This window comes from Pseudomonas sp. P97.38 (assembly GCF_001269745.1).
Taxonomy (GTDB): Bacteria; Pseudomonadota; Gammaproteobacteria; order Pseudomonadales; family Pseudomonadaceae; genus Aquipseudomonas; species Aquipseudomonas chlororaphis_E.
On sequence record NZ_LHVJ01000035.1, the window covers coordinates 1 to 57,671 of the forward strand.

Below are 57,671 nucleotides of genomic sequence, written 5' to 3' on the forward strand. Positions count from 1 at the left end.
CATTTCACCTGAGCGTGAAGCACTGCGGGAGCTGATTCAGCTGCGCGAACACTTCGTCCAGCAACGAGATGACAACAAGCGCCGACTACAGCAGGCTCAGCTTCCGGCGGTTATCGAGGTGATCAAAGATCATATTCGCTACCTGCAAATCCAAATCAAGCAGTTTGGCAAAGCCATTAATCAAAGCATGCGTAAGCTGGATGCGGAGAAAGCCGACCGACTCACATCAGTTAAAGGGATCGGCACTGTGGCGACTGCTAGTTTGTTGGTTTACCTGCCTGAGCTCGGTGAGCTTGATCGCAGAGAGATCGCGGCCCTGGCGGGAATCGCCCCCTACAACGACGACAGTGGCAATCACAGCGGCAAACGTCAGATTTACGGAGGAAGAGCGCGGGTCAGACGTGCGCTTTATATGTCGTGCTGGGTTGTCATCCGCTATCACGCCGACTTCAAGGCCCGGTACGAAGCACTTCGAGGGCGAGGCAAGAGCGCGAAAGTCGCGCTCATCGCCTGCATGCGAATATTGCTAATCAGACTGAATGCCATGCTTCGAGACGGCACTGAATGGCGGTGACGGGTGGCAGAGGTAAGACAGTTGCTCCCACAAGAGGATCTGCGGCAAAGCCAAACGCCGTGGACACGACCCATCGCTGTGGGAGCGAGTTTGTTCGCGATGACGCTATCAGGGACGCAGCAGGGCTGAAGGCGTAAGCGGCTGCCCTCGCCATTCGAAGGCCACCGGCGCCAGCACCTGATCGATCTGGGCTTCGTCCCACAGCGTGGCGAAACTCTTGCCGACACCAGGGTGCACCCGATCCGGCGCAATCAACGACAGGGGCCAGAGGACAAAGGCATTCTTGAGGATTTCCGCCCGCGGTAGCACCAAGCCATCGAAGTTGCCGACCTGTTCGCCATAGAGCAACACGTCGATATCCAGCGGCAGCCCCTTGCGGTCGGGAGCATAACGGCCGTTGTCAGCCTCGATGAACTTGAGGCGGCGATCCAGCTCCATCAGCGGCAAATCGGTGAAGGCCGATACGACGAAGTTGAAGAATGGCCCACTCTTGATACCCACCGGCTGGCTCTCGAACACGGCCGAACAATGAATATCCACCAGAAAACCCGCCAGGGCTTCGAGACCGGCGCGCAAATGGGTCTCGCGCTCGATATTGCTGCCGAGCCCGAGAAAAACCTGAGTCAGCGACATCCGCGCTCGATCTCCACGCCAACACCGCTGGCCGCCGGGACGGCGCCAGGCTTGGTCACTTTCAGCCTCAGCCAGGTGATCTTGAATTCGTCCATGAGCGCCTGGGCCAGTCGTTCGGCAAAGGTTTCAACCAGTTGGAACTGGGCTTGCTCGGCAAACGCCTGGATACGCGACGATACGCTGGCGTAGTCGAGCGCCAGGGTCAGGTCATCGCCTGCGGCGGCCGGACGGTTATCCCAGGCAAAACTCAGGTCGAGTCGCAGACACTGTCGGATGCCTCGCTCCCAGTCGTAGGCACCGATTACCGTGTCGACTTCCAGGCCCTCGATAAACACTCTGTCCAAGCACTCTTCTCCGCAGCACGACAAGGGCGCAATGCGCCGTTAGAATCAGGGCGTCCTCGCCCGGAATAGTTAGCATGTTTTGGTTACTGGCGATTCTCGCCTACCTGCTCGGCTCGCTGTCCTTCGCCATTTTGCTCAGCCGCCTCACCGGTCGCCCGGATCCGCGAATGAGTGGCTCAGGCAATGCCGGCGCCACCAACATGCTGCGCCTGGCCGGACGCAAACTCGCCATCCTGACCCTGCTTGGCGACCTCTGCAAAGGCCTTGTACCCGTACTGATTGCCAGCCTTGCAGGGCTCTCGTTGCAACAACAGGCCTGGATCGGCGTGTGCGCCGTGATCGGCCACCTGTTCCCGCTGTATTTTCGCTTTCGCGGCGGCAAGGGTGTCGCCACCGCCGCCGGCATGCTGCTGGGCCTGTACCCGCCCGCGGCCCTGCTGGCGGTGTGCGCCTGGCTGCTGACGTTCTACCTGACCCGCACCAGCTCCCTGGCAGCATTGATCGCCACACCGCTGACCCTGCCGCTGCTGGCCTGGCAGGAACCGGCCGCGTTGCTGCCAATGACAGCGTTGGTGGCACTGATTGTCTGGCGCCACCGGGGCAATCTACGCGACCTGTTCGCCGGGCGCGAACGACATTTCTAGGCGGTGCAGGAAAAAACCCACGGGATCTTCCACACCCTCGCCCCCGACGCCCTACAACGGCGACAACTGCTCCATCGGCCAACGCGCCTGCACGCTGATCGCCAGGCTTTCCTGCTGGCCGACCTGCAGGCGTTGGCAGCCGGCAAAGGCGATCATCGCGCCGTTATCGGTGCAGAACTCCGGCCGGGCGTAGTAAACGTCGCCCTTCATGTCGCCAAGCATTTTCTCCAGCGATGCGCGCAAGGCCTTGTTCGCACTCACCCCGCCGGCAATCACCAACCGCTTGAGCCCGGCCTGCTTCAGGGCGCGCTTGCACTTGATGGTCAAAGTCTCTACCACGGCCTGCTGGAACGCCAGCGAGATGTCGCAACGGGCTTGTTCGCCGTCGTCACCAGCGCTGACGCATTGCTGCCAGGTGTTCAGGGCGAAGGTTTTCAGGCCACTGAAACTGAAATCGAGGCCGGGCCGGTCGCACATCGGGCGCGGGAATACGAAACGTCCGTCGACACCTTGGGCCGCCAGGCGGGAGATTTCCGGGCCACCAGGGTAATTGAGGCCCATCATTTTCGCGGTTTTGTCGAAGGCTTCGCCGGCGGCGTCGTCAAGGGTCTCGCCGAGCAGCTCGTAGTGGCCGATGCCATCGACCCGGATCAGTTGCGTATGACCGCCCGATACCAACAAAGCGACGAACGGAAACTCCGGCGGCTGCGCCTCCAGCATCGGAGCCAGCAAATGGCCTTCCATGTGGTGCACGCCCAGGGCCGGAATACCCCAGGCAAAGGCCAGCGCCTGGGCACAGGACGCGCCCACCAGCAGCGCCCCCACCAGCCCCGGGCCGGCGGTGTAGGCAATGGCGTCGATCTCGGTCGGCACGCAGTCGGCTGCGGCCAGGACCTGGCGGATCAAGGGCAGCATGCGCTTGACGTGGTCGCGCGAAGCAAGCTCGGGCACCACCCCGCCGTAGGCACGGTGCAGGTCGATCTGACTGAACAATGCATCGGCCAGCAGGCCGCGCTCACTGTCGTAGAGGGCGACACCGGTTTCGTCGCAGGAAGTTTCCAGTCCCAGTACTAGCATGGGTTTGCGCCTTGTAGCGGCTGAATTCGAAGGCGCGCATAATAGTCGCCGCGTTGTGCCCCGACCAGCGGTTTTCGATCAGAGGCTTTGCATTCCGAGCGTTGAGGGGTTAACATCCGCAACCCTTAAAAACCGACGTCTTCAAGTGCTCTTTTGCCGCGAGGATGTTGACCCCGGTAATGAATGAAGGTAGCTCTGGATGCCAGCCGTCAAAGTAAAAGAGAACGAACCCTTCGACGTAGCTCTGCGTCGTTTCAAGCGCTCCTGCGAAAAAGCCGGTGTTCTGGCTGAAGTTCGTAGCCGCGAATTCTACGAGAAGCCGACTTCTGAGCGTAAGCGCAAGGCAGCAGCCGCTGTTAAGCGTCACGCCAAGAAAGTTCAGCGCGAACAGCGCCGCGCCGTACGTCTGTACTAATACACAGACGTTCGTAGCAAGCTTCTGCCAAGCCCGGCCCTCAAGCCGGGCTTATGGCATTTGCGGAAAACGCTTGATGCTTCACCGTCAAAGCCGCAGACGCGACCGCGACAATCTGCTTCACTGCGTCAGACCTGGCTCTTTTGCCAGCGGTGCACGTCTCTTCTGACGAGCCTTCCAAGGCTACTGACGAGCACACCCTGATTCCTCTAACGACGATCAGCCCAAGGCACCTGCTTGCGTGCCCGCTTCATGAGCTATCCGAGGCCTGACCGGCCGTTACCGGACTCAGCACACTTATTCAAACCGTCAGATACTGATTGTCATTAACGTCAGTGGATTTTCGGCAGATACACTTCCCAACAGCGATGATGCAGACAACCCGGTCGAGCCACCGATTTACCGTGTCTCAAACCAAGCCCCGGTTACGCCTGTTGATTCCGGGCTCCTATTTCGCGCAGTGATGATGAGAACGCCATGGCCGGGCTGATTCCCCAGAGCTTTATTGACGACCTCCTGAACCGCACCGACATCGTCGATGTGGTCAGCTCTCGCGTGCAGATGAAGAAAGCGGGCAAGAACTACACGGCCTGCTGCCCGTTCCACAAGGAAAAAACCCCGTCCTTCAGCGTCAGCCCCGACAAGCAGTTCTACTACTGCTTCGGCTGCGGCGCGGGCGGCAATGCCCTCGGCTTCCTGATGGACCACGACAACCTGGAGTTTCCCCAGGCCGTCGAGGAACTGGCCAAGGCCGCCGGCATGGAAATCCCTCGCGAGGAAAGCGGCCGGCAGCACAAGCCCCGCCAACCGACCGATTCGCCGCTGTATCCCCTGCTGACAGCGGCGGCCGAGTTCTATCGCCAGGCACTCAAGAGCCATCCCGCGCGCAAGGCGGCGGTGGACTATCTCAAGGGACGCGGCCTGACCGGCGAAATCGCCCGGGACTTCGGGCTCGGTTTTGCCCCGCCGGGCTGGGACAACCTGTACAAGCACTTGAGCAGCGACACGTTGCAACAACGCGCCATGATCGACGCCGGCCTGTTGATCGAAAACGCCGAGACCGGCAAGCGCTATGACCGCTTCCGCGACCGGGTGATGTTTCCGATCCGCGATACCCGCGGGCGGATCATCGCCTTTGGCGGCCGGGTCCTGGGGGACGACAAGCCCAAGTACCTGAACTCCCCGGAAACCCCGGTTTTCCATAAAGGCCAGGAACTCTACGGCCTGTACGAGGCTCGCAAGAACAACCGCAACCTCGACGAAATCATCGTCGTCGAAGGCTACATGGACGTGATCGCGCTGGCCCAGCAAGGCCTGCGTAACGCCGTCGCGACCCTGGGTACGGCCACCAGCGAAGAACACATGAAGCGCCTGTTCCGCGTCGTACCCAACGTGCTGTTTTGCTTCGATGGCGACCAGGCCGGTCGCAACGCCGCCTGGCGCGCGCTGGAGGCTACCCTGCCCTGCCTGCAGGACGGACGGCGTGCCCGCTTCCTGTTCCTGCCCGAAGGCGAGGACCCGGACACCCTGGTGCGTTCCGAAGGTACGGATGCCTTCCGCGCGCGGATCAACCAGCACGCACAGCCGCTGGCCGATTATTTTTTCCAGCAACTGACAGAAGAAGCCGATCCGCGCTCCCTCGAAGGCAAGGCCCACATGGCCACCCTCGCGGCGCCACTGATCGACAAGGTGCCAGGGGCCAACCTGCGCATCCTGATGCGCCAGCGCCTGACCGAGATCACCGGCCTCAACAGCGAGGCGGTCAATCAACTGGTCCACAGCGCACCCCAGGAGGCCCCGCCGGCCTACGACCCGGGCATCGACTACGACGCGATGCCGGACTTCGCCGACTATCATCAACCCCAGCAGGATTACGCTCCCCAGCAGGAGTGGACACCGAAGAAGCCCGGCAGCGGCGGCAAGAAATGGGACAAGAAACCCTGGGACAAGAACGGCAAGCGCGGCGATCGCGACCAGCCACGTGCCCCGCGGGTCCCGGCCGCCGTCGAACCACCAACACTGGCCGCGTTGCGCACCTTGCTGCATCACCCGCAACTGGCCGAGAAAGTCGAGGACGCCGGGCATTTCGCCGCCGAGGACCACAGCAATACGCAATTGCTGGTCGCCCTCCTCGAGGCCGTGCAGAAGAACCCCAGGCTAAACTCTTTCCAGTTGATCGCGAGGTGGCACGGCACCGAGCAGGGGCGCCTGTTGAAGGCCCTGGCCGAGAAGGAGTGGCTGATTGACGGAGACAACCTTGAACAACAGTTTTTCGACACCATTACTAGCTTGTCCGCCCGCCAACGCGAGCGAAACCTGGAACAACTTCTGCGAAAAGCTCGCCAGAGCGAGCTGACCAGCGAAGAGAAAAACCAATTGCGCGACCTACTCAGCCGCAATGTTTGCGCATCAAACCCGACCTCAACTGGCGCGTGAGGTCACAGCTCAGGTATAATCCTCGGCTTGTTTTTTGCCCGCCAAGACCTTCAGTGGATAGGGTGTTATGTCCGGAAAAGCGCAACAGCAGTCTCGTATCAAAGAGTTGATCCTATTGGGTCGTGAGCAGGGCTACCTGACTTACGCGGAGGTCAACGACCACCTGCCGGAGGATATTTCAGATCCGGAACAGGTGGAAGACATCATCCGCATGATCAACGACATGGGGATCAACGTATTCGAGGTTGCGCCAGATAAGGATGCCCTTATGCTGGCCGACGCCGATACCGACGAGGCGGCCGCTGAAGAAGCAGCCGCAGCGCTGGCGGCGGTCGAGACCGACATTGGTCGCACCACCGACCCGGTGCGCATGTACATGCGCGAAATGGGTACGGTAGAACTCCTCACACGTGAAGGCGAGATCGAAATCGCCAAGCGTATTGAAGAAGGCATCCGTGAAGTGATGGGCGCAATCGCGCACTTCCCTGGCACGGTTGACCATATTCTTTCCGAGTACAACCGCGTCACCACCGAAGGTGGCCGCCTGTCCGACGTCCTGAGCGGCTACATCGACCCGGACGACGGCATCGCGCCGCCTGCCGCCGAAGTGCCGCCACCGATCGACGCGAAAGCCGCCAAGGCTGACGACGACAACGATGACGAAGACGCCGAAGCCGGTGAAGACGAAGAAGAAGCCGAAAGCGGTCCGGATCCGATCATCGCTGCACAGCGTTTCGGCGCTGTGGCCGACCAGATGGAAATCACCCGCAAGGCGCTGAAGAAGCACGGTCGCAACAACAAGGCGGCGATTGCCGAACTGTTGGCCCTGGCCGAGCTGTTCATGCCGATCAAGCTGGTACCGAAGCAATTCGAAGGCCTGGTCGAGCGTGTTCGCAGCGCCCTGGATCGCCTGCGTCAGCAAGAGCGCGCGATCATGCAACTGTGCGTGCGTGATGCCCGCATGCCGCGTGCCGACTTCCTGCGTCAGTTCCCCGGCAACGAAGTCGACGAAAGCTGGACCGACGCACTGGCCAAAGGCAAAAGCAAGTACGCCGAAGCCATCGCCCGCCTGCAACCGGATATCGTGCGCTGCCAGCAGAAACTGAGCGCGCTGGAAACCGAGACCGGCCTGAGCATTGCGGAAATCAAGGACATCAACCGTCGCATGTCCATCGGTGAGGCCAAGGCCCGCCGTGCGAAGAAAGAGATGGTTGAAGCGAACTTGCGTCTGGTGATCTCCATCGCCAAGAAGTACACCAACCGCGGCCTGCAATTCCTCGACCTGATCCAGGAAGGCAACATCGGCCTGATGAAAGCGGTGGACAAGTTCGAATACCGTCGTGGCTACAAGTTCTCGACCTATGCCACGTGGTGGATCCGTCAGGCGATCACTCGCTCGATCGCCGACCAGGCCCGCACCATCCGTATCCCGGTGCACATGATCGAGACGATCAACAAGCTCAACCGTATTTCCCGGCAGATGCTGCAGGAAATGGGTCGCGAACCGACGCCGGAAGAGCTGGGCGAACGCATGGAAATGCCTGAGGACAAGATCCGCAAGGTACTGAAGATCGCCAAAGAGCCGATCTCCATGGAAACCCCGATCGGTGATGACGAAGACTCCCATCTGGGTGACTTCATCGAAGACTCCACCATGCAGTCGCCGATCGATGTCGCCACCGTAGAGAGCCTCAAGGAAGCGACCCGCGAAGTACTCTCGGGCCTCACCGCACGTGAAGCCAAGGTACTGCGCATGCGCTTCGGCATCGACATGAATACCGACCACACCCTTGAGGAAGTCGGTAAGCAGTTCGATGTGACCCGTGAGCGGATCCGTCAGATCGAAGCCAAGGCGTTGCGCAAACTGCGCCACCCGACGCGAAGCGAACATCTGCGTTCCTTCCTCGACGAGTGACCCCCAAAACCCCCGGCCCTGCCGGGGGTTTTGCCATGTGTCGATAAAAACCCTCCGTTACGCCCTCCCCGCCCTGTTGGCCGTCTACACTCGAAACATCCTCCCCGAACCATTGACGAGACAGTGATGCCCAGACTGACGGCCGCGCTTTTGTTGTCATTGATGACATGGACCGCAACAGCTGGCGCGTTCACGCTCACCGACGAGGAGCAACGCTGGCTCAAGGACCATCCCGACCTGCGCCTGGGCATCGATGCCTCCTGGCCGCCGTTTGAGTTTCGCGACGACCAGGGCCGTTACCAGGGCCTGGCGGCCGACTACGTCGACATCCTCCGCGAGCGGCTGGCCATCAAGATCGTCCCGATCGAGCCGGCCACCTGGACGGAGGTGCTGGAGCAGGTCGTACAGGGCAAGATCGACCTTCTGCCGGGCATCATGTCCACTCCCGAACGCCAGAATTACCTGGCCTTCACCCGTCCCTACCTCGACTTCCCCATTGTCATCCTGGCCCACCGCGGCGGCGCCCAACCCCATAAACTGGAAGACCTGTACGGGTTGAAAATCGCCGTGGTCGAGAACTACGCCCCCCACGAACTGTTGCGCAATCATCACCCCGACCTGAACCTGGTGGCGCTGCCCAACGTCAGCTCAGCCCTGCAAGCCCTGGCGACCGACGAGGTGGACGCCGTAGTCGGCGACCTGGCTTCCAGCGTCTGGAGCCTGCGCCAACTCAAGCTCGAAGGCCTTTATGTCAGCGGGGAAACGCCCTACCGCTACCAATTGGCGATGGCCGTCCCACGGGACAGCAAGATCCTGGTGGGCATCCTGGACAAGGTCCTGGCTGACATGAGCCCGGCCCAGATCAGCGAGATCCAGGCGAAATGGGTCGGCAATGTGCATGATTACCGCCAGTTCTGGTCTGACCTGGTGGTCTACGGCCTGCCGGCTCTGCTGCTCTTGGTTGGCATCCTGGCGGTGGTGATTCGCATCAACCGTCGTCTCAGCTCGGAGATCGCCCGGCGCGTCGAGCTGGAGCAGGAGTTGCGCAGCAGCGAATATCATTACCGCGGACTGGTGGAAAGCCTGTCGGCCATTGCCTGGGAGGCCCGGGTCAGCGACTTCACCTACAGCTACGTGTCCCCCCACGCCGAAGAACTGCTGGGCTACCCCCTCGCCCACTGGCTGATCCCGGGGTTCTGGCGCAATATCATTCACCCGGCCGACCTGACCCGGGCCGAGACCTATTGCAACCAGGAAGTGCTCGCCGGCCGCGACCATTGCATCGATTACCGCGTACTCACCGCCGACGGCCGCTGCCTGTGGGTGCGCGACATCGTCAGCCTGATCGAACATGCCCATGAACCCGTGATGCGCGGGCTGATGATCGACATCAGCGAGGCCAAGCGCACCGAGGAAGCCTTGCGCCTGTCCGAACAGAAATTCGCCTCGGTGTTCCGCCAGTGCCCAGACATTCTGGTGATTGCACGCCTGCTCGACGGCTGCCTGCTGGAGGTCAACAGCGCTTTCGAGGAGCAGATCGGCCTGAGCGCCGCCGAGGTGGTGGGTCGGACCGCGACCGACCTCGACATCTGGGGCATCCAGGGGGTGGGGCCGAGTCTGTTGCAGCGCCTGCAGGCCGGAAGCATCCGCAATCTGGAGATGCCCTTTCGCCGCAGCAACGGCCAGGCGTTCACCGGGCTGATTTCCGCCGAGCCGTTTGACCTCGACACCACGCCGGCCCTGGTCGTGGTAGTGCGTGACATCAGCCAGTTGAAGGAAACCCAGCAACAGTTGCAGACCTCCGAAGAGAAGTTTGCCAAGGCGTTCCACGCGTCACCGGATGGCTTGCTGCTGTCCCGGCAAAGCGACGGCCTGCTGATCGAGGTCAACGAAGGCTTCAGCCGTATCACCGGCTTCAACAGTGCCTTATCGGTGGACCGCTCGACCCTGGACCTCGGCATCTGGGTCAATCTCAACGAACGCAAACAGATGCTCGACCTGTTGCAGCGTGACGGTTTCGTGCGGGATTTCAGTTGCCATATCCGGCGCAATGACGGGCAGATCCGGCTCTGCGAAGTCTCCAGCCGACCGCTGCCCATCGGCGACGACGACTGCATGCTGACCATCGCCCGGGACATCACCGAACGCCACTTGATGCAGGAAAAGCTGCAACAGGCGGCCACCGTGTTCGAAAGCACCGCCGAAGGCGTGTTGATCACCGATACGCAACAACACATCAGCGCCGTGAACCGCGCCTTTACCGAAATCACCGGCTACAGCGAGACCGAAGCCTTGGGCCATACACCGCGCCTGCTGGCGTCCGGCCTGCATGACAGCGCGTTCTACGCCGCGATGTGGCACCAGTTGACGGCGGAGGGGCACTGGCAGGGGGAGATCTCCAACCGGCGCAAGAACGGCGAGCTGTACCCCAGCTGGCTGACCATCAGCGCGGTGCGCAACCGGGAACAACAGATCACCCATTTCGTGGCGGTGTTTGCCGACATATCCAGCCTCAAGCATGCCCAGGCCCGGCTTGATTACCAGGCTCACCACGACCCGCTTACCGGCCTGCCGAATCGCACCCTGTTCGAAAGCCGCCTGCTGACAGCCTTGACCAGCCAGCAGGAGCAAGGTGGCCAGGGCGCGGTGCTGTTTCTCGACCTGGACCGTTTCAAGCACATCAACGACAGCCTCGGGCACCCGGTCGGCGACCTGCTGCTCAAGGGCATCGCCGTGCGCTTGCGCGAGCAACTGCGTGATATCGACACCGTGGCTCGCCTGGGCGGCGACGAGTTCATCATCCTGCTGCCCGGCTTGCAGCAACCCAGCGATGCCGAGCACATCGCCCAAAAGCTGTTGAACTGTTTTACCGCGCCATTCCAGGCCGGCGAACACGAGTTCTTCATCAGCGCCAGCATCGGCACCAGTCTTTATCCACAGGACGGTTGCGACGTTGCCACGCTGGTCAAGAACGCCGACGCGGCGATGTACCGCTCCAAGGCCAAGGGCCGCAACCGGGTGGAAAGCTACACCCGCGACCTCACTGCCCAGGCCAGCGAGCGCGTGGCCCTGGAGCACGAGCTGCGCCGGGCGATCGAGCGCAATGAACTGTCGCTGTCCTTCCAGCCGAAAATCAGCCTCGCCGACAACCGACTGGTGGGGGCCGAGGCGCTGATTCGCTGGTACCACCCGACGTTTGGCGACGTGCCGCCGGAGCACTTCATTCCCCTGGCCGAAGAAAACGGCATGATCCTGCAGATCGGCGATTGGGTACTGGAGCGCGCGTGTCGGCAACTGTGCGAATGGAACAGCACCTACGAAAGCCTCGGCCCGTTGTCGGTCAACCTGGCCGGCGCCCAACTGCGTCAACCCAACCTGCTGGGGCGCATCGAACAATTGTTGCGGGAGAACCAGCTCGAACCGGGCCTGTTGCAACTGGAAATTACCGAAAACTTCATCATGAGCCAGGCCGAAGAAGCCCTGATGGTGCTGCACCAACTGAAAAAACTCGGCGTACAACTGGCCATCGACGACTTCGGCACCGGTTATTCCTCCCTGAGCTACCTCAAGCGTCTGCCGCTGGACATCCTCAAGATCGACCAGTCCTTCGTCCGCGGCCTGCCCGACGACCCCCACGACGCCGCCATCGTCCGGGCCATCATCGCCCTGGGCCGCAGCATGCAATTCACCATCATCGCCGAGGGCGTCGAGACCCTGGCCCAACAGCAGTTCCTCACCGAAGAAGGTTGCGAACAAATCCAGGGTTACATCGTCAGCCTGCCACTGTGCGCCGCCGAGTTCGCCGCCACGTTTCTGCGTGTGACCGTATCGGATTATTCGGATAGCACAGCCGAGAAACCGTCGCTATAATCCGCGGCCTACTGAGGGCCTATAGCTCAGTTGGTTAGAGCAGAGGACTCATAATCCTTTGGTCCACGGTTCGAGTCCGTGTGGGCCCACCAAATTGAAAGCCGCGCATTGCGCGGCTTTTGCGTTTTTGAGAGGGTGGTTGCCTCGTTCCTCCCTCCCCTCCCAGAGACGCCCATCATCGCCAGCCCCAGCCTCCCCCGACTGTTTCTCGATCTGTTCTGGCAACTGGGCATCCTGGTGGTGCCGGCCTTTTTCGTCACGGTGATGCCGCCGGCGTTGGCCTTGCTGACGGTGCTGTTGCTCGGCCTGTCGATGGGTCTGGCGGTGCGCCTGGGCTCTCCTTCAATCGCCCGGGGCCTGGCCCGATTGACGATTGGCGCGGTGTTTGGCCTGGGCTTCAGCCTGGGCAGGGCGCTGCCAGAGTGGTGGGGCATCCTGGCGGCGATCGTCGCGATCATCGGCGGGCTCGCCGGTGTCAGCACCTGGGAACGGCGCCTTGGCCTGGTGGTGGAACCGGTCAAGGGCCCGAGTGCCTGGGGTGGCGGCGAGCCACAGTTGACGCCCGAGGGCGAGCCGATCCGGACGTTCAATCACAGTGAAATCGCGATGGGGGGCCCGACCTATTGCGACTACCTATTCCCCGACGGTGTGCTGTTGCTAGGTCTCGGGTCTTCGGCGGTGTTCTCGGCGGATGGACATTACTTTGCGGCAACCGTACCGTCCCGGCAGGCTTGGGGGTTGGTCGTGCTTGACCGCCAGCAGCGGCGGGTCTATCGCTGCGACAACAGCGAGTTCTGGGAATTGGACGCGCTGGACCTCAACGGGCTGACGGGTCGCCACAGCCCGCTGGTGGACGATAGCGCCCGCCAGGCCCCGCTCGATCAATTGCTGCAAACCGCCCGCGTCGCCGAACTGGTAGCCGTCGCCGACCTCTGGCTGGAACCTGGCAGTTACCCGGACGCTATCGCGCACACGATCGAGCGCCGCTCTGCCGACGGGCAACACTGCCTGACGGGCAGGCTTTCACTGCCTCCGGCGTTTCGCGACCTGCCCCAACCCTTGGCGCCGCTGGTATCACCGCGCTATGCCATCAGCGTCAATGAGCAGCCCTCCGGCCTGTTGATGGGCGCCGATACGGCCATTGTCTGGAGCTCCGATCAGCGCGCCCTGGTGTGCCAGGCCCGGGAGCAGGGCGACAATTCCGAGGGCGACCGGTACTGGTTGTGGCACGCCGACCAGGGCTGGCGCGCCCTTCCCTCGCCCTGGGTGAAGCATGACGTTGAGCCATCCTTTTACTGGAACGACGTGCTCGGTCTCGACGCCCATCATGTGCGCATAGGTGCGTACCTGGATTACCCACGCCCGTCCCTTGGCCGGCATGGCTACCGCCTCGACAGCATCCACGGCGATACCGAAACCCAGGCAGGTCACGATGCCCAGGGTCGCGTGCAGGTGGCCGAGTTTCAGTTGACCCGGATGAGCATCGCGCTGCCGTTGGACAGTGAGGGCCGACGCGGTGACGCGTTCATCGAGACACAGCCGTTGCTGGGTGGCCTCTGCGCCCACCTGACCTGGCTGACCGACAATCACGCCGGCATGGGCGCTTATCGTTGCCAGATCGGTGACTGGCAACTGCCTGGGCGCTGGCTGCTGGATCATCGGGTGTCGGACTGCGGACGGTATCTGGCGCTGTTGCCTTTTGCCGAAACGATGACGTTGGCCACCCACGCGGTGGTGGTCGATGTGCAGGCACGTAGCCTGTTGCAAGGACCGCCCCTGTGGGTGGCCCGCGTGCTTGATTTCCGTAATGGCCTGCTGAGCCTGGCGACGATTGCCGGCCGCCTGGGCCAGCACCTTGAAGGCAATGCACTGCAACGCTTCGACATCCCTGCGCCACCGGTCGGCAGCGATCCGTCGTTCTTTCATCCTGACGAGCGATCCCGGCTGTTCTACAACGCCGTAGAGCTGCGCGTGACCGGCTCTCAGCTACACAGCGTCGCGCCCTGGCGCCGAGTGGATCGCCCCCAGGTGGCCAACGCCGACGGCGATTTTATCCAGCCCGCACCGGGAGACCAGGACGCCGCCTGGCTGTTCGGCAGTGAAACGGAGTACGGCGACAGCTGGATCCGCGCCAGCTCGCCACGGCTCGGCGGCCACCTGCTGACAGCCTCTGGCTGCGCGCTGAACGAGCTGGCGCCTTCAATGATCTGGTCACCGAAAGGCCGCTATCTCGCCCTGACCCGCATGGCGACAGATGTAACCGAGCTTTGTGGCCGCTATCGAGGCTGGCAGTTGCTGCTGCTCGATGTCCAGGAACACACGCTGCGGGTACACCCGCAATGGCTGGGCAACCGTCCGCTGTTCGAACGCTTCGGCAACGATCATGTGCAAGTCCGGTGTTTCGAACGGGATTGGGCAGCCGAGGACGATGATGACCCGGGCTCCGTGCAGTCCTTGCCGCTGACCGCGCTGCTGCAATTGCCGATTGAACCGCTGGTCTGCCAGGACGGTATCTGGCTCAGGGCCACGCAAACACACTTGGCGCCTGCCTGGCGCGCGCTGACATTACCGGCCATCGGCTATTTCCAGCCAGAGAACCTGTAACATGTTCGCCCACAACGCCCACGCCGGAGCCCGCCTTGGCTGACACCCGCCCTCCCGTCCTCGACGAAATCGACCGCCAACTGATCGCGGCCCTGCAAATCAATGCCCGGGAAAGCGTCGCCATGCTCGCCCGGCAACTGGGCATCGCCCGGACGACCGTGACCTCACGACTGGCGCGCCTGGAAAAGACCAAGGTCATCACCGGATACGGCGTGCGCCTCGGCCAGCGGCTGATTGATGGCGGCTTGCAGGCCTACGTCGGCATCAAGGTCCAGCCGCGCTCCGGCAAGGACGTGCTGCGGCGCCTGAGCGCCATGGCCCAGGTCCAGCAGTTGTGTGCCGTCAGTGGCGAGTTCGATTACGTGGCCTGGCTGCGCACCGACTCGCCAGAACAGCTGGACCAGTTGCTGGACCAGATCGGCAGCGTGGACGGCGTGGAAAAGACCACCACCTCGATCATCCTCAGCAGCAAGATCGACCGGGGCCAGCCGCTCTAGAACCCGCAGTTGTGAGCGCGCAGATGCTCGCGATTGCACCAGGCCGGGCGATACCTGTGTGGCTCAAAGGCGCCTTTCGCGAGCAGGCTCGCTCCCACAGCAGCGCTACGCCTGATGGGAAAAGTTTTCGATCCGGACCTGCCCCTCCGGAAAGGTCGCGATAATCTCCAGTTCCCCACCCATGGCGCGTACGTAGTTGCGTAGCGTACTGATGTACATATCAGTGCGACGCTCCATCTTGGAAACCGCCGCCTGGTTGATGCACAACGCTTTAGCCAGGGCGTCCTGACTTAACGCCTGCGCCTGACGCAACTCATGCAAGGGCATTTCAGCACGCAGTTTTTGATAGAGAGCCTGCGCACGCACCTGGGATTGCGGCGAACGGCGTGATACCAAATCGGCAAACTTTTTAGCCATTGTCAAAACCCTCTGTTTTCAAAGCTTCCAAGTGCTCGTTGTAAAGACGCTCAGCTAAGGGCACGTATTCCTGATACCAGCGATCCTGACCGGTTTTATCTCCGCCGATCAGCAGAATCGCGCAGCGGCGCGGATCAAATGCGTAGAGCACCCGGTAAGGCCTGCCTGCATGCTGCACTCGTAACTCACGCAGGTTGCCATGCCGCGCCCCTCTGATATCGCTGGTGTGAGGAAAGCCCAAATGCGGCCCGACATCCCCAAGCAACATCACCGAAACCTGCACGGAGTCTTGCTCCGACTCGCTGAGCTGGCGCCACCACAACTCGAATTCGTCGGTGTATTCAACGTCCCATTTCATTCAATATGCCACCCAAGTTATATAACCTCAAGGGAATAACCTTAGGCGTTCCTATGACTGCGCGAGGACCCCGAATGCACAGCATTTGTTAAAACGGGTTTCGACGACAAAGCGTTGCCGGCCTCACGCTTCTACAGGGTCAGGTTTCGTCATTACGATGGTTTGTCACGACTAATCGACTGACCACACATAAAAATGACGACATATTGTGTCTTATTAACGTATCTCCCACTCCCTAGAATGGCTGGCATCTTTCCTATACTCAGACGCGAGCATCGCGTCGAGTCGCCCATCAAGGTCCGCCATGAACAAGCACAATCGCCATCCAGCAGACGGTAAGAAACCCATCACTATCTTCGGGCCGGACTTCCCATTCGCCTTTGACGACTGGATCGAGCACCCGGCGGGGCTGGGGAGCATTCCTGCCGAGAACCTGGGTGCGGAGGTGGCGATTGTCGGGGCCGGGATCGCCGGGCTGGTGGCGGCGTACGAATTGATGAAGCTGGGCCTCAAGCCCGTGGTCTACGAAGCGTCGAAAATGGGTGGGCGGCTGCGCTCCCAACCATTCAATGGCGCCGAAGGGGTGATCGCCGAGTTGGGCGGCATGCGTTTCCCGGTGTCTTCCACGGCGTTCTACCACTACGTCGACAAGCTGGGCCTGGAAACCAAACCGTTTCCCAACCCGTTGACCCCAGCCTCGGGCAGCACGGTCATCGACCTCGAGGGCCAGACCTACTACGCCGAGAAAATGGCCGACCTGCCGGCCTTGTTTCAGGAAGTGGCGGACGCCTGGGCCGACGCCCTGGAGGATCGCTCGCGCTTCGGCGAGATCCAGCAGGCGATCCGCGACCGCGACGTGCCGCGCCTCAAGGCACTGTGGAACACCCTCGTCCCCCTGTGGGATGACCGCACGTTCTACGACTTCGTGGCCACTTCCAAGGCCTTCGCCAAACTCTCTTTCCAACACCGCGAGGTGTTCGGCCAGGTCGGTTTCGGCACGGGTGGCTGGGATTCGGACTTCCCCAACTCGATGCTGGAAATTTTCCGCGTGGTGATGACCAACTGCGACGATCACCAGCACCTGGTCGTCGGTGGCGTCGAGCAAGTGCCCTACGGCATCTGGAAGCACGTACCGGAACGCTGCGCGCACTGGCCCCAGGGCACCAGCCTGAGTTCGTTGCACCTGGGCGCTCCGCGCAGCGGCGTGAAGCGCATCGCCCGGGCCGCCAACGATCGCTTCAGCGTGACGGACGTCTGGGGCGACACCCGCGAATATGCCGCCGTACTGGTCACCTGCCAGAGCTGGCTGCTGACCACCCAGATCGAATGCGAAGAGGCACTGTTCTCACAGAAGATGTGGATGGCCCTGGACCGCACCCGCTACATGCAATCGTCGAAGACGTTCGTGATGGTCGACCGGCCGTTCTGGAAGGACAAGGACCCGGAAACCGGCCGCGACCTGATGAGCATGACCCTGACCGATCGCCTGACCCGTGGCACGTACCTGTTCGACAACGGCGACGACAAGCCGGGGGTGATCTGCCTGTCCTACTCCTGGATGAGCGATGCGTTGAAGATGCTCCCGCACCCGGTGGAGAAACGGGTGAAGCTGGCCCTCGACGCGCTGAAAAAAATCTACCCCAAGGTGGACATCGCCGCACGGATCATCGGCGATCCGATCACCGTGTCCTGGGAAGCCGACCCGCATTTCCTCGGTGCCTTCAAGGGCGCCCTGCCCGGCCACTACCGCTATAACCAGCGCATGTACGCGCATTTCATGCAGGACGACATGCCGGCTGAACAACGCGGGATCTTTATCGCCGGCGATGACGTCTCATGGACACCCGCCTGGGTTGAAGGCGCGGTACAGACCTCGCTCAATGCCGTGTGGGGAATCATGAAGCACTTCGGCGGAAAGACCCACGCCGAGAACCCGGGTCCAGGCGATGTGTTCCATGAGATCGGTCCGATCGCCCTGCCTGAATAAAAGGAGTTGTCGATGCGCGTAGCCCTCTATCAATGCCCACCGTTGCCACTGGATCCGGCCGCTAACCTGCAACGCCTGCACCAGATCGCGCTGGAAGCCAGGGGCGCCGATGTGCTGGTGCTGCCGGAGATGTTCCTGACCGGCTACAACATCGGCGTCGACGCGGTGAACGTATTGGCCGAGGTCTATAACGGCGAATGGGCGCAACAGGTCGGCCGCATTGCCAAGGCGGCCGGGCTGGCGATTGTCTATGGCTACCCCGAACGCAGCGAAGACGGGCAGATCTACAACGCGGTGCAATTGATCGACGCCCAGGGCGAGCGCCTGGCCAACTACCGCAAAAGCCATTTGTTCGGCGATCTCGATCACGCGATGTTCAGCGCCGGGGACAACGCGCTGCCGATCGTGGAGCTCAATGGCTGGAAGCTCGGCCTGTTGATCTGCTACGACCTGGAGTTCCCGGAGAACGCCCGGCGCCTGGCCCTGGCCGGTGCCGAACTGATCCTGGTGCCGACCGCCAACATGCAGCCTTATGACTTCATCGCCGATGTCACCGTGCGTGCCCGGGCCATCGAGAACCAGTGTTTCGTGGCCTACGCCAACTACTGCGGCCACGAGGGTGAACTGCAGTACTGCGGCCAAAGCAGCATTGCCGCGCCGGATGGCAGCCGGGCCGCGTTGGCGGGGTTGGACGAGGCCCTGATCGTGGGGGAACTGGATCGGCAAGTGATGGACGACGCTCGCACAGCCTACAGCTACTTGCACGATCGCCGCCCAGAGCTTTACGGCGACTTGCACAAGCACTGACCCGGTCTAATCCGCTAGCATGAGCGCATCTCTGTCCTGGAAGCGCTCATGCCGGCCCCCGATTCCCCTCGCCTGACTCCTGAAACCCTGGCCAACGGCCTGCAGGTGACCGTGCGTCACGTCCCTGGCCTGAAGCGCAGCGCCGCCGTGCTGCGGGTGGCGGCCGGCAGCCATGACGAGCCCCTGGCCTGGCCTGGAATGGCGCATCTGCTCGAACATCTGTTCTTCCTGGGCACCCAGCGCTTCCCCGTCGGCGAGAACCTGATGGCCTACGTGCAACGGCACGGCGGTCAGGTCAACGCACGCACCAGCGAACGCACCACCGACTTCTTCTTCGAAGTCCCGCCGGCGGCCTTCGGCGGCGGACTTGAACGGCTCGGGGACATGCTTACGCATCCACGCCTGGATGAAGCCGATCAGTTGCGCGAACGGGAAGTGCTCCAGGCAGAGTTCGTCGCCTGGTCCCAAGACGCGACCGCCCAGCGACGGCTTGCCCTGCACAATGGGCTGTCGGCGACCCATCCGCTGCGCGGCTTTTATGCCGGCAATCGCGACAGCCTGGCGGTTTCTCAAGCCGAATTCCAAGCGGCCTTGCACGGTTTCTACCAACGGTTTTACCAGAGCGGCCAAATGCGCCTGAGCCTCGTCGGCCCGCAGAGCGTCGAGGCGCTGAAGGCCCTGGCCGAACAATTCGGTCAGCACCTGCCCAGGGGCGAGGCGGTGTGCAGGCAACTGCCGCCGCCGTTGATGGCATCGGCCCAGCCCCACTATCAACAGCTCGACAACGACAGCCTCGACCTGCTGTTTGCCTTCGAACAACTTCCTGACGCCTCGCCCCAAGCCCTGGCGTTTCTCTGCACGTGGCTGGAATCCAGCAAGCCGGGCGGCCTGCTGGCAGCGTTGCGTCAGCGTGGCCTGGCGGACAGCCTCAAGGCCAGCGTGTTGCATGAATTTGCCGGGCAAGCGCTGTTGCACCTCGAACTCAAGCTCATCGCTGATCAAGCGTCGAACGACATCCAGGCGTTACTCCACGATTGGCTGGGTTTCTTTGCCGGCCAGGATGACTGGGCGTCGTCGCGCAGCGCGTTCAGCGCCCGCTTGCAGCGTCGTCAGGAAACCGGTTCGGCGTTGCAACTCGCTCGCTGGGACAGCGAAGGGCTCGATGCGCCCCTGTCGGAGCACGACCTCGCGAGGCTCAGGGAAATCCTCAGGCAATTGCACCCGGCCACTGATGTGATCGGCGAATGGCATTTGCCCGCGCCCAACCCCTTCCTGCAAACACCCGACGAAGCGCCCCGCGCCGGCCTGATACGCGGCCAGACCAGCGCCCATCGCGGGTTGCGCACCTTCGCCCAGGACCGCTCCCGGGGCCGCCGGGAGCGCTCGCCCATGTCGTTCAGCCCCGCGCTGGCGAACCACAACCGCGAAGGCGCGGTGTACCTGCGCTGGCGCTTGACCACCCAGGCACCGCCGGACCTTCAGACCAGGCTCGACCGGCATTTGCACGACCTGTACGAGGATGCCCGCCAGGCCGGCGTGAACGTCACCTTCGAGCCGTCCGGCCACCAATGGCTGTTGAAACTGGTGGGCCTGCAATCACCCATGCCGACGGTGCTCGAACATGTCCTGGCGAAACTGGGGGAGCCGCTGCCAACGGCCCGCGCCGCTCACGAAGCGCCGCAGATGCCAATTCGACACCTATTGAAGGCCCTGCCGGAGTGTTGCAGCCGTTTATCGACACCGCCATTGCCCATTGGGGCTCGCGACGAGGACCTCTGGGCAAGCGCCCAGTGGGATGGACTGGCCGTAGGGCTTTCAACGGTGGCTCAAGGGGCAATGGGCCCGGTGCTGGCCCGGGTGCCAGGTATCGGCAGCCAGGACTCCGATCCGCTGAAGCTGCCCGCAGGACGGCGTCTATGGAAAACCCTGCAAACCCATGGCGACGAACACGCCGTGTTGTTGTTTTGTCCGGCACCCACTTCGACGTTGTCGGACGAGGCCGAATGGCGGCTGTTGGCGCAGTTGTGCCAGGCGCCGTTTTATCAGCGCCTGCGGGTCGACCTGCAGCTGGGCTATGGCGTGTTCAGTGGCTTGAAACAGCTCGACGGGCACACCGGCCTGCTGTTCGGCGTCCAGTCGCCCCATGCGTGCGCCACGACGCTGATCGGGCATATCGAGCAGTTCCTCAATGACCTGCCGGACCTGATCGAGCAGACCGAGGACCTGGCCCTGGGCAACTCGCAACGCAGCCTCGCTGCCCAGCTCCAGGGAGATGTCCTGCCGCTGGCGCAAGCGGCCGAGCTGCTCTGGCAAGCCCGGCTGGCCGGCCACCCGTCGGATTACCCCCAACGCTTGCCTGAGGCTCTCCAACAGGTGGACCGGACACGGTTGATGGCAGCCGCCCAGCGCCTGATCGATGCCGAAGGCGGCTGGTTCTGCCTGGCCAACGAGGTCGGCGGGGGTTCGCCGTGGCAAAGCTGGGACTGATCGTTACCGGCGCTGCAAAGAGCTTTCTCCGAGAATCGCGGCCTGGAAATTGTTTAATTTAGTAACATAGTCGCCTAAGCATCTGAACATCTCCGAACGGAGGTGGACTATATGTATAGATCCCAACCGTCCCACCCCAACCAAAGGAGTATTCCCATGTCCTGGTCCAAACCCGCATATATCGACCTGCGTATCGGTTTCGAAGTCACCATGTACTTCGCCAGCCGTTGATCGTTGCAGGCACTTGAGCACGCAGCACAACGCCTCGGTCAACCGGGGCGTTTTTATTTTGGTTTGCAGATGGAGTGGCCATGTTTGTCCAGATTCTAGGTTCCGCCGCCGGCGGCGGTTTCCCCCAGTGGAACTGCAACTGCGTCAATTGCGCAGGTTTTCGCAACGGCAGCCTGCGGGCCCAGGCGCGCACCCAGTCGTCCATCGCGATTTCCGATGACGGCGTGAGTTGGGTGTTGTGCAACGCTTCCCCGGACATTCGCGCGCAACTCCAAAGCTTCGCCCCGATGCAGCCTGGCCGGGCCCTGCGGGACACCGGCATTGGCGCCATCATCCTGATGGACAGCCAGATCGACCACACCACCGGCCTGCTCAGCCTGCGCGAAGGCTGCCCGCACCAGGTGTGGTGCACCGACATGGTCCATGAGGACCTGAGCACCGGTTTCCCGCTGTTCAACATGCTGACCCACTGGAACGGCGGGTTGAGCTGGAATCGTATCGAGCTCGACCAGAGCTTCACCATCGCCGCCTGCCCGAACCTGCGTTTCACGCCACTGCCCCTGCGCAGCGCCGCGCCGCCCTATTCACCGCACCGCTTCGACCCGCACCCGGGCGATAACATCGGCCTGATCGTCGAAGACCTGCGCACCGGCGGCAAGCTGTTCTACGCTCCGGGCCTGGGCAAGGTCGATGGGCCGCTGCTGGAGATCATGGCCGGCAGCGACTGCCTGCTGGTGGACGGCACAATGTGGGACGACGATGAGATGCAACGTCGTGGCGTCGGCACCCGCACCGGCCGGGAGATGGGGCACCTGGCCCAGAACGGCCCCGGCGGGATGCTGGAGGTGCTGGAACAACTGCCCGATCAGCGCAAGATCCTTATCCATATCAACAACACCAACCCGATCTTGGACGAAGACTCGCCCGAGCGGGCCGAGCTTGTACGCCGAAAGATTGAAGTGTCTTACGACGGAATGAGTATTGAGTTGTAAGAAGGGCGAAACCAATGTGGGGGTGAGCTTGCGGTGCGTCAGTCAACGCTTGTGCTGGCTGATAGGACGCCTTCGCGAGCAAGCCCGCTCCCACACTGGTTTTGCTGTGAATCAGATATCCAATGCAACTCGAATTACTGTGGGAGCGAGCTTGCTCGCGATGGGGCCAGCCCTGACGCCACAGACCCCACGGGCATTTCCCGGAGAATCAAAATGACTGACACCCCCCTGTCCCCCGCCGAGTTCGAAGCGGCCCTGCGTGCCAAGGGTGCGTATTACCACATCCATCACCCGTATCACGTGGCGATGTATGAAGGCCGCGCCACTCGCGAGCAGATCCAGGGCTGGGTCGCGAATCGCTTTTACTACCAGGTGAACATCCCGCTCAAGGATGCCGCAATCCTGGCCAATTGCCCGGACCGGGAAATCCGTCGCGAGTGGATCCAGCGCCTGCTCGACCATGATGGCGCGCCCGGCGAAGACGGCGGCATCGAAGCCTGGTTGCGGCTGGGCCAGGCGGTGGGCCTGGACCCCGATCAACTGCGCTCCCAGGAGCTGGTGCTGCCGGGGGTTCGCTTCGCCGTGGACGCCTACGTCAACTTTGCCCGCCGGGCGTCCTGGCAAGAAGCCGCCAGCAGCTCGTTGACCGAATTGTTCGCCCCGCAGATCCACCAGTCGCGCCTGGACAGCTGGCCACAGCATTACCCGTGGATCGACCCGGCCGGCTATGAGTACTTCCGCACCCGCCTGGGCCAGGCCCGTCGCGATGTCGAACATGGGCTGGCAATTACCCTGCAGCACTACACCACTCGCGAAGGCCAGGAGCGCATGCTGCAAATCCTCCAGTTCAAACTGGACATCCTCTGGAGCATGCTCGACGCCATGAGCATGGCCTACGAATTGAATCGCCCGCCCTATCACAGCGTGACCGGAGACCGGGTGTGGCACACAGGAATCCCCCTATGAGTTTCGACCGCAGCAAAACCCCTCGCTGGCGTCCCGGCTATCGCTTCCAGTACGAACCGGCACAGAAAGGCCACGTGCTGCTCTATCCTGAAGGCATGATCAAGCTCAACGACAGCGCGGCGCTGATCGGCGGCCTGATCGACGGCGAGCGGGATGTCGCGGCCATTATCGGCGAACTGGCCAAACAGTTTCCGGACGTGCCGGAACTTGGTGACGACATCGAGCAATTCATGGAGGTCGCCCGTGCAGAACACTGGATCGAACTTGCCTGAGGCCAGCGGCCTGCCGGCCAAACCCGAAGTCGGTCTGCCGCTGTGGTTGCTGGCGGAGCTGACTTATCGCTGCCCGCTGCAATGCCCGTACTGCTCCAACCCGCTGGACTTCGCCGAACAAGGCAAGGAGTTGAGCACCGAGCAGTGGTTCAAGGTCTTTCGCGAAGCCCGCGAGATGGGCGCCGCGCAGTTGGGCTTTTCCGGTGGCGAGCCGCTGGTGCGCCAGGACCTGGCCGAACTGATCGGCGAAGCGCGCAAGCTGGGCTTCTACACCAACCTGATCACCTCCGGCATCGGCTTGACCGAGCAGAAGATCAGCGACTTCAAGAAGGCCGGCCTGGACCATATCCAGATCAGCTTCCAGGCCAGCGACGAACAGGTGAACAACCTGCTGGCCGGCTCGAAGAAAGCCTTCGCGCAAAAACTCGAAATGGCCCGGGCGGTGAAGGCCCACGGTTATCCGATGGTGCTGAACTTCGTCACCCACCGGCACAACATCGACAGGATCGACCGCATCATCGAGCTGTGCATCGCCCTGGAAGCCGACTTCGTCGAACTTGCCACGTGCCAGTTCTACGGCTGGGCGCAGCTCAATCGCGTCGGGCTGCTGCCCACCCGGGAACAATTGGTGCGCGCCGAGCGCATTACCAACGAATATCGCGCCAGGCTGGAAGCCGATGGGCATCCGTGCAAGTTGATCTTCGTCACCCCGGACTACTACGAGGAGCGCCCCAAGGCCTGCATGAATGGCTGGGGCAGCCTCTTCCTGACCGTCACCCCGGACGGCACCGCCCTGCCCTGTCACGGCGCCCGACAGTTGCCGGTGCAGTTTCCCAATGTGCGCGACCACAGCATGCAGCACATCTGGTACGACTCGTTCGGCTTCAACCGCTTTCGCGGCTACGATTGGATGCCCGAGCCCTGCCGTTCCTGCGATGAAAAGGAGCAGGATTTCGGTGGTTGTCGCTGCCAGGCCTTCATGCTGACGGGCGATGCCAGCAACGCCGACCCGGTGTGCAGCAAGTCAGAACATCACGGGGTGATTCTGCAGGCGCGTGAAGACGCCGAGCACGCCACCCAGACCATCGAGCAACTGGCCTTTCGCAATGAACGAAACTCACGCCTCATCGCCAAAAGCTGATCCGTTCAGCGCCGCCCAGGCCGTTGCCGCCGGCACCGACTTCGCCGAGCTGCGGGTAGGCCCGCTGGGCCTGTTCTGGAATGAATACCGGCCTGGCGATGGGGCCTGCAGGATCTGGCATTGGCAAGGCACCCAAGCGCAACGCCTGACACCGGACGGGTTCAGCGCCAACAGCCGCGTCTACGAATACGGCGGCGGCGCGTTTTGCCTGGACGACGAGGGCGTGGTGTTCGTCAATGAGACCGACCAGCAGATCTATCGCCAGGCACTGGGGGCAGAACGCCCCGTGGCACTGACCTCGGGCGACTGTCGCCATGGAGACCTCAGCGTCGCCCGTGGCCAGGTACTGGCGGTGGAGCAGCAGGCCGATCGGCATCGGCTGGTGGCCATCGGCCTGGCGGACCGTCAGCGTCAATTGCTGGCCGAAGGCGCGGATTTCTACGCCTCGCCGACCGTCAGTGCCGATGGCCAGCGACTGGCGTGGATCGAATGGAGCCGGCCGCATCAGCCCTGGACGGCCACGCGATTGATGCTGGCCGAACGCAAGGGCTCGGGGTGGGGCGAGCCACGCTATGTGGCCGGCGATGCTGCCGAAGAGTCCATCCAGCAGCCACGTTTCGATGCTTCGAATCGTCTTTACTGCCTGACCGATCGCGGCGGTTACTGGCAGCCCTGGGTCGAATCGGCCGACGGCCTGCGACCACTGCCCGCCGCTGAAGCCGATCACGCACCGGCGCCGTGGCAAATGGGTGGCCGTACCTGGCTACCTGTTGATGAACACGCTTACCTGGCGACCTGGACTGAAGCGGGGTTTGGTCGGCTGGGCCTGTGTTGCAGCGGGAACGCAAGCCAGGACTACACCGGTGCCTACACGCGCTTTCGCAGCCTGGCCCTGGACGAGCAGTTCATCTATGCCATCGCCGCCTCGCCCACCCTACCGTCAGCGGTGATCGCAATCGAGCGGCACAGTGGCTGCGTCGCGGTACTGGCCGGCGGCGTCGCGCCGTTGCCCGCCGCGCAGGTCAGCCGCCCGCGCACGTTGTGCTACCCCAGCGGTGCGGGTCAGGCCCATGGCTTCTTTTACCCGGCCATGGACAGCCAGGAGAAGCCGCCATTGGTGGTGTTCATCCATGGTGGCCCCACCTCGGCCTGCTACCCGGTGTTCGATCCTCGCATTCAGTATTGGACCCACCGCGGCTTCGCCGTTGCCGACCTCAATTACCGTGGCAGCAGCGGCTATGGCCGGGCCTATCGACAAGCCTTGCACTTGAATTGGGGGGTGGTGGATGTCGAGGATGCCTGCGCGGTGGTCGCCTACCTCGCCGAGCAGGGCCTGGTCGACGGTGACCATGCGTTCATCCGTGGCGGCAGCGCCGGCGGCTACACGGCTCTTTGCGCCCTGGCGTTTCGAGAGGTGTTCCAGGCCGGCGCCAGCCTCTATGGCGTCAGCGACCCTGTCTCCCTGGCCCGCGCCACGCACAAGTTCGAAGGCGATTACCTGGACTGGCTGATTGGCGACCCGCAACGGGACGTCGAACGCTACCGCTCACGCACGCCGCTGCTGCACGCGGATCGAATCCGCACACCGGTAATCTTCTTTCAAGGGGAACTGGATGCCGTGGTCGTGCCACAGCAGACCCGCGATATGGTCCATGCGCTGGAGGACAACGGCGTCACGGTCGAGGCCCATTACTATCCGGATGAGCGCCATGGTTTTCGCAAGGCGGTGAACCAGGCCCATGCGCTGGAGCATGAGTGGTTGTTCTATCGCAAGGTGATGGTGGCGTTATAGGGAAATGAAGAACCTGTGGGAGCGAGCTTGCTCGCGATTGCTGTGGATCAGTCATCTCCCTTTCAGACTGACACACCGCAATCGCGAGCAAGCTCGCTCCCACAGTGGTTTCGGTAAGAATTTTCAGCGCTTGGCGATGATGTAGACCGCGTGAACGATGCCTGGAATGTAGCCCAGCAGCGTCAGCAGGATATTCAGCCAGAAAGCCCCGCCGAAGCCCACTTGCAGGAATACGCCCAGCGGCGGCAGCAGGATGGCGATGATGATACGAATAAAATCCATGGGTTGGCTCCTGGTTGATCATGGCTACGTTGCCATATAGCTCATTGACACCTGACCGCTCGTCAGGGTTCAGAGACAACCGAAAAGAAGCCCCGGATAAAAACGCGGGCAAAAGAAAACCCCGCCGAGGCGGGGCTTTGCAGACTGTTTCCCTGACATCCATTTCACTCCGCCTTCCTGGCAGAATCCTACGTGTCCGTGCTGTAACTTTTGCGCATCCTGCGCGACGTCCATGTGAAGTAGATTAACGGTGGATCCAATCCGCCGGTAGAGGGAAATCGCCAGCACGATGTGTAAGCAAATGCTTACACATCGCCCCAGGTCAGAACTGTCCAGCGTCCAGCAGGAACAACGATTCGCTACCGGCCTTCACACTGGCGCTCAGGGAATGAATGCGCGGCAGCAGACGGGCGAAATAGAAACGCGCCGTGCCCAGCTTGCTCGCATAGAAATCATCCTCGCCTTCCTTGCCCAGGGCGGCCTTGGCCATCAACGCCCACATGTAGGCGTACGCGGTGTAACCGAACGCCTGGAGGTATTCCACCGACGCCGCGCCAATTTCATTGGGGTTGGTTTTCGCCTGGTCCAGCAGCCATTGGGTCAGCTCGTCCAATGTGCCGAGCGCAGCGCTCAGCGGCTGGGTGAACTCGGCCAGGTCGCCGCTGGCGGTGCTGGTGAAATGACGGATCTCATCGGCGAACAGGCGGTAGAACGCGCCGCCACTGCCGACGATCTTGCGCCCGACCAGGTCCAGTGCCTGGATACCGTTGGTGCCCTCGTAGATCTGGGTAATGCGCACATCACGCACCAGTTGCTCCTGGCCCCACTCACGAATGTAGCCGTGGCCGCCGAAGATCTGCTGGCCATGGACGGTGGTCTCCAGGCCCAGGTCGGTCAGGAACGCCTTCGCCACCGGTGTCAGCAACGCCACTAGGTCTTCGGCGCGCTTGCGGGTGGCCGCGTCTTCGCTGAATTTGGCGGTGTCCAGTTGCATCGCCACGTAAGTGGAGAATGCCCGGCCGCCCTCGTTCGAGGCTTTCATGGTCAAGAGCATCCGACGCACGTCGGGGTGGACGATGATCGGGTCGGCTACCTTGTCCTTGTTCTGCGCGCCGGTCGGCGAACGGCTTTGCAGGCGGTCACGGGCATATTCGATGGCGTTCTGGTAGGAACGCTCACCGGTGGCCAGGCCCTGGATACCCACGCCCAGGCGCTCGTAGTTCATCATGGTGAACATCGCTGCCAGGCCCTTGTTCGGTTCGCCAACCAGATAACCGACCGCGTCGTCGAAGTTCATCACGCAGGTGGCGGACGCCTGGATGCCCATCTTGTGCTCGATCGAGCCGCAGTGGGCCGCGTTGCGCGCGCCCAGGCGGCCATCGGCATTGACCAGGAACTTGGGCACCAGGAACAACGAAATGCCTTTCGGGCCCGCTGGTGCATCCGGCAACTTGGCCAGGACCAGGTGGATGATGTTTTCGGTCAGATCGTGTTCACCGCCGGTGATGAAGATCTTCGTGCCGCTGACCTTGTAGCTGCCGTCCGCCTGGGGCTCGGCCTTGGTGCGAATGATCCCCAGGTCGGTGCCAGCGTGCGGCTCGGTCAGGCACATGGAGCCTGCCCAGACGCCGGCGTACATGTTCGGCAGATACGCCGCCTTCAGTTCTTCGCTGGCGTGGGCGTTGATCGACAGGCAGGCGCCGGCCGTCAGCATCGGGTACAGGCCGAAGGACAGGCTGGCGGAGTTGACCATTTCCTCGACCTGGGCCGAGACCGCCTTGGGCATGCCCATGCCGCCGTACGCCGGATCACCGCCGACACCGACCCAACCGCCTTCAGCGTACGTCTTGTAGGCCTGTGGGAAACCGGCCGGCGTGGTGACGGCGCCGTCAGCCCAATGGCAGCCTTCTTCGTCTGCGGCACGGCTGAGGGGCGCGATACTTTTGCTGGTGACTTTGCCGGCTTCTTCGAGAATCGCTTCGACGGTTTCGGCGTCGACGGTCTCGGCCAATGCCGGCAACTCGGCCCAGAGTTTTGCGACCTCGAACACTTCATTGAGGACGAAGCGCATATCGCGCAGGGGCGCTTTGTAGTCAGCCATGGCAAACCTCGCAGGATCTAAACAGTTGGTTCGTAAGAAAACGGTTTTTGCAGTGGCCGGAGTGTACCTCAACAACTTTTACGACACATAGGGTCAACGTGTGACTTTATTGTTATTTTTAGTCACTAACGACTCGACGGGCGCAAGCGCCCCCGCCAAGCCTGTTGCTGCCACTCAGAAGGCAAACGACTCCGCCGGAAGCTGCATCAGGCAATCGCTGCCCGCCTCTACTGCGGCCCGATGAGCGGCAGTGCGCGGCAGCAGACGCTTGAAGTAGAACTCGCAGGTCGCCAGTTTGCTGCGGCAGAAATCGCCGTCACCGTCGCCGCGCTCCAGGTGCGACTGGGCGACCAAGGCCATGCGCAACCACAGGTAGGCCAGGATGATGTAACCGCTGTACATCAGGTAGTCGACGGACGCGGCGCCCACCTCGTCCGGGTTTTTCATCGCGGCCATGCCCACCTGAGTAGTCAGCTCGCCCCACTGTCGGTTGAGCCCGTCGAGCTGCGCGACGTAATCCTTGAGCTGCGGATGTTCGGCGTTCGCGACACAGAACGTGTGAACGATCTTGGTGAACCCACGCAACAACTTGCCTTGGCTGCCCAACACCTTGCGGCCCAGCAGGTCCAGGGCCTGGATGCCGTTGGTGCCTTCATAGATCGGCGCAATGCGGCAGTCCCGCACCAGTTGCTCCATGCCCCATTCGCGAATGAAGCCATGCCCGCCAAACACCTGCATGCCGTGGTTCGTCACCTCGAGCCCGGTGTCGGTCATGAAGGCCTTGCAGATCGGCGTGAGGAAGGCCAGCAGGTCCTCGGCCTCCTGGCGAGCCGCCTCGTCGGCGCTCAGGTGCGCGGTGTCGAGCAACTGCGCGGTGAAGTACGTCAGCGCCCGGTTACCTTCATTGAAGGCTTTCATGGTCAGCAGCATCCGGCGCACGTCCGGGTGGACGATGATCGGGTCGGCGGGTTTTTCCGGGGCCTTGGGGCCGGTCAGCGAACGCATCTGCAAGCGGTCGTTGGCATAGCCGATGGCGCCCTGGAAGCTGGCCTCGCCCAGGCAGAGGCCCTGCATGCCGGTGCCGAGCCGGGCGTGGTTCATCATAGTGAACATGCAATTGAGGCCTTTGTTCGGCTCGCCGATCAGGAATCCCTTGGCCTCGTCGAAGTTCAACACGCAGGTGGCCGACGCCTTGATGCCCATCTTGTGTTCGATCGAGCCACAGGACACGCCATTGCGCTCGCCGGCTTCACCCGTGGCGTCGGGCAGGAACTTGGGCACGATGAACAACGAAATGCCTTTGGTCCCGGCCGGCGCGTCCGGCAGCTTGGCGAGGACCAGATGGACGATGTTCTCGCTCATGTCGTGTTCGCCGGCGGAAATGAAGATCTTGCTGCCGGTGATCCCATAGCTGCCGTCGGCCTGGGGCACGGCGCGGGTCTTGATAATGCCCAGGTCGGTGCCGCAGTGGGCTTCGGTGAGGCACATAGTGCCGGTCCATTGACCGGCGGTGAGTTTGCTCAGGTAGGTCTGCTTCTGGGCTTCGGTGCCGTGGGCGTGGATGGCCGACATCGCGCCGTGCGTCAGGCCCGGGTACATGCCCCATGAAGTGTTGCTGGAGCCGACCATCTCGCTGATGACCAGCCCCAGGGAACTGGGCAGGCCCTGGCCGCCATACGCCGGATCCGCCGCGAGCCCGTGCCAGCCGCCTTCCACGTATTGGGCGAACGCCTGCTTGAAACCTGCCGGCGTGGTGACGACACCGTTGTCGAAATGACAGCCCTCTTCATCACCGGAGCGATTAAGAGGCGCCAGCACGTTCTCGCAGAACCGGGCGCCCTCTTCGAGGATCGCGTTGATCATGTCCGGGCTGGCATCGCTGGCCCCCAGTTCGGCGTAACGGCCAGGGAAATCGAAGACGTGATCGATCAGAAAGCGCATGTCGCGCAACGGGGCTTTGTACTCGGGCATGGTGGTGTTCTCCGGTAGCAGATCGTTTCAACCTACTGCCGGCCACCGAGGGCCACAATCACAGTCCAGACGCTGAATGCGCCGTCATCACTCAACCCGCGGCAGTTTCCATGCGCACCGCGCCGCGGCGGTTCTGGCCAAAGGCGACCACGCAATTACGCCCCGCGCCCTTGGCGTTATAGAGTGCCTGGTCGGCAGACTTGAGGACCTCTTCCGGCGTGCGCTGCTCGAGCCGTTCCGCCACACCGATGCTGATGGTCACCGATACGCTGGAGGCACTGCCGCCGGCTCGCCGCTGTCGGCCCTGCTGATCATCCTGGGGACGACTGTCGGGGTTGCGCAACTGGATGCTGTAGCTCTCGATGGATTGGCGGATGACCTCCAGGTGAGGCATGCACTCATCGAGGGTCTTACCGGCAAACACCAGCGCAAATTCCTCGCCGCCATAGCGATAGGCCCTACCGCCGCCACCGATTTTCGACAGTTTGCTGGCCACCAGGCGCAGCACCTGGTCACCCACGTCGTGGCCGTGGGTGTCGTTGAATTTCTTGAAATGGTCGACGTCGCTCATCGCCAGCACATAGTTGCGCCCCAGGCGCTGCATGCGCTCGTTCAGCGCCCGGCGTCCCGGCAAGCCGGTCAGTTCATCGCGGAAGGCCATTTGATAGGCCTCGTGGGCGACGGCGGCGGCGATCATCAACATCACCTGGCTGCACATGATGTTCAGGGTAAACGGCAGGATGAAGGTCTTCGGCAACATCCAGAACAAACCCAGCAACCCCACCAATTGCGCGGCATGCAACGGCCGGGGATTGCGCCAGTATTGCCAGGCCAGCAAAGAGAAGGCCGCGATGAACACCGGGTAGGACAACTGGATCAGGCTCATCCAGGCCCCGTGCAGGGCCGGCCAGCGGATCTCCGAAAGCCACAGCAGCAGCGCCTGGGGAAAGCTTTGCTCCAGGGCCAGCGCCACGCTGCCGAAGATCAGCAGCACCGCGAACCGCGCCACCATGTCCTGGAACAGATGGGTGCGCTCCTGCCACGCGGCGAACAGGCCGAACAGCAGCGGCAACAGCAGGCAGACGAGGTGGAACACCACGGCAGCGTCTTCACGCACCTTGCCGTTATCACGGTAGAAGTCGGTCTGGGTGTCCAACAGGAAGTAGGCGATGTACACCGTGACCATCAAAAACAGTTCACGCTGGCGCCGGTACACCGAGCAATACGCCCCGCCCAGCAGCAGCACCAACGTTGGCAGGACATTGAACAGCGAGGTGAAGAAAACGTTGAGGTCCTTGACGTAGGCCGCCGCGAGCCCCGCCAGCAATAGCAGCAATGAGGGTAGGAAATGGCTGAAACGTACAGCGGAAGAACGCGGCAAGGGTAAAGCTCCGACCCGGCTGACCAAAGATGGCATTGTGCCTGCTATTACCGCAACAAGGCACGCAGGATGTGACAGATGTCACACTGCCATCGCTGTAACGGCAGGGGAGAAAGTTTTCTTAAGGTTCGGCTGGATGAATATTGTTTCAGGATCGTCTTTGATCCTCTGTGGGAGCGAGCTTGCTCGCGATGGCGTTTGTTCAGCCAGCACCTCCATGGGCTGACACACCGCTATCGCGAGCAAGCTCGCTCCCACAGGGATATTTGTGGCGGACATGAAAAAGCCGCTGCATCCCGAGGGAAGCAGCGGCTTTGGGGAAGTCCCGCGTAAGGCTTAGTAGCCCAGCGCGAAGTCTTCTTCTTTCATGTCCATCAGGTTGTTGGCACCCGACAGCATGGCCGCCACGTGGGTACGGGTACGCGGCAGGATGCGCTGGAAGTAGAAGCGCGCAGTCTGCAGCTTGGCGGTGTAGAACGCCTCTTCGGTGGTGCCGGCGGCGAGTTTTTCCGCTGCCAGGCGAGCCATGTCGGCCCAGAAGTAGGCCAGGCAGGCGTAACCGGAGTACATCAGGTAGTCCACCGACGCCGCACCAACTTCCTCGCGGTCTTTCATGGCGGCCATGCCGACCTTCATGGTCAGTTCGCCCCACTCCTTGTTCAACGCAGCCAGAGGCCCTACGAACTCCTTGACCGCTTCGTTGCCTTCGTTGCCCTGGCAGAACTTGTGGACGATCTTGGTGAAGCCCTTGAGCGCTTCGCCCTGGGTCATCAGCACTTTACGGCCCAGCAGGTCGAGGGCCTGGATGCCGGTGGTGCCTTCGTACAGCATCGAGATACGGCTGTCGCGAACGTTCTGCTCCATGCCCCATTCGGCAATGAAGCCGTGGCCGCCATAGATCTGCACGCCGTGGTTGGCCGATTCGAAACCGACCTCGGTCATGAACGCCTTGGCGATCGGCGTCATGAACGCCAGCAGCGCATCGGCCTTTTTCTTCTCTTCCTCATCGACGCCGTACTTGACGATGTCGACCTGCTTGGCGGTGAAGTAGACCATCGCCCGGTTACCTTCGGCGAAGGCTTTCATGGTCAGCAGCATGCGACGCACGTCAGGGTGGACGATGATCGGGTCGGCCGCCTTGTCCGGCGCTTTCGGGCCGGTCAGGGAACGCATTTGCAGGCGGTCACGGGCGTATTTCAGGCCGCCCTGGAAACCGATCTCGGCGTGGGCCAGGCCTTGCAGCGCGGTGCCCAGGCGTGCGGTGTTCATGAAGGTGAACATGCAGTTCAAGCCTTTGTTCGCCGGGCCGATCAGGAAACCGGTGGCCGCGTCGAAGTTCATCACGCAAGTGGCGTTGCCGTGGATGCCCATCTTGTGTTCCAGGGAACCACAGTTCACCGCGTTGCGCTGGCCGAGGGTGCCATCGGCGTTAGGCAGGAACTTCGGCACGATGAACAGCGAGATACCCTTGGTACCGGCCGGTGCGTCCGGCAGGCGTGCCAGTACGATATGGACGATGTTGTCGGCCATGTCGTGTTCACCGGCCGAAATGAAGATCTTGGTGCCGGTGACCTTGTAGGAACCATCGGCCTGAGGCTCGGCCTTGGTGCGCAGCATGCCCAGGTCGGTGCCGCAATGCGGTTCGGTCAGGCACATGGTGCCGGTCCATTCGCCAGACACCAGCTTGGTCAGGTAGGCCTCTTGCTGCTCGGGCGTACCGTGCTCGGAAATGGTGTTCATCGCGCCATGGGACAGGCCCGGGTACATGCCCCACGACCAGTTGGCTTCACCGACCATCTCGCTGACGGCCAGGCCCAGGGACTCCGGCAGGCCTTGGCCACCGTGCGCCACGTCATGGGCCAGGCTTGGCCAGCCGCCTTCGACGAATTGCTTGTAGGCCTGCTTGAACCCGGTCGGGGTCTTCACGCCGGACTCGCTCCAGGTGCAGCCTTCGAGGTCGCCCACACGGTTCAGCGGTGCCAGCACCTGCTCACAAAACTTGGCGCCTTCTTCGAGAATGGCGTCAACCATGTCCGGAGTTGCGTCCTGGCAAGCCGGAAGGCTCTGATAATGCGCCTCGTAACCGAGCAGTTCGTCACGTACGAAGCGAATATCACGCAAGGGGGCCTTGTAGTCAGGCATAGCGATAAACCTCTGCTGATGTAACCGGGAATGAACGACCGCGTGGATTTGTTGTGACGGTCAAACAGTTGTTTGAAACATACGTTTACGCCCAAACCTTGTCAAGGCCCGATCTTTTGCCATTCGTCATCGACTGTGGAAAATCTCGGGCACGGGCATTCGGTGACGCAGTAGAACCCGCGACACGCCTGGGAAAAGATTAGTTGAGCAAGAAGACCTTAGAGACAAAAACGCCGCGAATCATCGCGGCGTTCCGGTCAATCCAAGGGACAGAATCAGGCGAAGGTGTCGATCAACGTCCCGAGCATTTCGTCGGAAGCCTTGGCGACGTTCACGCCCAGTTGCACCTGGAACTTGCCTTGGGACATTTCCACCATGTTGGCGGCCACATCCGACTGCTGGCTGCGATCAACCGACCGCAGGCGATCCACCTGGACTTCGGAGGACTGGCTGGTGACCGAGCGCTCGATCGTGTTGTTGGCGACCTGGCCGGCTGCCAGATCGACACGGTTCTGCCCTGTCTGAATCGTGCTCAGACCGGCATAGAACGCGGTATTTCCTGAGATTTGCATGACAGAACTCGTCTTCTTGAAGGGTCGACAGTGGCCATTGAATCAGAAGGGCGCGGAAAAGGCCCGACAAAAACACTAATGGCACACTGCCTTATCATAGGGAAAAACCTAATCCAGCAGGTCGAGGTGCAAGTGATCGGCGACGATTTCGGCCGTCACGCCCTTGATTTTCGGGACCCGCCCCAGGCACGGCGCGGGGAGGCGCTCGGCCAGGGTGGCGAGGTTTTCTTCCAGGCGCGAGGTCTTGGGGTCGATGATGTTCGCCACCCAGCCGGCCAGTTGCAGGCCGTCCCGGGCGATGGCCTCGGCGGTCAGCAACGCATGGCTGATGCAGCCCAGGCGCACGCCCACCACCAGGATCACCGGCAGGCCCAAGGCCATGGCCAGGTCCGAGAGATTATCCTGGTCGGCCAGCGGCACGCGCCAGCCACCGGCGCCTTCGATCAGGGTGAAATCGGCGCCCAGGGCCAGCACGTCACGCATCGGCCCCAGCAACGATTGAACGGTCAAGGCCACGCCCGCCTCCCGCGCCGCCAGATGCGGCGCGATGGCCGGTTCGAACGCCACCGGATTGACCTGCGCATAAGCAAGCGGCACCGAGCACTCGGCCAGCAATGCCAGGGCGTCGGCATTGCGCAGGCCTTTGGGCGTGACCTCGCAACCGGACGCCACGGGCTTGCCGGCGGCGGTGCTCCTGCCGGCCTGTCGCGCCGCGTGCAGCAGCCCCGCCGCGACAGTGGTCTTGCCCACGTCGGTGTCAGTGCCGGTGATGAAATAGGCCTGGCTCATAGCGGTTTCTCCAAAACGGCGTAGACCACCTGGTAAGTCGCCGGCAGCCCTTGCGCCTGGCGAAACTGCTCATACGCCTCGACCAGCGCCAGGATCCGCGCCCTGCCCGTCAGGCCTCCGGGTCGACCTGGGTTCAGATTGTGCGCACCCAACGCTTTCAGTTCGTGGGTCAGGCTGCGCACATCAGGGTAGTGCAGGACATGGGGACGGCTTTCAAGGCTGAGCACATTCAGGCCGCTGGCGGCGCACAGCTGCTGGTAGGTGTCGAACCCGCGGAAACGGTTGACGTGCACCAGGCCATCCACCTGACGCCAGCTGTCGCGCAGTTCGTACAACGTACCGACACACAGGCTGGTAAAGGCCAGCACACCGCCGGGTTTCAGGACACGTCGGGCCTCACTCAACACCGACGCGAAATCCGCACACCATTGCACCGCCAGGCTGGAGAACACCAGCTCGCAACTCGATGCCTGCAAGGGTAGCCGCTCGGCGTCAGCGGCGACAAAATGCGCGGCGCCGCCTTGTGGGCGGGCGTGGTTCAGCATGCCTTCGGCAATGTCCAGCGCCAGCCCGCCCGCCTCGCCAAAGCGCGCCGCCAGCGCCCGGGTGAAATACCCGGTGCCACAGCCCAGGTCTACCCAACGCGGTGGGGTGAGCGATGGCGGCAACCGCTCCAGCAACTGTTCGCCCACGTCACGCTGCAACGCTGCAACGCTGTCATAGCTCGTCGCCGCCCGGGAGAACGAAGCCGCCACCTGACGCTTGTCCGGTAAGGCACCGGGTAATGTCACGAGAGACAAATCAGTCATCACCGCACTCGTGCAAAAAAGCCTGGATAGCCCCCGCCACACCGTGGGGGTCTTCCAGGAGGAATCCATGGCCGGCCTGTTCGATCAGGCCGATTTCGACATCCGGCAACAGCGCGAGCAATTCACCCGCCGCTTCGGCCGGCACCAAGGCATCGAGCCCGGCGAACAGGTGCAGTTGCGGCCCCCGAAAGCCCTGCAACGCGGCGCGGGTATCCAGTTGCGCCAGCACCTGCAACCCGGCGATCAAGACCTCGGGCGAGGTGTTCGGTGCACCGGCCAGCAGCAAGCGCGACAACCCGCGCGGGTCGCTGCACCCCTGGGCGCACAGCATGCTGAAGCGCTTGAGGGTCTGGCGCGGATCGTCGGCACACCCGGCCACAAACCCATTGAAAGTGTCTGCCGCCATCGCGTTCGACCACTGCTCTTGGGCGACGAACGCGGCGTTGCTGGCCAGGGTCAGCAGGCCACAGCAGCGCTCGCCGCGCCGCGCCGCCAGTGCCGAGGCGAGCATGCCGCCAAGGGACCAGCCGCCGAGCCAGGCATCCTCGGGGATGGCGGCGTCCAGCTCGTCGAGCCATTCGTCAGGATCACTCGACGCCAGCGCTGGCAACGGTTCGATCTCCACCCGCAGGTGCTCATCGAGCCCTTGCAGCGCAGCCGCCAACGGCTCCAGCGGTGAAATGCCCAGGCCCCAACCGGGCAGCAGGATCAGTCGATCACGCATGGCTGGGCTCCTTTCGCAATTGGGCAAAACAATCGGCCAGGGCTTCGAGCAGGCGCTGCACCTGAACCTCGCTGTGGGCGGCCGTCAAGGTCACGCGCAAACGGGCGCTGCCGGCCGGCACGGTAGGGGGACGGATGGCGGTGACCATCAGCCCGCGCTCACGCAACATTTGCGACAGGCGCAGCGCGTGTCCCGCATCGCCCACCAGAATCGGCTGGATCGGCGTGAAGCTGTCCATCAACTGCAGGCCGATCTGCTCGGCCCCCTGGCGGAACTGGCGGATCAGCACCTGCAAGTGCTCGCGTCGCCAATGCTCGCTGCGCAGCAACTCAAGGCTCTTGAGCGTGGCGCAGGCCAGGGCCGGCGGTTGGCTGGTGGTGTAGATGTAGGGGCGGGCGAACTGGATCAGGCTCTCGATCAGCTCTTCACTGCCGGCGACGAACGCCCCGGCGGTGCCGAACGCCTTGCCCAGGGTACCCACCAGCACGGGGACGTCGTCCTGGCTCAAGCCGAAGTGCTCGACGACGCCGCCGCCCTGGGCGCCCAACGGGCCGAAACCGTGGGCATCGTCGACCATCAGCCAGGCGCCCCTGGCCTTGGCTTCACGGGCCAGGGCCGGCAGGTCGGCAATGTCGCCGTCCATGCTGAACACGCCGTCGGTGACCACCAGGGTATTGCCGGTGGCTTTCTCCAGGCGAGTGGCCAGGCTCCGGGCGTCGTTGTGCAGGTAACGGTTGAACCGTGCGCCGGACAACAACCCGGCGTCGAGCAACGAGGCGTGATTGAGCCGGTCTTCCAGCACCGTGTCGCCCTGCCCCACCAGCGCGGTCACCGCGCCGAGGTTGGCCATGTAGCCGGTGGTGAACAGCAACGCCCGCGGCCGGCCGGTCAAGTCAGCCAGGGCTTCCTCTAGGGCGTGGTGCGGGCCGCTGTGGCCGATTACCAGGTGGGAAGCCCCGCCACCGACGCCCCAACGGGTCGCACCGGCGCGCCAGGCTTCGATCACCTGCGGGTGGTTCGCCAGACCCAGGTAGTCGTTGTTGCAGAACGCCAGCAATGGCTGGCCGTCCACCACCACGTCCGGCCCTTGGGGGCTTTCCAGCAGCGGACGCTGGCGATAGAGGTTGTCGGCACGACGGGCAGCCAGGCGTGCGGCGAGATCGAAGGGCATGCAGGCCTCAACTGTTTAAAGACTGGCCAAAGCCTCTTGTGGGAGCGAGCTTGCTCGCGATAGCGGTGTGTCAGTCGACATAAATGTAAATGTTCCATCGCCATCGCGAGCAAGCTCGCTCCCACAGGGTCTTGCATTCCAATCCAGGTATCGGAGAGTGGTCAAACCGCCGCGTTGTAGAACTGCTCGCTGCTCTTGTGCTCCACCAGCGCCTGTTCAATCGCGGCCTGGTGCACTTCGTCGGCGTGCTCTTCACGGGCTTCGGGCTGGATGCCGAGGCGCGCGAACAGTTGCATGTCCTTGTCGGCCTGGGGGTTGGCGGTGGTCAGCAGTTTGTCGCCGTAGAAAATCGAGTTCGCGCCGGCCAGGAAGGCCAGGGCCTGCATCTGCTCGTTCATCGCTTCACGGCCGGCAGACAGGCGCACATGGGATTTGGGCATCAGGATCCGCGCCACGGCGAGCATGCGGATGAAGTCGAACGGATCGACGTCCTCGGCGTTTTCCAGCGGCGTGCCGGCGACCTTGACCAGCATGTTGATCGGCACCGATTCAGGATGCTCTGGCAGGTTGGCCAACTGGATCAGCAGGTTGGCGCGATCGTCCAGGGACTCGCCCATGCCGAGGATGCCACCGGAGCAGATCTTCATCCCCGAGTCACGCACGTAGGCCAGGGTTTGCAGGCGCTCGCTGTAGGTGCGGGTGGTGATGATGCTGGTGTAGAACTCCGGCGAGGTGTCGAGGTTGTGGTTGTAGTAGTCCAGGCCGGCCTGGGCCAGCGCCTGGGTCTGCTCTTGGTCGAGCCGGCCCAGGGTCATGCAGGTTTCCAGGCCCATGGCCTTCACGCCCTTGACCATCTCCAGCACGTACGGCATGTCCTTGGCCGAAGGATGCTTCCAGGCCGCGCCCATGCAGAAACGGGTCGAACCAATGGCCTTGGCGCGCGCGGCCTCTTCGAGGACCTTCTGCACTTCCAGCAACTTCTCTTTATCCAGCCCGGTGTTGTAGTGGCCGGACTGCGGACAATATTTGCAATCTTCCGGGCACGCGCCGGTCTTGATCGACAGCAGCGTGGAAACCTGGACGCGGTTGGCGTCGAAGTGTGCGCGGTGCACGGTCTGCGCCTGGAACAGCAGGTCGTTGAATGGCTGGACGAAGAGTGCTTTGACTTCGGCCAAAGACCAGTCATGACGCAGGTTGGCAGTGGTGCTGGCGCTCATGGGCAATTCCTTGATTATGCTTGGCTGGCGCCTTGGGTTTACGCAATACCCACAGGCGCGACACGGATGTTCGGCATATTTAAGGAAGAGTCATGCGCTGTCAACCACGATACGAAGGGCCGGTTTACATCTGGCTAAAAAACAAACAATCCTGTCTGTTATGCGGTGACACCACCGACACGCCACAGCCGATCTGCACGCCGTGCGAGGCCGACCTGCCCTGGCTTGGCGATCAATGCAGCGTCTGCGCCTTGCCATTGCCCATGGCCGGGCTGCGCTGTGGACAGTGTGCCGCACAGCCGCCAGCATTCGAGCGGGTGCTGGCGCCCTGGGCCTATGATTTCCCCGTGGACAGCTTGATCACCCGTTTCAAGCATCAGGCGAAATGGCCCCTCGGCCGGCTGATGGGCGAGCTGTTGGCGCAGTCGCTGCAACACCAGTTCGACGAAGGCCTGGAGCGCCCCGACGCGCTGCTGCCGGTGCCCCTGGCCGCGCCGCGCCTGCGCCAGCGGGGCTTCAACCAGGCCGCTCTGCTGGCTCGCTGGCTCAGCCAGCCGTTGGGCCTTGCGTGCGAAGAACACTGGCTGCGCCGCGTCCAGGACACCCCCGCGCAACAGGCGCTCGATGCCAAGGCGCGGCGGCAGAACCTGCACCGAGCCTTTGCCTTGGCCCCCGAGGCGCAACTGCGCAACCGCCACCTGGCGCTCGTGGACGATGTGCTCACCACGGGTGCCACCGCCCAGGCCCTGACGCGCCTGCTGCTGGAGGCCGGCGCGGCGCGGGTCGACGTGTATTGCCTGGCGCGCACGCCGAAAGCGGCGGAGCCGGCTTGACGCGCGGCGCCCAAGCCGCCAACGTCGGCCGATCACTCCTGCACGCAGTTTTTCGTCATGTCATTGCCTACGCTCCTGACCCAACACATTGTCCGCCGCCCACAACGCATCGCCCTGCTTCAGCACATCGCCGAACAAGGCTCGATCACCCGCGCCGCCAAGAGCGCGGGCCTGAGCTACAAGGCGGCGTGGGACGCCATCGATGAATTGAACAACCTGGCGGACCAACCGCTGGTGGAGCGCAGTGTCGGCGGCAAGGGCGGTGGCGGCGCCAGGTTGTCCGAGGAAGGGCAACGGGTGTTGCGCCTGTATTTGCGCCTGCAAACCTTGCAGGCGCAATTGCTCGAAGCGAGCGAAGACACCGCAGACCTTGGCCTGCTGGGACGCCTGATGTTGCGCACCAGCGCGCGCAACCAGTTGCACGGCAAAGTCATCGGGATCGAAGCCATCGGCCACAACGACCGGATACGCCTGGAGCTGGCCCGGGGGCTGGTCATCGAGGCACGGATCACCCACGACAGCACGGTCCGCCTGGAACTGGCAATCGGCACCGAAGTGGTCGCCCTGATCAAGGCCGGCTGGCTGGAACTGTACCCCGCCGGGCAGCCGGCCATGGCCGGTGACAACGCCCTGCAAGGCCTGATCGAGCAGGTTGTCGCCGCTGAAAACGGCCCCAGCGAGGTGCGGATCGGCTTGCCCAATGGCCAGACCCTCTGCGCCCTGGCCGATCCGCTGCAATTGCACGAGCGACAACTGGAGGTCGGCGGCGCGGTGCAGGTGAGGTTTTCGCCCACGAATGTGCTGCTCGGCACACCGCTGTAGCGCGCTGCAACAATAGCTTCATCGACCCGCTTTAAGGTGACTGCCAAAACCAGCAGGGAGCCTGAAATGAGCCTATTAGAAGAAAACCAATCCACCGACCTGGAAAAGATCGTCGGCCTCAGCCGTCGTGGTTTCATCAGCGCCGGCGCCCTGTGTGGCGCCGCCATGTTCCTGGGCGGCAACCTGCTGAGTCGCAGCGTCATGGCCGCCGCCGTGAGCGAAGGCAACAGCAGGCTGCTGGGTTTCAACAGCATCGCCGCCGCAACCACCGACACCATCACTCTGCCGCCAGGCTACAAGTCCTCGGTGCTGATCAGTTGGGGCCAGCCGCTGCAGAAAAACGCACCGGCGTTCGACCCCAGCGGCAACGGCACCGCCCGCGCCCAGGAAATGCAGTTCGGCGACAACAACGACGGCATGAGCCTGTTCCCGTTCCCCGGTGACAACAATCGGGCGCTGATGGCGATCAACAACGAATACACCAACTACCGCTACCTGTTCGCCCACGGCGGCCAGCCGCAATCGGCCGAGGACGTGCACAAGGCCCAGGCCAGCGAGGGGGTCTCGGTGATCGAGGTCCAGCGCCGTCGCGGCGGCCAGTGGCAGTTCGTCCAGGAGTCGCGCTACAACCGCAGGATCCACGGCAATACGCCGATTCGCCTGCGCGGCCCGGCGGCCGGTCACGAGTTGCTCAAGACCAGCGCCGACAAGAGCGGCAAGAAAGTGCTGGGCACGTTCCAGAACTGCGCCAACGGCATGACGCCGTGGGGCACCTATCTGACCTGCGAAGAAAATTTCACCGATTGCTTCGGCAGCAGCCAATCCGACTTGCAGTTCGATGAGGCGCAAAAACGCTACGGCGCCACCGTCACCAGCCGCGAGATCAACTGGCACCTGTTCGATCCGCGCTTCGACCTGGCGAAGAACCCCAACGAACTCAACCGTCATGGCTGGGTGGTAGAAATCGACCCGTTCGATCCAGACTCCACCCCGGTCAAGCGCACCGCCCTGGGTCGCTTCAAGCATGAAAACGCCGCGCTGGCGCAAACCAATGACGGTCGCGCCGTGGTGTACATGGGCGACGATGAACGCGGTGAGTTCATCTACAAGTTCGTCAGCCGCGAGCGCATCAACCCCCGCAACGCCAAGGCCAACCGCAACCTGCTGGACCATGGCACCTTGTACGTGGCGCGCTTCGACGCCGGCGACGCCAACCCCGATCATCCCAAAGGCAAGGGCCAGTGGATCGAGCTGACCCACGGCAAGAACGGCCTGGACGCCAGCAGCGGTTTCGCCGACCAGGCCGAAGTGCTGATCCATGCCCGCCTGGCCGCCAGCGCCGTGGGTGCCACGCGCATGGACCGACCGGAGTGGATCGTGGTGAGCCCGAAAGACGGCCAGGTCTATTGCACCCTGACCAACAACTCCAAGCGCGGCGAAGACGGCCAGCCGGTGGGCGGGCCGAACCCGCGGGCCAAGAACGTCTACGGGCAGATCCTGCGCTGGCGCACCAGCCGCGACGATCACGCCTCCAAGACCTTCGACTGGGACCTGTTCGTGGTCGCGGGCAACCCCACGGTCCACGCCGGTACGCCGAAAGCCGGGTCGTCGAACATCACCCCGCAGAACATGTTCAACAGCCCCGATGGCTTGGGCTTCGACAAAGCGGGTCGGCTGTGGATCCTCACCGACGGTGACGTCAGCAACACCGGCGACTTCGCCGGCATGGGCAACAACCAGATGCTCTGCGCCGATCCCAACAGCGGAGAGATCCGCCGCTTCATGGTCGGGCCGGTGGGCTGCGAAGTGACCGGCATCAGCTTCGCGCCGGACCACAGGAGCCTGTTCGTCGGGATCCAGCACCCTGGCGAAAACGGCGGTTCGACCTTTCCCGAGCACCTGCCCAACGGCAAGCCGCGTTCATCGGTGATGGTGATTACCCGTGAGGACGGCGGGGTGATCGGCGCGGCCTGATAGCGCCTCAATGCCAGCAAGCTTGCTTCCACGGAAATCGGCGGCAAACCCAAATCCCATGTGGGAGCGGCTTGCTCGCGAAAGCGATGATTCAGTCGACGTTATCGGCCTGACATTTGCTTTTGTGGCGAGGGAGCTTGCTCCCGCTTGGGTGCGCAGCGCCCATAAATATCTGGGGTCGCTACGCAACCCAGCGGGAGCAAGCTCCCTCGCCACAAAGCTGATTCAGGACTGACAATCAATCCAGACTGCTTTGCGCTACCATGCTGGGCCGGACGCGGCAGCCCTGCCGCTGCGCAGGAGTCAGCATGTCCCATCCGTTTGAAACCCTCACCCCCGACCTCGTACTCGACGCCGTTGAAAGCCTGGGCTTGCTCAGTGACGCCCGGGTGTTGGCGCTCAACAGTTATGAGAACCGTGTCTACCAGGTGGGTATCGAGGACGGCGAGCCGCTGATCGCCAAGTTCTATCGCCCTGCGCGCTGGACCAATGAAGCGATCCTGGAAGAACACCGTTTCACGTTCGAACTGGCCGATTGCGAAGTGCCGGTGGTGGCGCCATTGATCCATGACGGCGCCAGCCTGCACGAACACGCAGGCTTTCGCTTCACCCTGTTTCCCCGTCGTGGCGGTCGTGCGCCGGAACCGGGTAACCTCGACCAGCTCTATCGCCTCGGGCAACTGCTCGGACGCCTGCACGCCGTAGGCGCCAGCCGCCCGTTCGAGCACCGCGAAGCCCTGGGCGTGAAGAACTTCGGCCACGATTCCCTGGCCACGGTGCTGGACAGCGGCTTCGTCCCGCGCAGCCTGTTGCCGGCCTACGAGTCGGTCGCCAGGGACCTGCTCAAGCGTGTCGAAGAGGCCTACGCCGCCACCCCCCACCAGACCATCCGCATGCACGGCGACTGCCATCCCGGCAACATGATGTGCCGCGATGAAGTGTTTCACATCGTCGACCTAGACGATTGCCGCATGGGCCCCGCGGTCCAGGACCTGTGGATGATGCTCGCCGGCGACCGCCAGGCCTGCCTGGGGCAGTTGTCGGAATTGATGGACGGTTACCAGGAGTTCCACGACTTCGACCCTCGGGAACTGGCGCTGATCGAACCTTTGCGCGCCCTGCGCCTGATGCACTACAGCGCCTGGCTCGCACGCCGCTGGGACGACCCGGCCTTCCCCCGCAGCTTTCCGTGGTTCGGCAGTGAACGCTACTGGGGCGACCAGGTGCTGGCCTTGCGCGAGCAACTGGCGGCATTGAATGAAGAGCCGTTGAAGTTGTTCTGATGGGTTTCAGCTGTCACCGCGCCCCGTGTGGGAGCGGGCTTGCTCGCGAAGCCGGAGGAACATTCAATATCCATCTCGACTGACCCACCGCTTTCGCGAGCGAGCCCGCTCCCACAGAAGGATCTGTGGCGGGGCCAGGACGTTCACAAAGGTTCACACCCAACCTGACAAATCTCCTTACAATCACTTCTTTGTTAGCTGCCTAAGCAAGGATTCTGCATGCAAGCCGCCAACCCGCGTCGCGGGTACATCCTGGGCCTGACCGCCTATATCGTCTGGGGATTGTTCCCCATCTATTTCAAAGCCATCGCCAGCGTGCCAGCCGTGGAGATCATCATCCACCGCGTCCTGTGGTCGGCGCTGTTCGGCGCGGCGTTGCTGCTGGTCTGGAAGCACCCGGGCTGGTGGCGCGAACTGCGGGACAACCCACGCCGACTGGCGATCCTGGCCCTGAGCGGTACGCTGATCGCGGTCAACTGGCTGACCTACGTCTGGGCAGTGAACAATGGGCGGATGCTCGAAGCGAGCCTGGGCTATTACATCAACCCGCTGGTGAACGTGCTGCTGGGCATGCTGATCCTGGGTGAACGGCTGCGGCCCATGCAATGGGTGGCGGTGGGGTTGGCGGCGGTGGGCGTGGCGCAGCAGGTCTGGCAAGTGGGCAGCCTGCCATGGGTATCGCTGGCGTTGGCGCTGACCTTCGGTTTCTATGGATTGATCCGCAAGCAGGCGCCGGTCAAGGCCCTGCCGGGGTTGGTGGTGGAAACCTGGATGCTGGTGCCGATTGCCGTGGCCTGGCTGCTGCTCAACCCGGCGGCCACCAGTGCCCAGGCTGCTTTCTGGAGCACTTCCGAAGCCTGGTGGCTGGTGGCCGCAGGCCCGGTGACGCTGGTTCCGCTGGTGTGCTTCAACGCCGCGGCCCGGCACCTGCCCTACACCACGCTGGGGTTCCTCCAGTACATCGCCCCGACCTTGGTGTTGCTGCTGGCGGTGACACTGTTCGGCGAGCACCTGTCGTCCAGCACCCTGGTGGCGTTCCTGTTCATCTGGGCGGGGCTCGCGGTGTACAGCATCGATGCGGTGATCAGCCTGCGCCGACGCAACTGATCAAAAAACGTTCAACCCTGCGCAGGCCCCGTGCAACGTGGCCTGCGCTGATTCTTCCCAAGGTTATCCACAGCGTGGTCCCCGCCGATTGTGCACAAGCCCTTGATAATCGGTGATTTTTTGATCATCGCCGGCTAAGGCCCGGCGGGCCTGGGCTGGCGCCGGGTCTCTACAGGTTATCCACAGGCAGGCGCAGGTTTTCCTTGGATAACCCGCTTCACGCTTCGTCGCTGAGCTTGAGCTCCACCATCAATTCATCGGCCAGGGTCTCCAGGCGTTCCTGCAACGTGTCCAGCGACAAGGCCAGCGGCACGCCAAGGATCGCCTCGGCGTGAAACAGCAACTCGCTGCTCATGGGGGCCGGGCGCACATGGGTGACCAGCCGCTCGACATTGACCCCTTGCTCGCTCAGCAGCCGGGTGATGTCGCGCACGATGCCAGGCCGATCGTTACCCACCAGCTCCATGACAATGGGTTTCCAACTGCACGACGCCTCGGCGGCGCTCTCGGCGATCAGCACGCGGATGCCGTGGACCGACAGCCCCTGCAAGGCTTCGATCAACGCTTCATGGGCCTCGGCGGGGGCGCTGAGGCGCAGGATCCCGGCAAACTGCCCGGCCAGGTGCGACATGCGACTTTCCAGCCAGTTGCCGCCGTGCTCGGCGATGCAATCGGCGATGCGCTCGACCTGCCCGGGCTTGTCCGGGGCGAAAACAGTGATAACCAGATGGTCCATGGCGCAGCCCTCTTGTGGTGAGAAGCAGGAGTATAGAAGTGCACATCAATTCTGTGGCGAGGGGGATTTCCCCTAGGCACCAGGGGCGTGACTGGCCAATCGAACAATCGTGTACAAGTTTCAAGATTTATCTGGAACAATCCCTCTGTTTTTTGAGAACATCCGATGTCTCGTCGTGACTGTACGCCTTTAGTCGGTCGCAGAACGACGCATTTAGTCTGATTTTCACAACCGCAGTTGATCATGTAGTATGCCGCAGCGAGCACTACATAACGTTGGACCGATGTCTGCTTAAGGCGCAGTCGCATCCCTGAAAGCCCCGTCAGCAAGGCCAAGAGCCCTTTGATAGGTCCCACCCAGCCGCCAGCGATGGCATGTACTGGTACCGGGGTTTGTGGTTTAAATGTCCCGAGGCTTCATTGTCAAAATCGAAGAGCTGAAAAGCGAAATAGCTGAGCAGAGTGAGGCAAGCAATGACTGAACACGTTCAAGTCGGTGGCCTGCAGGTCGCCAAAGTCCTGTTCGACTTCGTGAATAACGAAGCCATTCCCGGAACCGGCCTCACCGCCGACGCGTTCTGGGCCGGTGCCGACAAGGTCATCCATGACCTGGCACCGAAGAACCAAGCCCTACTCGCCAAACGCGACGACTTCCAGGCACGGATCGATGCCTGGCACCAGGCCCGTGCCGGCCAGGCCCACGACGCCGTGGCTTACAAAGCCTTCCTGCAAGACATCGGATACCTGCTGCCAGAAGCGGCGGATTTCCAGGCCACGACCCAAAACGTCGATGATGAAATCGCCCGCATGGCCGGCCCGCAGCTGGTGGTGCCGGTGATGAACGCCCGCTTCGCCCTCAACGCCTCGAACGCCCGCTGGGGTTCGCTGTACGACGCGCTGTACGGCACCGACGCCATCAGCGAAGCCGACGGCGCACAAAAGGGCAAGGGCTACAACAAGGTTCGCGGCGACAAGGTCATCGCCTTCGCCCGCGCCTTCCTCGACGAAGCCGCCCCCCTGGCGGCCGGCTCCCATGTCGACTCCACCGCCTACAAGATCGTCGACGGCAAACTGGTGGTCACCCTCAAGGGCGGCAGCAACAGCGGCCTGCGTGACGATGCTCAACTGATCGGTTTCCAGGGTGATGCCGCGGCGCCGGCCGCCGTGCTGCTCAAGCACAACGGCCTGCACTTCGAAATCCAGATCGACGCCAGCACCCCGGTCGGCCAGACCGACGCGGCCGGTGTGAAAGACATCCTGATGGAAGCGGCGCTGACCACCATCATGGACTGCGAAGACTCGGTCGCCGCCGTCGATGCCGATGACAAGGTGGTGATCTACCGCAACTGGCTCGGTTTGATGAAGGGCGATCTGTCGGAGCAGGTGACCAAGGGCGACCAGACGTTCACCCGTACCATGAACGCCGACCGCACCTACACCACCGCCGACGGCTCGGGCCTGACGTTGCACGGTCGCTCGCTGCTGTTCGTGCGTAACGTCGGGCACCTGATGACCATCGACGCGATCCTGGACAAGCACTGCAACGAAGTGCCGGAAGGGATCCTCGACGGCCTGATCACCAGCCTGGCGGCGATCCACAGCCTCAACGGCAACACGTCCCGTCGCAACAGCCGCACCGGCTCGGTGTACATCGTCAAGCCGAAGATGCACGGGCCCGAGGAAGCCGCCTTCACCAACGAGCTGTTCGGTTGCATCGAAGACGTGCTGAACCTGCCGCGCAACACCCTCAAGGTCGGGATCATGGACGAGGAGCGCCGCACCACGGTCAACCTCAAGGCCTGCATCAAGGCGGCCAGCGAGCGCGTGGTGTTCATCAACACCGGCTTCCTCGACCGCACCGGCGACGAAATCCACACCTCGATGGAAGCCGGCCCGATGGTGCGCAAGGCCGACATGAAGGCCGAGAAGTGGATCGCCGCGTACGAAAACTGGAACGTCGACATCGGTTTGAGCACCGGCCTGCAAGGTCGCGCACAAATCGGCAAGGGCATGTGGGCCATGCCCGACCTGATGGCGGCGATGCTCGAACAGAAAGTCGCCCACCCAATGGCCGGTGCCAACACCGCCTGGGTGCCGTCGCCGACCGCCGCGGCCCTGCACGCGCTGCACTACCACAAGGTCGACGTATTCGCCCGCCAGGCCGAACTGGCCAAGCGCACTCGCGCGTCGGTGGACGACATCTTGACTATCCCGCTGGCCGCCAACCCGAACTGGACACCGGAGCAGATCAGGAACGAACTGGACAACAACGCCCAGGGCATCCTCGGCTACGTGGTGCGCTGGATCGACCAGGGCGTGGGTTGCTCCAAGGTGCCGGACATCAACGACATCGGCCTGATGGAAGACCGGGCGACGCTGCGCATTTCCAGCCAGCACATCGCCAACTGGCTGCGCCATGGCATCGTCACGCAGGACCAGGTGATGGAAAGCCTCAAGCGCATGGCGCCGGTGGTGGATCGCCAGAACGCCAACGACCCGCTGTACCGCCCGCTGGCACCGGACTTCGACAGCAACATCGCCTTCCAGGCGGCGGTCGAACTGGTGATCGAAGGCACCCGCCAGCCTAACGGCTACACCGAGCCGGTGCTGCACCGCCGCCGTCGTGAGTTCAAGGCAGCCAATGGGTTGTGATTGAGCGGTAGCGGTCAATGAGAAAGGCCCTGGTCTTGCGATCAGGGCCTTTCTTGTTTGCCGTGCGGACCGATCGCCACAGGCTAGAGGTCCATCCCCAACTCCCGCTTGACCAACTCCAACAATTTCTCCGTATCGATGGGCTTGAGCAGGAAGTCCACGACGCTCAGGTGCATGGCTTCGATGGCGTCCTTCACGTCGGCGTCGCCGGACACCAGAATGATCGGCAACGCGGCACGCTCGGACTCGCGCACCAGGCGGACCAGTTCCAGCCCATCGACATTGCCCATGCGCAGATCAGTGATTATCAGGCCGATCGACGGCTTGGTTTCCAGCATCTTGAGTGCTGTTTCACCGCTGGCGGCGGTCATGCAGTGAATCCCGTCCAGCGCCAGAATTTCCGACAGCAGTTCGCGGGCGTCCTTGTCGTCATCGACGATCAAGACTCGCTGCGGCGGCAGGTCGGGTTCCAGCATGACGGCACTCAGCGCCTCGCGCTCGGCGTCACTCAAAATATCGTGGTCGGACATGGTGCTCTCTACGTTCTCGAATCATTCCCTTGGCAAGTGGTCAGACATCGTTGCAAGGCGCTTCAATGTGCACTTCGTCGGATTTTTTTCCAAGAACATTTAATGAAGTTTTTTTAAGGCCCTCACAGGGCATTTCCCCCCGGTTTCGCCCTATCGCGGGCGACCTAGACTTACGTCCAATGGGCACCCCGCGCTCAGGGGCCGACCATGGGAGAACAGATCCGACCACAACAATTCGAAAAAGATTGCCTAATGGCTATGAAAAAAGCGGACGCCTTCACCCAGGCAGGGAAAACCGCGGTGTTGCAAAACATCCAGGGGACACTGCAGTTTCTCCAGCGCTTCCCGCCGTTCAACCACATGGAAAATGCCCACCTGGCGTACCTGGTGGAGCAATGCCTGCTGCGTTTCTACGCCACTGGCGAAACCATCATCAAGCCGGCCGATGGCCCGGTGGAACACTTCTACATCGTCAAGCAGGGCCGGGTGGTGGGCGAGCGTCCGCATTCGGCCAAGGGCGGCACCGAGACCACCTTCGAAATCACCACCGGCGAGTGTTTTCCCCTCGCCGCCTTGCTGGGCGAGCGCGCCACCCGCACCGAGCACCGGGCCGGCGAGGACACGTTCTGCCTGCAACTGAACAAACAGGCCTTCATCAAGCTGTTCGCCCTCTCCGGGCCGTTTCGCGACTTCGCCTTGCGCGGGGTCAGCAGCCTCCTGGACCAGGTCAACCAGCAGGTCCAACAGAAATCCGCGCAGACCCTGGGCACGCAGTACTCCCTCAATACGCGCCTGGGTGAACTGGCGATGCGTCACCCGGTGAGTTGCAGCCCCGACACGCCCTTGCGCGAAGCCGTGAAACTGATGCACGAGCAACAGGTTGGCAGCATCGTGGTCGTGACCGAAGAGAAGACGCCGGTCGGGATTTTCACCCTGCGCGACTTGCGGCAAGTGGTGGCCGATGGGGCCGGGGATTTCTCCCAGGCCATCGCCGGGCACATGACCCAGGCGCCGTTTTTCCTGTCGCCTGACCACAGCGCCTTCGACGCCGCGATTGCCATGACCGAGCGTCATATCGCCCACGTCTGCCTGGTCAAGGAGCAGCGCCTGTGCGGCGTGGTGTCCGAGCGCGATCTGTTTTCCCTGCAACGAGTCGACCTGGTGCACCTGGCCCGTACCATCCGTAGCGCACCGAAGGTGGAAAACCTGGTGGCCCTGCGTGGCGAGATCGGCCAACTGGTGGAGCGCATGCTCGCCCATGGCGCCTCCTCGACCCAGATCACCCACATCATCACGTTGCTCAACGACCACACGGTCTGCCGGATCATCGAGCTGACCCTGGCCGACAAGGGCGACCCCGGCGTGCCGTTCAGCTGGCTGTGTTTCGGCAGCGAAGGCCGCCGCGAGCAAACCCTGCACACCGACCAGGACAACGGCATCCTGTTCGAAGCCCGGGACGCCGCCCACGCCGCGCAGATCCGTGGCCTGCTGCTGCCCATCGCCCAACAGATCAACCAGAGCCTGGCCCTGTGCGGCTTCACGCTGTGCAAGGGCAACATCATGGCCGGCAACCCCGAGCTGTGCCTGTCCCGCGCCGAATGGGCCCGGCGCTTTGCCGCGTTCATTCGCGAAGCGACGCCGGAGAACCTGTTGGGCTCAAGCATCTATTTCGACCTGCGGGTGGTCTGGGGTGACGAACAAGGTTGCGAACAATTGCGCCAGCAGATCCTCGACCAGGTAGGCGATAACCGTCTGTTCCAGCGCATGATGGCCGACAACGCGTTGCGCCATCGCCCGCCGGTGGGGCGCTTCAGAGAGTTTGTGCTCAGCCGCAAGAACGGTGAAAAAGCCACCCTCGACCTCAAGGTGCAAGGCCTGACGCCCTTCGTCGACGGCGCCCGTTTGCTGGCCCTGGCCAATGGCATCGGCGCCAACAACACCTTGGAGCGCTTGCGGCAACTGGTCGCCCGCCAGGTGATCGAACCCCTCGACGGCGCGGCCTATGAAGAGGCCTATCACTTCATCCAGCAGACCCGCATGCAACAGCATCAACTGCAAACCCGCGAGAACCTGCCGTACTCCAACCGCGTCGACCCCGACAGCCTCAACCATCTGGACCGACGCATCCTGCGCGAATCCCTGCGCCAGGCCCAACGCCTGCAAAGCAGCCTGAGCCTGAGGTATCAGCTGTGAGCCTGTTTTCCTGGCTGCGCCCGGCCCAGCCGTCATTGCCGGACGCCTTGCAGCAACGCCTGGCAGACCTGCCGCCGCCTGCCGCCCTGGGTGAATGCAGCCTGCGGGAACAGCGTTGGGTGGTGCTGGACCTGGAAACCACCGGGCTGAACCTCAACAAGGACCAGGTGCTGTCCATTGGCGCAGTGGCCATCGAAGACGGCGCGATCGATTTCGGCCAGCAGTTCGAACGCACCTTGCAGTGCGACAAGCACAAACTCGGGCCCAGCGTGCTGATCCATGGCCTGGCGCCGAGCACGATTGCCGCAGGCAGCGAACCGGCCGAGGCGTTGCTGGCGTTCATGGAGTACGTCGGCGACAGCCCGTTGCTGGCCTTCCACTCACCCTTCGATGCCCACATGCTCGGGCGCGCGCTGAAGGACCACCTGGGCTATCGCTTGCAGCACCCGTTCCTCGATGTCGCGGACCTGGCCCCGATGCTCTGCCCCCAGGTCGCCCTGCGCCAGGCGGGCCTGGACGACTGGATCGACGCGTTCAAGCTGCAGGTGCAGGAGCGCCACAACGCCAGCGCCGACGCCCTGGCCACGGCGGAACTGGCACTGATCCTGTTCAGCCGCGCCCGCCAACAACAGATCCCCAGCCCGCTGGCGTTGCAGCAGCGCCTGGGCCAATGGAAACGCCGGCAGCAGACGCCTTCGATTTAACCCCCTATTCGGTGAACACCATCGGCCCTGTGGGAGCTTGCTCGCGATGGCGTACTGTCGGCCGACACTGATATGAGTTGATCGATCATTTCGCGAGCAAGCTCGCTCCCACATGAAACAACCCCAGAAACCCCACCCGACCAGTGCCAATTGCTTTCGCTCTCCCGCCTCTGTCACAATCGCGAACAATTCTCGTTACTTAAAACATCGGTGATGCTCCGTGTCGTCAGTTCCTAGCCCTCACAGTGATCTGGTTGGTGCGTTGTACCGTGACCATCGCGGTTGGCTATTGGCCTGGTTGCGGCGCAACGTGGCCTGTGCGCAACGGGCCGAGGACTTGAGCCAGGACACGTTCGTGCGCCTGCTCGGCCGCGACCAACTGACCACGCCTCGCGAGCCGCGGGCGTTCCTGGTGGCGATCGCCAAGGGGCTGCTGTTCGATTACTTCCGCCGGGCAGCCCTGGAGCAGGCCTACCTCACCGAGTTGATGCTGATCCCCGAAAGCGAACAGCCGTCGCTGGAAGAACAGCAGATGATCCTCGAAGACCTCAAGCACATCGACCGGCTGCTCGGCCAATTGTCGAGCAAGGCCCGCGCCGCCTTTCTCTACAACCGCCTCGACGGCCTCGGCCACGCCGAGATCGCCCAGCGCCTGGGGGTTTCGGTGCCACGGGTACGGCAATACCTGGCCCAGGGCATTCGCCAGTGCTACGTCGCCCTGTATGGCGAGCCGACATGAATCCTGCCTGCGCCAAACCGGTATCGGCCCGTGTGCTGGATGCCGCCATTGCCTGGCAGTTGTCGCTGGATTCGGGCAGCGCCCAGGAGCGCGAGGCCTTCGCCCGCTGGCATGCCGCCGATGAAGAACATGCCCGCGCCTGGCGGCAGTTGGGCATGCTCGACCAGCGTTTCAGCGTCGCCAGCGGGCCGGCGCGGGCCGCGTTGCTGCAATCGCGCACGACCCTGCGGCGGCGGTTGCGCAAGGTGGGCAGCGGCCTGGCCAGCCTCGTCGCAGTCGTCGGCCTGACGCTGTTCGTCGCCGATCGTTACCTGTCGCTGGACTATTGGCTGGCCGACCAGCGCACCGCCACGGGCGAACAGCGCACCTTGCGCCTGGCCGACGGAACGGTGGTCAACCTCAACACCCACAGCGCGCTGGACGTGCGCTTCGATGCCCGGCAGCGCCGCATCGTCCTGCAGGAAGGCGAGATCCTGGTGGAAACCGGCCACAACGACCCACGCCCCTTCATCGTCGAAACCCGCGAAGGCCGCCTGCGTGCGTTGGGCACGCGGTTCCTGGTCAAACGAGAAGACCAGGGCACGCGCCTGAGCGTGTTGCAATCGGCCGTGGCCGCGCATCCCCAGGCAACGGACGAAGAGCAGGTCCTGCGCGAAGGCCAGCAAGTGTTGATGCGCCGCGACGGGCTCGGGCCGACGTTGGCGCTGGGCCCCGGAGCAGACGCCTGGACCCGCGGCATGTTGGTGGTCGACAACGCTCGCCTGGAGGATCTGGTGCACGAACTGGGGCGCTATCGGCGCGGCTACCTGGGCGTCGAGCCGCAGGTCGCGGACCTGCGCATCACCGGCAGCTTCCCGCTGCACGACACCGACCTGGCCTTGGCGGCGCTGCTGCCGACCTTGCCGGTGCAGGTCGAGCACATTACTCCCTGGTGGACCCAGTTAAAGCGCCACGAAAAATCAACATCACCTTTATAAACGCTCGTTTTTAGGCCCAATCGTTCTTACGACCTGTCAGAGTTCCCAGTTGGCATGGATCTGAAGGGCCTATCCAATATTCCAGGATCGAAATCAACAAACCCTCCTCCCCAAGCGGTACGGAGTTTTGGTTCGGACTGGAAGCCGTCATGTCACCTTCAACAAGCACCCCCTGTGTGTTCATGTTTCCCGGGCAAGGAAGCGACCCGAGCGGCTCGCTCCTCAATTTGTATCGAACGGGCGCTGACACCCGACGTTGCATCGATGACGTTTTTACAGCGGTGGAGGCCGGTTTCTCATGCCTGGAACCGGACGCAGGGATTCATTTCGGTGAACTGCACCGATTGCTGCTGACCAAGTCTCACCCGGCCTCCCTGCCATATGGCCTCAATCCGTTCGGACAGTTTGTCGCTTCGGTGTCGCTGTTCCAGGTACTCGGTATGCTCGGTTTGCGCCCTCATGCCTTGGTCGGGCACAGCCTCGGGGAAATCGCTGCGACGGTATGTGCGGGGAGCTTCGATATCGCCCAGGGTCTTCAAGCGGTCAATGCGCTGAATCATGCCTGTCGAGACCTGCAGGGGCGAGGAGCAATGGTGTGGGTGGCTGCATCGGCACAGGACACTCTTCGCTTGATCAAGGACAGCGGCCTGCAGGAGCTTGCCATCGCCTGCATCAACACCGCGAACCAAACCGTGGTCAGCGGTCCGAACCCCGCCATTGACGCTTTACTGGCCCTGGTCGGAACGAACCTGCCGCGCCGACATAAACTCGACCTTCCGTACATGAGCCACCACCCAGCCCTGAACCGGGAAGCCGAGCAGTTTTATCAGACCCTTGGGCAGTTGCCACAACACCCATCGGCCCTTCCCGTCTACTCATGCGTGGCGCGCCGTTTTTATTGTGATGGGGATGACCTCAAACGCGGATTCGCCAACTGCCTGACTCATCCCACCTACTTTCCCGAGGTCCTGGACCAGCCACTCATTCGCCAGGCCTCGCTCTACGTCAACGTCGGACCAGGCGACACCCTGGCTCGCTGCGTGCGTACGGTCCAGACACACGCAACATCCCTTGCCCCTCTTACACAAACGCCGGAACAACTGAACGAAACCATTACATTTCTGCGAGGTGCTCAATGAGCAATGCCCTCATACAAAGCCTCAATCAAGCGATCGGCGGTACCCTCCCCGAGGCCGTTCGCTGTAATGTCGCCGAACTGCTGGCCGATGACATCTTCCGACAACGCCTGGACCTTGCCGGCCGGGCCTTGCATCGCAATACCTACGCGCAATTGCGAACGCTGATACAACGGTTACCAAGCTCACCAAAACTGTTCGATTCACCGCAGTACCTGCTGGCGCTGTCCGAACAGATCGGCATCCGCAATCCTTCGCTCTTCATCGCTTTCGCCATCCACTACGGGTTATGCATCAGCACCCTTGCGGCGTTCGAAAGTGGCAACAAAATGGCTGGAAAACTGCGCCGCGCGATGGAGTCTGGGAAAACCGTTGGCGCCTACATGATCACCGAACTGGGCAGAAGCAACAGCCAGATCACCACGCGCACCGAGGCCGTATACGACCCGGCCACCCATGAATTCGTGCTGCATAGTCCGGACAACGGTGCGGTCAAGTTCAGCAATGTCGGCGTCAGCGATCAGTCGAAACTTGGCATCGTCTGTGCGCGTCTGAGGGTCGCTGGCCAAGACTGCGGGGTGTTTGCCTTCGCCATGCCGATCAGCACCCGACGCGGTCCGAAACCGGGTGTGCGCATGTCCGAAGCAGCGGAAATACCGCTGGTGCCTTTCGATTACGGCCTATGTGCGTTCGACCACATGCGTCTGCCCTTTGAAGCCTGGCTCAACGATGGCGCAGGACTGGATAAAAACGGTGTGTTCCATGATCCGCTCGGCGACCCGGATAAAAGACTGATCCGCACGCTGGTCGCACCGAAGCACGTTTGGGCGATGGGCTCTAGAGCGCTCGCTGCCGTGACCTGCACCAGTGCGGCGCTCGCCCTCAAGCATGCTACACAACGCTTCACCATGGCTCGCATGGCGCCACAAACCAGATTGCTGGACTACAGCACCCAGCAACGCGCACTGTTCGTAGCCCTGGCCACGGGATACGCAATGACCTGTTTCTCGAACGATGCCTGCGCAGACTGGGCCGAGCACCTCAAACAGAAACACGTCGCCGCCACCGATATCTCGGCGCTGAATTTCGCCCCATGGTCCGCCGCCCATCGACGCCTGGCACTGACGAAAGTGCTGACCGCCTGGGCGGCAGAAGAAACCTGTGCCGAGTGCAGGCTACGTTGTGGGGTAGCAGGCGACCTGTCGTTGAACGGCTTTCTGCATTGGCAAGGACTAGGCCACGTTTTCAATGACGCGGGGGGCAATAACTGGCTGATTCTTTTTGACACTGCCCGCTCGCTACTCGCCGAACCACTGCCTGACGCGCCAGCCCCCTGCATGTTTGATACATCCTCCCTACCCTCGCTACTTGGGCTGGTCAAAACAAGAGAGTATCGCCTGCGCCAGGCATTGGCGTTCAAGTTCCAGTCCAGCGAAGCACAAGGCTGCAGCGCAATGGAGCTATGGAATCCCTTGCTCCCTCTGGCACGCGAGGTCGCCCTGGCCCATGGCCTGGTGCTGATCGTCGAAAGCGCCATCAAGACCAATGAAGCGGTCGCCGATCCCCAGGCCAGGCAACTGCTTGAAGCGCTCACCCAACTGTATGTACTGGAACACATTCAAAGGCAGGCCGCGTGGTACTTGTCCGAGGCGCTGTTTGATGCCCACCGATATCACGGCCTGGAAACTGCGATCACCGTGCTGTGCGAACGCCTCACCGGTTCGGTCGAACCATTGATCAGCGCGTTCGGCAACCGGGAAACCGCCGTCCCTCGGCCCTTGGAAGACCCCGCCCAGTGCTATGCCGACGCGCTGATGAGCGCATTGACTCGGCAAGATCATCGGTCCCGGTAATCCACTAACCCGACACAGCTTGCCAAAAAAGTTAAGCCAGCCCCGGTGTAGCGGGGGCTGGCTCTGAGCATTGCTAAATTATTTTCATCGCGCCCTATCACTTTTCGATTCTCATCCGGCACTCAGGCAATTGAGAAATATTTCCATTCAGGAGCCGCCGTATGTCCCGCCCGCTAGACACCTTGTTGCGCCCCAGCCTGCTGGCCGTCGCCATTGCCTTTGCCGCCCCGCTCGCCGGCGGGCCGCTGTTGGCCGCCGAGCTGGCCACCAGCCTGCGCGCCTACAATCTGCCCGCCGCGCCGTTGGCCAGTACCTTGAACCAGATCGCCAGCCAGGCCGGCCTTGCGCTGAGCCTGACCCCGGCCCTGGCATCGGGCAAAACGTCGGCACCGGTGCAGGGCCAGTTCGATGCCACCGGCGCGTTGCGTGAAGCGCTGCGCGGCACCGGCCTGCAACTGGAGCAAAGCAGCGCCGGCACCTACAGCCTGGTGGCCGTGCCGGAGGGCGTCATGGTG

At 62.7% G+C, this 57,671-nt stretch carries 48 protein-coding genes and 1 tRNA gene (1 of these 49 running past the window's edge); 31 read left to right on the forward strand and 18 right to left on the reverse strand.

The features are described 5' to 3' along the window. A partial coding sequence (locus AD664_RS26070) for a transposase (RefSeq protein WP_157061613.1) occupies positions 1-574 on the forward strand: 574 nt, incomplete at its 5' end. A gap of 108 nt (positions 575-682) precedes the next feature. Here AD664_RS26070 and folK read toward each other — a convergent pair. Continuing rightward, positions 683-1,207, reverse strand: coding sequence for a 2-amino-4-hydroxy-6-hydroxymethyldihydropteridine diphosphokinase (gene folK / locus AD664_RS26075; RefSeq protein ID WP_053151375.1), 525 nt, complete (start codon positions 1,205-1,207; stop codon positions 683-685). Then, positions 1,198-1,551 carry a dihydroneopterin aldolase gene (folB, locus tag AD664_RS26080; RefSeq protein ID WP_018607238.1) on the reverse strand — a complete coding sequence of 118 codons (354 nt, stop codon included), beginning with the start codon at positions 1,549-1,551 and terminating at the stop codon, positions 1,198-1,200. The genes folK and folB overlap by 10 nt, the downstream gene beginning before the upstream one ends. A 74-nt stretch (positions 1,552-1,625) precedes the next feature. On the opposite strand from folB, the gene plsY reads away from it, so the two are divergent. Beyond that, on the forward strand, positions 1,626-2,195 hold the full coding sequence (gene plsY, locus AD664_RS26085; protein WP_003206189.1) for a glycerol-3-phosphate 1-O-acyltransferase PlsY: 570 nt from the start codon (positions 1,626-1,628) through the stop codon (positions 2,193-2,195). Positions 2,196-2,246: 51 nt separating this feature from the next. Here the strand turns inward: plsY and tsaD are convergent, their stop codons facing one another. After that, on the reverse strand, positions 2,247-3,272 hold the full coding sequence (tsaD, locus tag AD664_RS26090) for a tRNA (adenosine(37)-N6)-threonylcarbamoyltransferase complex transferase subunit TsaD (protein WP_053151378.1): 1,026 nt from the start codon (positions 3,270-3,272) through the stop codon (positions 2,247-2,249). Positions 3,273-3,471: 199 nt separating this feature from the next. On the opposite strand from tsaD, the gene rpsU reads away from it, so the two are divergent. From rpsU to AD664_RS26125, 7 genes are all read left to right on the forward strand, one after another. After that, the gene (gene rpsU / locus AD664_RS26095) at positions 3,472-3,687 is read left to right on the forward strand and encodes a 30S ribosomal protein S21 (protein ID WP_002551877.1); all 216 of its coding nucleotides are present in this window, start codon (positions 3,472-3,474) and stop codon (positions 3,685-3,687) included. Positions 3,688-4,164: 477 nt separating this feature from the next. Beyond that, positions 4,165-6,123: a DNA primase gene (gene dnaG / locus AD664_RS26100; RefSeq protein WP_042729753.1), complete on the forward strand. Its 1,959-nt coding sequence runs from the start codon at positions 4,165-4,167 to the stop codon at positions 6,121-6,123. 67 nt (positions 6,124-6,190) lie between these two features. Further along, on the forward strand, positions 6,191-8,038 hold the full coding sequence (gene rpoD, locus AD664_RS26105) for an RNA polymerase sigma factor RpoD (RefSeq protein WP_053151380.1): 1,848 nt from the start codon (positions 6,191-6,193) through the stop codon (positions 8,036-8,038). Positions 8,039-8,164: 126 nt separating this feature from the next. Next, positions 8,165-11,908 carry a bifunctional diguanylate cyclase/phosphodiesterase gene (locus AD664_RS26110; protein WP_053151383.1) on the forward strand — a complete coding sequence of 1,248 codons (3,744 nt, stop codon included), beginning with the start codon at positions 8,165-8,167 and terminating at the stop codon, positions 11,906-11,908. 15 nt (positions 11,909-11,923) lie between these two features. Continuing rightward, a tRNA-Ile gene (locus AD664_RS26115) sits at positions 11,924-12,000 on the forward strand. Between the two features lie 43 nt (positions 12,001-12,043). Further along, complete coding sequence (locus AD664_RS26120; RefSeq protein WP_053151579.1) at positions 12,044-14,512, forward strand: hypothetical protein; 2,469 nt, start codon at positions 12,044-12,046, stop codon at positions 14,510-14,512. Positions 14,513-14,547: 35 nt separating this feature from the next. Further along, on the forward strand, positions 14,548-15,009 hold the full coding sequence (locus AD664_RS26125; protein WP_042729756.1) for an Lrp/AsnC family transcriptional regulator: 462 nt from the start codon (positions 14,548-14,550) through the stop codon (positions 15,007-15,009). A 105-nt stretch (positions 15,010-15,114) separates the two neighbouring features. On the opposite strand, the gene AD664_RS26130 is transcribed toward AD664_RS26125, so the two are convergent. Further along, positions 15,115-15,426, reverse strand: coding sequence for an XRE family transcriptional regulator (locus AD664_RS26130; protein WP_053151384.1), 312 nt, complete (start codon positions 15,424-15,426; stop codon positions 15,115-15,117). After that, positions 15,419-15,784: a type II toxin-antitoxin system RelE/ParE family toxin gene (locus AD664_RS26135; protein ID WP_053151386.1), complete on the reverse strand. Its 366-nt coding sequence runs from the start codon at positions 15,782-15,784 to the stop codon at positions 15,419-15,421. Before AD664_RS26135 ends, AD664_RS26130 begins: the two co-directional genes overlap by 8 nt. A gap of 304 nt (positions 15,785-16,088) precedes the next feature. Between AD664_RS26135 and AD664_RS26140 the strand changes: the two genes are divergently transcribed. The 9 genes from AD664_RS26140 to AD664_RS26175 all read left to right on the forward strand — a co-directional run bounded on the left by AD664_RS26140 (position 16,089) and on the right by AD664_RS26175 (position 26,459). Further along, complete coding sequence (locus AD664_RS26140; RefSeq protein WP_053151389.1) at positions 16,089-17,771, forward strand: NAD(P)/FAD-dependent oxidoreductase; 1,683 nt, start codon at positions 16,089-16,091, stop codon at positions 17,769-17,771. Positions 17,772-17,783: 12 nt separating this feature from the next. After that, positions 17,784-18,578: a carbon-nitrogen hydrolase family protein gene (locus tag AD664_RS26145; RefSeq protein ID WP_053151392.1), complete on the forward strand. Its 795-nt coding sequence runs from the start codon at positions 17,784-17,786 to the stop codon at positions 18,576-18,578. Positions 18,579-18,626: 48 nt separating this feature from the next. Then, on the forward strand, positions 18,627-21,065 hold the full coding sequence (gene pqqF / locus AD664_RS26150) for a pyrroloquinoline quinone biosynthesis protein PqqF (protein WP_053151395.1): 2,439 nt from the start codon (positions 18,627-18,629) through the stop codon (positions 21,063-21,065). A 156-nt stretch (positions 21,066-21,221) separates the two neighbouring features. Further along, entirely contained in the window at positions 21,222-21,296 is a 75-nt protein-coding gene (gene pqqA, locus AD664_RS27410; RefSeq protein ID WP_003177660.1) for a pyrroloquinoline quinone precursor peptide PqqA, read from the forward strand. Positions 21,297-21,376: 80 nt separating this feature from the next. After that, positions 21,377-22,288: a pyrroloquinoline quinone biosynthesis protein PqqB gene (gene pqqB / locus AD664_RS26155; RefSeq protein WP_053151398.1), complete on the forward strand. Its 912-nt coding sequence runs from the start codon at positions 21,377-21,379 to the stop codon at positions 22,286-22,288. A 213-nt stretch (positions 22,289-22,501) separates the two neighbouring features. Next, the gene (pqqC, locus tag AD664_RS26160) at positions 22,502-23,254 is read left to right on the forward strand and encodes a pyrroloquinoline-quinone synthase PqqC (protein ID WP_053151401.1); all 753 of its coding nucleotides are present in this window, start codon (positions 22,502-22,504) and stop codon (positions 23,252-23,254) included. Next, entirely contained in the window at positions 23,251-23,526 is a 276-nt protein-coding gene (pqqD, locus tag AD664_RS26165; RefSeq protein WP_042730665.1) for a pyrroloquinoline quinone biosynthesis peptide chaperone PqqD, read from the forward strand. The genes pqqC and pqqD overlap by 4 nt, the downstream gene beginning before the upstream one ends. Further along, the gene (gene pqqE / locus AD664_RS26170; RefSeq protein WP_053151404.1) at positions 23,498-24,667 is read left to right on the forward strand and encodes a pyrroloquinoline quinone biosynthesis protein PqqE; all 1,170 of its coding nucleotides are present in this window, start codon (positions 23,498-23,500) and stop codon (positions 24,665-24,667) included. Before pqqD ends, pqqE begins: the two co-directional genes overlap by 29 nt. Further along, a complete protein-coding gene (locus tag AD664_RS26175) occupies positions 24,633-26,459 on the forward strand; it encodes a S9 family peptidase (RefSeq protein ID WP_053151407.1) in 1,827 nt (608 codons plus the stop codon). The genes pqqE and AD664_RS26175 overlap by 35 nt, the downstream gene beginning before the upstream one ends. A 123-nt stretch (positions 26,460-26,582) precedes the next feature. Here AD664_RS26175 and AD664_RS27415 read toward each other — a convergent pair whose 3' ends face one another. The 11 genes from AD664_RS27415 to bioB form a co-directional block, all read right to left on the reverse strand. Next, positions 26,583-26,741 carry a YqaE/Pmp3 family membrane protein gene (locus AD664_RS27415; RefSeq protein ID WP_003177654.1) on the reverse strand — a complete coding sequence of 53 codons (159 nt, stop codon included), beginning with the start codon at positions 26,739-26,741 and terminating at the stop codon, positions 26,583-26,585. A gap of 322 nt (positions 26,742-27,063) precedes the next feature. After that, entirely contained in the window at positions 27,064-28,842 is a 1,779-nt protein-coding gene (locus AD664_RS26180; protein ID WP_053151410.1) for an acyl-CoA dehydrogenase C-terminal domain-containing protein, read from the reverse strand. A gap of 174 nt (positions 28,843-29,016) precedes the next feature. Beyond that, complete coding sequence (locus AD664_RS26185; protein WP_042730669.1) at positions 29,017-30,813, reverse strand: acyl-CoA dehydrogenase C-terminal domain-containing protein; 1,797 nt, start codon at positions 30,811-30,813, stop codon at positions 29,017-29,019. A gap of 91 nt (positions 30,814-30,904) precedes the next feature. Further along, positions 30,905-32,194, reverse strand: coding sequence for a GGDEF domain-containing protein (locus AD664_RS26190; RefSeq protein WP_042730670.1), 1,290 nt, complete (start codon positions 32,192-32,194; stop codon positions 30,905-30,907). A 336-nt stretch (positions 32,195-32,530) separates the two neighbouring features. Continuing rightward, entirely contained in the window at positions 32,531-34,336 is a 1,806-nt protein-coding gene (locus tag AD664_RS26195; protein WP_042730671.1) for a phenylacyl-CoA dehydrogenase, read from the reverse strand. Between the two features lie 275 nt (positions 34,337-34,611). Continuing rightward, positions 34,612-34,908 carry a hypothetical protein gene (locus tag AD664_RS26200; protein WP_042730672.1) on the reverse strand — a complete coding sequence of 99 codons (297 nt, stop codon included), beginning with the start codon at positions 34,906-34,908 and terminating at the stop codon, positions 34,612-34,614. 108 nt (positions 34,909-35,016) lie between these two features. Then, complete coding sequence (gene bioD, locus AD664_RS26205) at positions 35,017-35,697, reverse strand: dethiobiotin synthase (protein ID WP_042730673.1); 681 nt, start codon at positions 35,695-35,697, stop codon at positions 35,017-35,019. Further along, entirely contained in the window at positions 35,694-36,506 is an 813-nt protein-coding gene (gene bioC / locus AD664_RS26210) for a malonyl-ACP O-methyltransferase BioC (protein WP_047735933.1), read from the reverse strand. Before bioC ends, bioD begins: the two co-directional genes overlap by 4 nt. Then, complete coding sequence (locus AD664_RS26215; protein ID WP_053151413.1) at positions 36,499-37,230, reverse strand: alpha/beta fold hydrolase; 732 nt, start codon at positions 37,228-37,230, stop codon at positions 36,499-36,501. The genes bioC and AD664_RS26215 overlap by 8 nt, the downstream gene beginning before the upstream one ends. Further along, positions 37,223-38,401: an 8-amino-7-oxononanoate synthase gene (gene bioF / locus AD664_RS26220; RefSeq protein WP_053151416.1), complete on the reverse strand. Its 1,179-nt coding sequence runs from the start codon at positions 38,399-38,401 to the stop codon at positions 37,223-37,225. The genes AD664_RS26215 and bioF overlap by 8 nt, the downstream gene beginning before the upstream one ends. A gap of 161 nt (positions 38,402-38,562) precedes the next feature. Next, a complete protein-coding gene (gene bioB, locus AD664_RS26225; RefSeq protein ID WP_047735930.1) occupies positions 38,563-39,618 on the reverse strand; it encodes a biotin synthase BioB in 1,056 nt (351 codons plus the stop codon). 92 nt (positions 39,619-39,710) lie between these two features. On the opposite strand from bioB, the gene AD664_RS26230 reads away from it, so the two are divergent. The 5 genes from AD664_RS26230 to rarD all read left to right on the forward strand — a co-directional run bounded on the left by AD664_RS26230 (position 39,711) and on the right by rarD (position 45,637). Next, positions 39,711-40,451: a ComF family protein gene (locus tag AD664_RS26230; protein WP_053151419.1), complete on the forward strand. Its 741-nt coding sequence runs from the start codon at positions 39,711-39,713 to the stop codon at positions 40,449-40,451. A 57-nt stretch (positions 40,452-40,508) separates the two neighbouring features. Continuing rightward, positions 40,509-41,273 carry a TOBE domain-containing protein gene (locus AD664_RS26235; protein WP_053151422.1) on the forward strand — a complete coding sequence of 255 codons (765 nt, stop codon included), beginning with the start codon at positions 40,509-40,511 and terminating at the stop codon, positions 41,271-41,273. A 66-nt stretch (positions 41,274-41,339) separates the two neighbouring features. Further along, a complete protein-coding gene (locus tag AD664_RS26240) occupies positions 41,340-43,247 on the forward strand; it encodes a PhoX family phosphatase (RefSeq protein ID WP_042732647.1) in 1,908 nt (635 codons plus the stop codon). Positions 43,248-43,555: 308 nt separating this feature from the next. Beyond that, on the forward strand, positions 43,556-44,530 hold the full coding sequence (locus AD664_RS26245; protein ID WP_053151425.1) for a serine/threonine protein kinase: 975 nt from the start codon (positions 43,556-43,558) through the stop codon (positions 44,528-44,530). Between the two features lie 219 nt (positions 44,531-44,749). Further along, positions 44,750-45,637: an EamA family transporter RarD gene (gene rarD / locus AD664_RS26250; RefSeq protein WP_042732809.1), complete on the forward strand. Its 888-nt coding sequence runs from the start codon at positions 44,750-44,752 to the stop codon at positions 45,635-45,637. Positions 45,638-45,854: 217 nt separating this feature from the next. Here rarD and AD664_RS26255 read toward each other — a convergent pair whose 3' ends face one another. Next, entirely contained in the window at positions 45,855-46,373 is a 519-nt protein-coding gene (locus AD664_RS26255; RefSeq protein ID WP_053151428.1) for a glycine cleavage system protein R, read from the reverse strand. A gap of 473 nt (positions 46,374-46,846) precedes the next feature. Between AD664_RS26255 and AD664_RS26260 the strand changes: the two genes are divergently transcribed. Next, complete coding sequence (locus tag AD664_RS26260; RefSeq protein ID WP_053151431.1) at positions 46,847-49,024, forward strand: malate synthase G; 2,178 nt, start codon at positions 46,847-46,849, stop codon at positions 49,022-49,024. A gap of 83 nt (positions 49,025-49,107) precedes the next feature. Here AD664_RS26260 and AD664_RS26265 read toward each other — a convergent pair whose 3' ends face one another. Further along, on the reverse strand, positions 49,108-49,554 hold the full coding sequence (locus AD664_RS26265) for a response regulator (RefSeq protein WP_053151434.1): 447 nt from the start codon (positions 49,552-49,554) through the stop codon (positions 49,108-49,110). Positions 49,555-49,812: 258 nt separating this feature from the next. Here AD664_RS26265 and AD664_RS26270 point away from each other — a divergent pair, with 258 nt between their 5' ends. The 7 genes from AD664_RS26270 to AD664_RS26300 form a co-directional block, all read left to right on the forward strand. Further along, positions 49,813-51,747 carry a putative nucleotidyltransferase substrate binding domain-containing protein gene (locus AD664_RS26270; protein WP_305728886.1) on the forward strand — a complete coding sequence of 645 codons (1,935 nt, stop codon included), beginning with the start codon at positions 49,813-49,815 and terminating at the stop codon, positions 51,745-51,747. Continuing rightward, the gene (locus tag AD664_RS26275) at positions 51,744-52,451 is read left to right on the forward strand and encodes a PolC-type DNA polymerase III (protein WP_053151442.1); all 708 of its coding nucleotides are present in this window, start codon (positions 51,744-51,746) and stop codon (positions 52,449-52,451) included. The genes AD664_RS26270 and AD664_RS26275 overlap by 4 nt, the downstream gene beginning before the upstream one ends. A gap of 220 nt (positions 52,452-52,671) precedes the next feature. After that, positions 52,672-53,190 carry an RNA polymerase sigma factor gene (locus tag AD664_RS26280; protein WP_053151445.1) on the forward strand — a complete coding sequence of 173 codons (519 nt, stop codon included), beginning with the start codon at positions 52,672-52,674 and terminating at the stop codon, positions 53,188-53,190. Continuing rightward, a complete protein-coding gene (locus AD664_RS26285) occupies positions 53,187-54,167 on the forward strand; it encodes a FecR family protein (protein WP_053151448.1) in 981 nt (326 codons plus the stop codon). The genes AD664_RS26280 and AD664_RS26285 overlap by 4 nt, the downstream gene beginning before the upstream one ends. Before the next feature lie 149 nt (positions 54,168-54,316). Continuing rightward, on the forward strand, positions 54,317-55,306 hold the full coding sequence (locus AD664_RS26290) for an acyltransferase domain-containing protein (RefSeq protein WP_053151450.1): 990 nt from the start codon (positions 54,317-54,319) through the stop codon (positions 55,304-55,306). Then, positions 55,303-57,156: an acyl-CoA dehydrogenase gene (locus tag AD664_RS26295; RefSeq protein ID WP_053151452.1), complete on the forward strand. Its 1,854-nt coding sequence runs from the start codon at positions 55,303-55,305 to the stop codon at positions 57,154-57,156. The genes AD664_RS26290 and AD664_RS26295 overlap by 4 nt, the downstream gene beginning before the upstream one ends. A 161-nt stretch (positions 57,157-57,317) precedes the next feature. Next, positions 57,318-57,671 carry the 5' end (the start) of a TonB-dependent siderophore receptor gene (locus AD664_RS26300; RefSeq protein WP_053151454.1) on the forward strand. It continues 2,085 nt past the right edge of the window, so only the first 354 of its 2,439 coding nucleotides appear in the window; the start codon lies at positions 57,318-57,320; the stop codon falls past the right edge of the window.

Excerpts from the sequence above, each read along its gene's own strand:
- pqqC (WP_053151401.1), top strand. The coding sequence starts at position 22,502 with ATGACTGACACCCCCCTGTCCCCCGCCGAGTTCGAAGCGGCCCTGCGT.
- AD664_RS26260 (WP_053151431.1), top strand. The coding sequence starts at position 46,847 with ATGACTGAACACGTTCAAGTCGGTGGCCTGCAGGTCGCCAAAGTCCTG.
- bioD (WP_042730673.1), bottom strand. The coding sequence starts at position 35,697 with ATGAGCCAGGCCTATTTCATCACCGGCACTGACACCGACGTGGGCAAG.
- rarD (WP_042732809.1), top strand. The coding sequence starts at position 44,750 with ATGCAAGCCGCCAACCCGCGTCGCGGGTACATCCTGGGCCTGACCGCC.
- AD664_RS26185 (WP_042730669.1), bottom strand. The coding sequence starts at position 30,813 with ATGCCCGAGTACAAAGCCCCGTTGCGCGACATGCGCTTTCTGATCGAT.
- AD664_RS26130 (WP_053151384.1), bottom strand. The coding sequence starts at position 15,426 with ATGGCTAAAAAGTTTGCCGATTTGGTATCACGCCGTTCGCCGCAATCC.
- AD664_RS26265 (WP_053151434.1), bottom strand. The coding sequence starts at position 49,554 with ATGTCCGACCACGATATTTTGAGTGACGCCGAGCGCGAGGCGCTGAGT.
- tsaD (WP_053151378.1), bottom strand. The coding sequence starts at position 3,272 with ATGCTAGTACTGGGACTGGAAACTTCCTGCGACGAAACCGGTGTCGCC.
- rpsU (WP_002551877.1), top strand. The coding sequence starts at position 3,472 with ATGCCAGCCGTCAAAGTAAAAGAGAACGAACCCTTCGACGTAGCTCTG.
- pqqD (WP_042730665.1), top strand. The coding sequence starts at position 23,251 with ATGAGTTTCGACCGCAGCAAAACCCCTCGCTGGCGTCCCGGCTATCGC.
- bioF (WP_053151416.1), bottom strand. The coding sequence starts at position 38,401 with ATGCCCTTCGATCTCGCCGCACGCCTGGCTGCCCGTCGTGCCGACAAC.
- AD664_RS26200 (WP_042730672.1), bottom strand. The coding sequence starts at position 34,908 with ATGCAAATCTCAGGAAATACCGCGTTCTATGCCGGTCTGAGCACGATT.
- AD664_RS26175 (WP_053151407.1), top strand. The coding sequence starts at position 24,633 with ATGAACGAAACTCACGCCTCATCGCCAAAAGCTGATCCGTTCAGCGCC.
- plsY (WP_003206189.1), top strand. The coding sequence starts at position 1,626 with ATGTTTTGGTTACTGGCGATTCTCGCCTACCTGCTCGGCTCGCTGTCC.
- AD664_RS26140 (WP_053151389.1), top strand. The coding sequence starts at position 16,089 with ATGAACAAGCACAATCGCCATCCAGCAGACGGTAAGAAACCCATCACT.
- AD664_RS26290 (WP_053151450.1), top strand. The coding sequence starts at position 54,317 with ATGTCACCTTCAACAAGCACCCCCTGTGTGTTCATGTTTCCCGGGCAA.
- AD664_RS26245 (WP_053151425.1), top strand. The coding sequence starts at position 43,556 with ATGTCCCATCCGTTTGAAACCCTCACCCCCGACCTCGTACTCGACGCC.
- AD664_RS26240 (WP_042732647.1), top strand. The coding sequence starts at position 41,340 with ATGAGCCTATTAGAAGAAAACCAATCCACCGACCTGGAAAAGATCGTC.
- bioC (WP_047735933.1), bottom strand. The coding sequence starts at position 36,506 with ATGACTGATTTGTCTCTCGTGACATTACCCGGTGCCTTACCGGACAAG.
- bioB (WP_047735930.1), bottom strand. The coding sequence starts at position 39,618 with ATGAGCGCCAGCACCACTGCCAACCTGCGTCATGACTGGTCTTTGGCC.
- dnaG (WP_042729753.1), top strand. The coding sequence starts at position 4,165 with ATGGCCGGGCTGATTCCCCAGAGCTTTATTGACGACCTCCTGAACCGC.
- AD664_RS26270 (WP_305728886.1), top strand. The coding sequence starts at position 49,813 with ATGAAAAAAGCGGACGCCTTCACCCAGGCAGGGAAAACCGCGGTGTTG.
- AD664_RS26180 (WP_053151410.1), bottom strand. The coding sequence starts at position 28,842 with ATGGCTGACTACAAAGCGCCCCTGCGCGATATGCGCTTCGTCCTCAAT.
- folK (WP_053151375.1), bottom strand. The coding sequence starts at position 1,207 with ATGTCGCTGACTCAGGTTTTTCTCGGGCTCGGCAGCAATATCGAGCGC.
- AD664_RS26230 (WP_053151419.1), top strand. The coding sequence starts at position 39,711 with ATGCGCTGTCAACCACGATACGAAGGGCCGGTTTACATCTGGCTAAAA.
- AD664_RS26255 (WP_053151428.1), bottom strand. The coding sequence starts at position 46,373 with ATGGACCATCTGGTTATCACTGTTTTCGCCCCGGACAAGCCCGGGCAG.
- AD664_RS26295 (WP_053151452.1), top strand. The coding sequence starts at position 55,303 with ATGAGCAATGCCCTCATACAAAGCCTCAATCAAGCGATCGGCGGTACC.
- AD664_RS26285 (WP_053151448.1), top strand. The coding sequence starts at position 53,187 with ATGAATCCTGCCTGCGCCAAACCGGTATCGGCCCGTGTGCTGGATGCC.
- pqqB (WP_053151398.1), top strand. The coding sequence starts at position 21,377 with ATGTTTGTCCAGATTCTAGGTTCCGCCGCCGGCGGCGGTTTCCCCCAG.
- AD664_RS26195 (WP_042730671.1), bottom strand. The coding sequence starts at position 34,336 with ATGCCTGACTACAAGGCCCCCTTGCGTGATATTCGCTTCGTACGTGAC.
- pqqF (WP_053151395.1), top strand. The coding sequence starts at position 18,627 with ATGCCGGCCCCCGATTCCCCTCGCCTGACTCCTGAAACCCTGGCCAAC.
- AD664_RS27415 (WP_003177654.1), bottom strand. The coding sequence starts at position 26,741 with ATGGATTTTATTCGTATCATCATCGCCATCCTGCTGCCGCCGCTGGGC.
- AD664_RS26235 (WP_053151422.1), top strand. The coding sequence starts at position 40,509 with ATGTCATTGCCTACGCTCCTGACCCAACACATTGTCCGCCGCCCACAA.
- AD664_RS26135 (WP_053151386.1), bottom strand. The coding sequence starts at position 15,784 with ATGAAATGGGACGTTGAATACACCGACGAATTCGAGTTGTGGTGGCGC.
- rpoD (WP_053151380.1), top strand. The coding sequence starts at position 6,191 with ATGTCCGGAAAAGCGCAACAGCAGTCTCGTATCAAAGAGTTGATCCTA.
- AD664_RS26215 (WP_053151413.1), bottom strand. The coding sequence starts at position 37,230 with ATGCGTGATCGACTGATCCTGCTGCCCGGTTGGGGCCTGGGCATTTCA.
- AD664_RS26110 (WP_053151383.1), top strand. The coding sequence starts at position 8,165 with ATGCCCAGACTGACGGCCGCGCTTTTGTTGTCATTGATGACATGGACC.
- AD664_RS26145 (WP_053151392.1), top strand. The coding sequence starts at position 17,784 with ATGCGCGTAGCCCTCTATCAATGCCCACCGTTGCCACTGGATCCGGCC.